This is a genomic window from Mesorhizobium sp. B2-4-1 (genome assembly GCF_006442185.1).
Taxonomy (GTDB): Bacteria; Pseudomonadota; Alphaproteobacteria; order Rhizobiales; family Rhizobiaceae; genus Mesorhizobium.
This window is the reverse complement of record NZ_VFVN01000010.1, coordinates 115,344-173,014: the sequence shown is the minus strand read 5'-3', so window position 1 is coordinate 173,014 and position 57,671 is coordinate 115,344. Positions and strand designations below refer to the sequence as shown.

40 protein-coding genes, 11 pseudogenes and 1 other annotated feature (2 of these 52 cut by a window edge) are annotated in these 57,671 nt (G+C 60.9%); of the genes and pseudogenes, 29 read left to right on the top strand and 22 right to left on the bottom strand.

The features are described 5' to 3' along the window. The 3 genes from repC to FJ949_RS23785 all read left to right on the top strand — a co-directional run. Positions 1-948, top strand: partial view of a plasmid replication protein RepC gene (gene repC / locus FJ949_RS23795; protein ID WP_140499709.1) — the 3' portion only. 258 nt of this gene lie to the left of the window's left edge; the window shows 948 of its 1,206 coding nt (coding positions 259-1,206); the start codon falls outside the window, past its left edge; its stop codon occupies positions 946-948. Between the two features lie 467 nt (positions 949-1,415). Then, positions 1,416-1,751, top strand: coding sequence for an MbcA/ParS/Xre antitoxin family protein (locus FJ949_RS23790; RefSeq protein ID WP_181165405.1), 336 nt, complete (start codon positions 1,416-1,418; stop codon positions 1,749-1,751). Then, positions 1,748-2,266, top strand: a complete 519-nt coding sequence (locus FJ949_RS23785; protein WP_140499705.1) for an RES family NAD+ phosphorylase — start codon at positions 1,748-1,750, stop codon at positions 2,264-2,266. The genes FJ949_RS23790 and FJ949_RS23785 overlap by 4 nt, the downstream gene beginning before the upstream one ends. A 44-nt stretch (positions 2,267-2,310) precedes the next feature. Here FJ949_RS23785 and FJ949_RS23780 read toward each other — a convergent pair whose 3' ends face one another. Next, positions 2,311-3,438: a site-specific integrase gene (locus FJ949_RS23780; protein ID WP_140499704.1), complete on the bottom strand. Its 1,128-nt coding sequence runs from the start codon at positions 3,436-3,438 to the stop codon at positions 2,311-2,313. Positions 3,439-3,684: 246 nt separating this feature from the next. On the opposite strand from FJ949_RS23780, the gene FJ949_RS23775 reads away from it, so the two are divergent. The 4 genes and pseudogenes from FJ949_RS23775 to FJ949_RS23760 all read left to right on the top strand — a co-directional run bounded on the left by FJ949_RS23775 (position 3,685) and on the right by FJ949_RS23760 (position 6,499). Next, positions 3,685-3,981, top strand: coding sequence for a hypothetical protein (locus tag FJ949_RS23775; protein ID WP_140499702.1), 297 nt, complete (start codon positions 3,685-3,687; stop codon positions 3,979-3,981). After that, positions 3,971-4,564, top strand: a pseudogene (locus FJ949_RS23770) (hypothetical protein). Before FJ949_RS23775 ends, FJ949_RS23770 begins: the two are co-directional and overlap by 11 nt. Before the next feature lie 247 nt (positions 4,565-4,811). Further along, positions 4,812-5,765 carry a DUF1403 family protein gene (locus FJ949_RS23765; protein ID WP_140499700.1) on the top strand — a complete coding sequence of 318 codons (954 nt, stop codon included), beginning with the start codon at positions 4,812-4,814 and terminating at the stop codon, positions 5,763-5,765. A 2-nt stretch (positions 5,766-5,767) separates the two neighbouring features. After that, complete coding sequence (locus FJ949_RS23760; protein WP_140499699.1) at positions 5,768-6,499, top strand: SMC-Scp complex subunit ScpB; 732 nt, start codon at positions 5,768-5,770, stop codon at positions 6,497-6,499. 151 nt (positions 6,500-6,650) lie between these two features. On the opposite strand, the pseudogene FJ949_RS30855 reads toward FJ949_RS23760, so the two are convergent. Beyond that, positions 6,651-6,965, bottom strand: a pseudogene (locus FJ949_RS30855) (RES family NAD+ phosphorylase); the annotation flags it as partial. 90 nt (positions 6,966-7,055) lie between these two features. Further along, positions 7,056-7,442, bottom strand: coding sequence for a DUF2384 domain-containing protein (locus FJ949_RS23750; RefSeq protein ID WP_140499697.1), 387 nt, complete (start codon positions 7,440-7,442; stop codon positions 7,056-7,058). A 1,110-nt stretch (positions 7,443-8,552) separates the two neighbouring features. Between FJ949_RS23750 and FJ949_RS23740 the strand changes: the two genes are divergently transcribed. Continuing rightward, positions 8,553-10,304: a carbamoyltransferase C-terminal domain-containing protein gene (locus tag FJ949_RS23740; protein WP_140499695.1), complete on the top strand. Its 1,752-nt coding sequence runs from the start codon at positions 8,553-8,555 to the stop codon at positions 10,302-10,304. Positions 10,305-10,312: 8 nt separating this feature from the next. Beyond that, positions 10,313-10,924, top strand: a complete 612-nt coding sequence (locus tag FJ949_RS23735; RefSeq protein WP_140499693.1) for a sugar transferase — start codon at positions 10,313-10,315, stop codon at positions 10,922-10,924. 156 nt (positions 10,925-11,080) lie between these two features. Here FJ949_RS23735 and FJ949_RS23730 read toward each other — a convergent pair whose 3' ends face one another. Then, entirely contained in the window at positions 11,081-11,602 is a 522-nt protein-coding gene (locus FJ949_RS23730; RefSeq protein ID WP_140499691.1) for a hypothetical protein, read from the bottom strand. Positions 11,603-12,086: 484 nt separating this feature from the next. Between FJ949_RS23730 and FJ949_RS23725 the strand changes: the two genes are divergently transcribed. Then, positions 12,087-13,724, top strand: coding sequence for a histidine kinase (locus FJ949_RS23725; RefSeq protein ID WP_224646651.1), 1,638 nt, complete (start codon positions 12,087-12,089; stop codon positions 13,722-13,724). After that, a complete protein-coding gene (locus FJ949_RS23720; protein ID WP_140499687.1) occupies positions 13,721-14,374 on the top strand; it encodes a response regulator transcription factor in 654 nt (217 codons plus the stop codon). Before FJ949_RS23725 ends, FJ949_RS23720 begins: the two co-directional genes overlap by 4 nt. A gap of 143 nt (positions 14,375-14,517) precedes the next feature. Here the strand turns inward: FJ949_RS23720 and FJ949_RS23715 are convergent, their stop codons facing one another. Together FJ949_RS23715 and FJ949_RS23705 are read right to left on the bottom strand one after the other, a co-directional pair. Further along, complete coding sequence (locus FJ949_RS23715; protein ID WP_140499685.1) at positions 14,518-16,041, bottom strand: SulP family inorganic anion transporter; 1,524 nt, start codon at positions 16,039-16,041, stop codon at positions 14,518-14,520. A gap of 70 nt (positions 16,042-16,111) precedes the next feature. After that, positions 16,112-16,167 (bottom strand) — a sequence feature (sul1 is cis-regulatory element that is thought to sense ions involved in sulfur or methionine metabolism; They are found in Alphaproteobacteria). 74 nt (positions 16,168-16,241) lie between these two features. Continuing rightward, a pseudogene (locus FJ949_RS23705) lies at positions 16,242-18,086 on the bottom strand (Tn3 family transposase); the annotation flags it as partial. Between the two features lie 73 nt (positions 18,087-18,159). Between FJ949_RS23705 and FJ949_RS23700 the strand changes: the two are divergent. Then, positions 18,160-19,351, top strand: a pseudogene (locus FJ949_RS23700) (IS481 family transposase). 34 nt (positions 19,352-19,385) lie between these two features. On the opposite strand, the pseudogene FJ949_RS23695 reads toward FJ949_RS23700, so the two are convergent. Then, a pseudogene (locus tag FJ949_RS23695) lies at positions 19,386-20,516 on the bottom strand (DUF4158 domain-containing protein); the annotation flags it as partial. 116 nt (positions 20,517-20,632) lie between these two features. Continuing rightward, positions 20,633-20,950, bottom strand: a complete 318-nt coding sequence (locus FJ949_RS23690; RefSeq protein ID WP_140499681.1) for a hypothetical protein — start codon at positions 20,948-20,950, stop codon at positions 20,633-20,635. A gap of 80 nt (positions 20,951-21,030) precedes the next feature. On the opposite strand from FJ949_RS23690, the pseudogene FJ949_RS23685 reads away from it, so the two are divergent. Then, positions 21,031-21,366 (top strand): annotated as a pseudogene (locus FJ949_RS23685) (glycine cleavage T C-terminal barrel domain-containing protein); the annotation flags it as partial. A gap of 197 nt (positions 21,367-21,563) precedes the next feature. After that, complete coding sequence (locus FJ949_RS23680) at positions 21,564-21,707, top strand: helix-turn-helix transcriptional regulator (RefSeq protein ID WP_181172148.1); 144 nt, start codon at positions 21,564-21,566, stop codon at positions 21,705-21,707. 751 nt (positions 21,708-22,458) lie between these two features. Here FJ949_RS23680 and FJ949_RS23675 read toward each other — a convergent pair. Both FJ949_RS23675 and FJ949_RS23670 read right to left on the bottom strand, forming a co-directional pair. Continuing rightward, the gene (locus FJ949_RS23675) at positions 22,459-22,722 is read right to left on the bottom strand and encodes a hypothetical protein (RefSeq protein WP_140499679.1); all 264 of its coding nucleotides are present in this window, start codon (positions 22,720-22,722) and stop codon (positions 22,459-22,461) included. Between the two features lie 420 nt (positions 22,723-23,142). Next, positions 23,143-23,489 (bottom strand): annotated as a pseudogene (locus FJ949_RS23670) (FAD-dependent oxidoreductase); the annotation flags it as partial. Positions 23,490-23,548: 59 nt separating this feature from the next. Between FJ949_RS23670 and FJ949_RS30850 the strand changes: the two are divergent. After that, positions 23,549-23,764, top strand: a pseudogene (locus tag FJ949_RS30850) (ISKra4 family transposase); the annotation flags it as partial. A gap of 16 nt (positions 23,765-23,780) precedes the next feature. Here FJ949_RS30850 and FJ949_RS30435 read toward each other — a convergent pair. The 3 genes and pseudogenes from FJ949_RS30435 to FJ949_RS23655 form a co-directional block, all read right to left on the bottom strand. Beyond that, positions 23,781-23,948 carry a hypothetical protein gene (locus tag FJ949_RS30435; RefSeq protein WP_181172143.1) on the bottom strand — a complete coding sequence of 56 codons (168 nt, stop codon included), beginning with the start codon at positions 23,946-23,948 and terminating at the stop codon, positions 23,781-23,783. Positions 23,949-24,155: 207 nt separating this feature from the next. Beyond that, a complete protein-coding gene (locus FJ949_RS23660) occupies positions 24,156-24,989 on the bottom strand; it encodes a hypothetical protein (RefSeq protein WP_140499678.1) in 834 nt (277 codons plus the stop codon). A 151-nt stretch (positions 24,990-25,140) separates the two neighbouring features. Continuing rightward, positions 25,141-25,293, bottom strand: a pseudogene (locus FJ949_RS23655) (IS3 family transposase); the annotation flags it as partial. Between the two features lie 618 nt (positions 25,294-25,911). Between FJ949_RS23655 and FJ949_RS23650 the strand changes: the two are divergent. Beyond that, positions 25,912-26,613, top strand: coding sequence for a hypothetical protein (locus FJ949_RS23650; RefSeq protein ID WP_140499676.1), 702 nt, complete (start codon positions 25,912-25,914; stop codon positions 26,611-26,613). Positions 26,614-26,872: 259 nt separating this feature from the next. Continuing rightward, a complete protein-coding gene (locus FJ949_RS23645; RefSeq protein WP_224646708.1) occupies positions 26,873-27,328 on the top strand; it encodes a hypothetical protein in 456 nt (151 codons plus the stop codon). Here the strand turns inward: FJ949_RS23645 and FJ949_RS23640 are convergent. Further along, complete coding sequence (locus FJ949_RS23640) at positions 27,325-28,248, bottom strand: nucleotidyltransferase and HEPN domain-containing protein (RefSeq protein ID WP_140499822.1); 924 nt, start codon at positions 28,246-28,248, stop codon at positions 27,325-27,327. The two genes, FJ949_RS23645 and FJ949_RS23640, sit on opposite strands and share 4 nt — an antisense overlap. Positions 28,249-28,655: 407 nt before the next feature. On the opposite strand from FJ949_RS23640, the gene FJ949_RS23635 reads away from it, so the two are divergent. The 6 genes from FJ949_RS23635 to FJ949_RS23610 all read left to right on the top strand — a co-directional run bounded on the left by FJ949_RS23635 (position 28,656) and on the right by FJ949_RS23610 (position 40,878). Then, entirely contained in the window at positions 28,656-29,915 is a 1,260-nt protein-coding gene (locus FJ949_RS23635) for a DNA repair exonuclease (protein ID WP_140499674.1), read from the top strand. Continuing rightward, positions 29,912-33,382 (top strand): AAA family ATPase, encoded by a 3,471-nt coding sequence (locus FJ949_RS23630; protein WP_140499672.1) that lies wholly within the window; start codon positions 29,912-29,914, stop codon positions 33,380-33,382. Before FJ949_RS23635 ends, FJ949_RS23630 begins: the two co-directional genes overlap by 4 nt. A 451-nt stretch (positions 33,383-33,833) precedes the next feature. Next, positions 33,834-34,859 (top strand): hypothetical protein, encoded by a 1,026-nt coding sequence (locus FJ949_RS23625; protein WP_140499670.1) that lies wholly within the window; start codon positions 33,834-33,836, stop codon positions 34,857-34,859. A gap of 23 nt (positions 34,860-34,882) precedes the next feature. Beyond that, positions 34,883-37,846, top strand: a complete 2,964-nt coding sequence (locus FJ949_RS23620) for a TrlF family AAA-like ATPase (RefSeq protein WP_140499668.1) — start codon at positions 34,883-34,885, stop codon at positions 37,844-37,846. A gap of 14 nt (positions 37,847-37,860) precedes the next feature. Next, complete coding sequence (locus tag FJ949_RS23615; RefSeq protein ID WP_140499666.1) at positions 37,861-39,435, top strand: hypothetical protein; 1,575 nt, start codon at positions 37,861-37,863, stop codon at positions 39,433-39,435. A gap of 417 nt (positions 39,436-39,852) precedes the next feature. Continuing rightward, positions 39,853-40,878, top strand: a complete 1,026-nt coding sequence (locus tag FJ949_RS23610) for a hypothetical protein (protein WP_318013625.1) — start codon at positions 39,853-39,855, stop codon at positions 40,876-40,878. On the opposite strand, the pseudogene FJ949_RS23605 reads toward FJ949_RS23610, so the two are convergent. The 4 genes and pseudogenes from FJ949_RS23605 to FJ949_RS23590 form a co-directional block, all read right to left on the bottom strand. Further along, positions 40,865-41,904: pseudogene (locus FJ949_RS23605) on the bottom strand (nucleotidyl transferase AbiEii/AbiGii toxin family protein). The gene FJ949_RS23610 and the pseudogene FJ949_RS23605 sit on opposite strands and share 14 nt — an antisense overlap. Further along, positions 41,901-42,572, bottom strand: coding sequence for a DUF6088 family protein (locus tag FJ949_RS23600; protein WP_140499664.1), 672 nt, complete (start codon positions 42,570-42,572; stop codon positions 41,901-41,903). Before FJ949_RS23600 ends, FJ949_RS23605 begins: the two are co-directional and overlap by 4 nt. A 114-nt stretch (positions 42,573-42,686) precedes the next feature. Then, positions 42,687-43,463 (bottom strand): exodeoxyribonuclease III, encoded by a 777-nt coding sequence (gene xth / locus FJ949_RS23595; protein ID WP_140499662.1) that lies wholly within the window; start codon positions 43,461-43,463, stop codon positions 42,687-42,689. An 18-nt stretch (positions 43,464-43,481) separates the two neighbouring features. Beyond that, a complete protein-coding gene (locus FJ949_RS23590) occupies positions 43,482-43,664 on the bottom strand; it encodes a DUF3606 domain-containing protein (protein ID WP_140499660.1) in 183 nt (60 codons plus the stop codon). A 130-nt stretch (positions 43,665-43,794) separates the two neighbouring features. Here FJ949_RS23590 and ligD point away from each other — a divergent pair, with 130 nt between their 5' ends. Next, positions 43,795-45,732 carry a DNA ligase D gene (gene ligD, locus FJ949_RS23585; protein WP_140499658.1) on the top strand — a complete coding sequence of 646 codons (1,938 nt, stop codon included), beginning with the start codon at positions 43,795-43,797 and terminating at the stop codon, positions 45,730-45,732. Between the two features lie 24 nt (positions 45,733-45,756). Here ligD and dinB read toward each other — a convergent pair whose 3' ends face one another. Further along, positions 45,757-46,878, bottom strand: a complete 1,122-nt coding sequence (dinB, locus tag FJ949_RS23580; protein ID WP_224646706.1) for a DNA polymerase IV — start codon at positions 46,876-46,878, stop codon at positions 45,757-45,759. Between the two features lie 167 nt (positions 46,879-47,045). On the opposite strand from dinB, the gene FJ949_RS23575 reads away from it, so the two are divergent. The 4 genes from FJ949_RS23575 (at position 47,046) to FJ949_RS23560 (ending at position 53,977) form a co-directional block, all read left to right on the top strand. Beyond that, positions 47,046-47,807, top strand: a complete 762-nt coding sequence (locus FJ949_RS23575; RefSeq protein ID WP_140499656.1) for a damage-inducible protein — start codon at positions 47,046-47,048, stop codon at positions 47,805-47,807. Next, the gene (locus FJ949_RS23570) at positions 47,722-49,242 is read left to right on the top strand and encodes a DNA polymerase Y family protein (RefSeq protein ID WP_140499654.1); all 1,521 of its coding nucleotides are present in this window, start codon (positions 47,722-47,724) and stop codon (positions 49,240-49,242) included. The genes FJ949_RS23575 and FJ949_RS23570 overlap by 86 nt, the downstream gene beginning before the upstream one ends. Next, complete coding sequence (locus FJ949_RS23565; protein WP_140499652.1) at positions 49,239-52,505, top strand: error-prone DNA polymerase; 3,267 nt, start codon at positions 49,239-49,241, stop codon at positions 52,503-52,505. The genes FJ949_RS23570 and FJ949_RS23565 overlap by 4 nt, the downstream gene beginning before the upstream one ends. Positions 52,506-52,798: 293 nt before the next feature. Then, positions 52,799-53,977 carry a Shedu immune nuclease family protein gene (locus FJ949_RS23560; RefSeq protein WP_140499650.1) on the top strand — a complete coding sequence of 393 codons (1,179 nt, stop codon included), beginning with the start codon at positions 52,799-52,801 and terminating at the stop codon, positions 53,975-53,977. 116 nt (positions 53,978-54,093) lie between these two features. On the opposite strand, the pseudogene FJ949_RS23555 reads toward FJ949_RS23560, so the two are convergent. Then, positions 54,094-54,688, bottom strand: a pseudogene (locus FJ949_RS23555) (SOS response-associated peptidase family protein). A gap of 495 nt (positions 54,689-55,183) precedes the next feature. On the opposite strand from FJ949_RS23555, the gene FJ949_RS23550 reads away from it, so the two are divergent. Then, complete coding sequence (locus tag FJ949_RS23550; RefSeq protein ID WP_140499648.1) at positions 55,184-56,359, top strand: hypothetical protein; 1,176 nt, start codon at positions 55,184-55,186, stop codon at positions 56,357-56,359. Between the two features lie 287 nt (positions 56,360-56,646). Here FJ949_RS23550 and FJ949_RS23545 read toward each other — a convergent pair whose 3' ends face one another. Together FJ949_RS23545 and FJ949_RS23540 are read right to left on the bottom strand one after the other, a co-directional pair. After that, positions 56,647-57,591 (bottom strand): threonine/serine dehydratase, encoded by a 945-nt coding sequence (locus FJ949_RS23545; RefSeq protein ID WP_140499646.1) that lies wholly within the window; start codon positions 57,589-57,591, stop codon positions 56,647-56,649. Beyond that, positions 57,588-57,671 carry the final stretch of a succinylglutamate desuccinylase/aspartoacylase family protein gene (locus FJ949_RS23540; RefSeq protein ID WP_140499644.1) on the bottom strand. Its footprint extends 933 nt past the window's final position, so the window shows 84 of its 1,017 coding nt (coding positions 934-1,017); the start codon falls outside the window, past its right edge — the gene reads right to left on this strand; the stop codon is at positions 57,588-57,590. The genes FJ949_RS23545 and FJ949_RS23540 overlap by 4 nt, the downstream gene beginning before the upstream one ends.

Sequence of the window (57,671 nt, the reverse complement as noted above, 5' to 3'; positions counted from 1 at the left end):
CAGTTGTCGCTGCGCGCGCACGGCATGGCCGAGTCCACGCTTCGGAGGAATCTGGCCGAGCTGGTGAGTTGCGGGCTGATTGTCCGCCGCGACAGTCCGAACGGCAAAAGGTTTGCTCGCAAGGGGCATAGCGGGAATATTGCGGAGGCATTTGGGTTCTCGCTGGCGCCGCTGCTGACACGGGCAGCGGAATTCCAGCGAGCGGCGGAGCAGGTCCGGTCCGACGCTCTGGCGCTCAAGTTGATGCGCGAACGGATCACGCTCCATCGACGCGATATTCAAAAGCTTGTCGAGGCCGCGATCGAGGAGGGCGCCGCGGGCGATTGGGGGGCGGTCTGGAGACGGTTTAGGGCTATCGTGGAGGCAATACCGCGCAGGGCCGGCCTGTCCGATCTGGAGAGCATCGTTGCAGATCTCGCCGATCTCCACGATGAAGTGGATAGGATGTTGGAAAGCTTTATGAATTCCACGAATCCTAGCGCCAATGAATCCCATAATGAGCGGCAGCAATCTGATTCAAACACAGACTCTACTTTTGTATTTGAACCGGCTTTCGAAAAAAGCAGGGCGGCGGCCGAGCCAGCATCTCCTTCGGCTGAGAAGCCGAAAGGCTACCCAATTGGACTGGTGCTGCGGGCTTGTCCCGAAATTGCGGACTATGCCGTTAACGGGATCGGAAACTGGCGCGATCTGATGATGACTGCCGCCCAGGTGCGGGGATACCTTGGCGTTTCGCCCTCAGCTTATGAGGAGGCCTGCCATGTGATGGGCCAGGAGGTTGCCGCGATCGTGATTGCGTGCATCCTGCAAAGGGCGCAGCACATCAATTCGGCCGGCGGCTACCTGCGTGTGCTGACCGACAAGGCGAGGGCGGGAGAGTTTTCGGTCGGACCGATGCTCATGGCAGCGCTGAAGGCCAATGGGGTAACAGCAAGAATGACCGGATGATGATGAGCACCACAATTTGTGCGGGCGCTCGACCAAACGACCGCTCTGCCTGTGGATGCTTAGCCGACTTTGTCGTGTGAGACCTTGCCCCCTGCATGTCATCGCACGACCGGGCAACATTCTGATCAACCCAGCTTATGCCGTTTTTTACTGGGCCGCGGCTGTTTGGCTCCTGATCAGGGCAGGGGAGGGGCGTTACAATCCTGAAGCCACCGGGCTCAAAAATGCTCCAGCCGGCGGCATAGGCGCGACGGGTGTTTGCCGAACTCGCTACCTCGACATGCTCGCGCGCACGGTCGGCTCAATCCGCGTCCGTACTCGGGCGGTGGCAGCAGCCCGGGCTTGAAAGCTGCCGAGAACTGCCATATCTTTTGCACAAGAAATATGACTCTCAATATGGTAGGACGAATTCTGTGGCCCCTGCATTCAAGATCCTCGAGAAGAATGGACCTCTCATCTTGTCCTATATGGACCGGAACGGGAAGATTGCGATCGAGCAGGTCGCGGACGGTTTTGGCATGTCCAAGGGCCAGTTGGCCCAGACCGCCGGTCTTGCGCGCGAGACCCTTTATCGCTCAGAGCGCAGCGCTGCGGTAAAGACACAGGGGCGTCTGCGGGAAATGCTCGAGATCATCAGTCGCGTGACGGATTGGGCGGGTGGCAAGGAGCAGGCGATGGCTTGGTATCGGGCTCAGCCGCTTCCAGCATTTGGCGGACGCACCGCTGAGGCGCTGGTGAAGGATGGCAAGGCCGCAGCGGTCCGTGATTATCTCGATCACATGGCCGTCGGTGGTTTCGCTTGAGGTTCGTTGGAACCTGCTACCGGGCACACGATCCACGTTGGGCATTCAAGCCGACTTCCGGCGAAGGGGCGGCGATCAGAGGTGCGCGATTTAATCCCAAAGGCGTGCCGGCGCTCTATTTGGCGCTGACCATCATGACAGCGGTCAAGGAAGCCAACCAGGGGTTCGCGCACCGGATCGATCCTTGCGTGCTGTGTTCCTATGAGATCGACTGCGATGACATCGTGGATTTGACAACGGACGAGGCGAGGGGAGAATTTTCTATCGCGCTCGAGGACATGGCCTGCGCCTGGGCGACGGCGCTTAGCGACGGAGAGCGCCCGGCGTCCCGGTCCGTCTACGGCAGGCTGCGGCCTCGGAATATTGCCGGGATTGTGGTCCCAAGTTTCGCGCCGAGCGCCGAGAAGGAGGATCGTAACCTGGTCCTTTGGGACTGGGGTCCGGGTCTGCCGCACAAGGTAGCCGTATTCGACCCAAGCGGCCGGTTGCCGAAGGACCAGCTGTCCTGGAGATAACGCACTTTTCCGCATCCGAAGGGCAGGGGAGGGGCGAGCCCGGCCTATAGTCCGCTCGCCTTTGTGAGGTTGACACGGAAGCGATCGCGTCGGCGCTGATAGCGGCGAGTCATTTCAGCCGAGGCATGGCCGAGCTGCTTTTGCACATAGCGCTCATCGACTTCGGCCGAGGAGGCGAGGCCAGCGCGTAGCGAATGTCCGGCAAAGAGCTTTGCTCGTTCACCTTCCGACAGATCGCCGCGCACGCCGGCCGCCAGCGCAGTGCGCTTGACCAGGCGCGCGACCTCCTGATCGTTGAGCCGATCGGCGCCGACCGCCTTGCCCTGCCCGGTGACGCGCCTGAAGAGGGGACCGTGCGCGATACGGGCGAGCTTGAGCCAGGTCTGCACCGCGACAACCGGGCAGGTGGCATCGGACGACCCGCGCCCGACTTCAACCTCCCGCCAGCCGGTCTTGCCGCGAAGCGAAACCAGCATGCCCTTGTCGAGGATCTGGATCCAGCCGCGGCCGTCCTCAGTCTGGTCGCGGCCGACGTCCAAAGCCACGATCTCGGAGCGCCGCAGGCCGCCGGTGAAACCCAAGAGCAGCATGGCGCGGTCGCGCAGGCCGCGCAAGGTTCCGCGGTCGAGTGTTTCTAGCATAGCGGTCAGATCCTCGGGAAGGATCGCCTCCTTCTGCCGGGGCGGGGCGGCGTGCTTGTTGCGGATGCCGGCCATCACGGTGGCGATGTGCCGATCCTTGCGGTCCAGCGGCTGGCCGCGCTGCGTGTAGTTCCAGGTCAGGGATGACAGGCGGCGCTCGATCGTCGCTACCGCCTTTTTGTCCCTTCCAGTGCCCGAAGCCTGCGCGGTGATATAGAGGCCGACGGTCTGCGGGTCCGGCCGCGATGGATCAAAAGACTGGCGCCGGCACCAGGCGCAAAAATGCTTCCAGTCGGCTGCGTAGGCGCGACGGGTGTTCGCCGAACTTGCTGCCTCGACATAATCGCGCGCACGGTCGGCGAGCTTTTCGAGATGCGTAGGCAACGATGTCTGTCGCGGGTCAAGGACCGACGGGGGAGGGGAGGGGCCTTCATCCGACCGCCCCATCTCCATGACGACGTCGACAATGTCCGGCAGGTCATCGGCGTCGATTGCGTCGGTGGACACCATCAAATTACGGGCTTTGCCCATCCAGCCTCGTCCATTCTAATGTCGCAGCAATGCGATTCTTGCGAGCGAAGGTGCGGCCAAAGTCCGGAATTGTCCACCGCGAGCTGTGTGACGGAATAGCTGAGGGAATTGTGTCCGCTCCGGTCTTGGTATCGCATCAGCGGGAGCGCAACGGGCCTGTCCGATCCAGGGATGGCCTCTCAAGGGCGGTCTCTCCTTGTTTTCATGTTCAACATCCTATTCCGTTCAACAGATGGAGATCCCAAGATGACCATACGTGGCGCAGCGACAGCCGCAAGCGAGGAGCGGATCGCCCACACCCGCAACCGTCTGGTGCTTGAGCAGGCGAGGGCGGTCGGCCTGCTTGGCGCGGCCAAGAACACCCGCCTTTCCGGCAGGGTGTCGTCGGAATTGATCGAGGCGGCAAAGAAGCGCGCCCATGTGAGCTCAGACACCGAACTGCTTGAGCTCGCGTTGTCGCGGCTGGCGCTCGAGGATGATTTCGGCGCCCGGCTCGTCGGCCGCAAGGGCAGCATCTCCGCGGACATCGATCTTGGCATTTGATCTAGGCGGCGCACTGCGGTCCCTAAAACCACAGCGGCGCAGCGCTGGGCTGGAACGGCGACCGGATTCCGCCCTGTCCTGGGCAGGTGACCAGTCGCCTGTCGGCGGCGTATTGCTCCTCGACACCAGCGTCTATCTGGATGTCCTGCAGGGACGCACGCCCGAAGCGGTCGATAACCTTCTGACCTATCGGCTCTGTCACCACTCGGCCGTCTGCCTTGCCGAGCTCAGCCATGTGTTCGGCCGGCTCGATCCGGCGCACCCGACGACAAAGTCGGTCCCGGGAGCCGTTGCAGATACGATTGAGGATATTCCGGCGCACCGGCTGCATGCACCCGACGCCAACGCTTAGGGACGCGCCGGCATGCTGGCCGGCCTGTTGTTCCGGCTGAACCATCTGCCGAAAGGGGAGGGGCATGAGCGCCGCTTCCTCAACGATGCGCTGATCTTTCACCAGGCCGGTATGCTTGGGGCGACGGTCCTGACCGGCAATGTTGGCGATTTCGATTACCTCAGCCAGCTTGTTCCGTCGGTGCGGGTGATCTTCTACCGGGCAGCGCCAGGTTTGCGCCCGCAGGCGTAAAAGTGTCAGTGGGATGCACCAGCGCTATCGTTAGCCGTTCCAGGAAAGACCGTCGCGCTGTGGGATGGTCCGGAGGGTCGCTGGGCGTGAATTTTGGGCTTCTGCCCGACGAAAACGGCCATTTGTCCTTGTAGCCCACTAACGAACGATAATGCAAGATTATCATTCGTTTTGGTGCGCCGACAGGCAGTGCGTTTTGGTGCGAAAACCATGGCGCAAAGCGCACGGGCGTTTTACCCTCCACATCATGATTCGCCTCGATCCCGCGACCGCCAGTCCCGCCGCGCCGCCGACTGTGCCGGCCTGGGCGCTCGCCGTCGGCACCCCCAGCGACGCCGACGCCGCCTTCCAGGCCGGCGCCGCCCTGGCCGCGCTCGACGCGCTCGCCCGCGCGCAAGCCAGCTGGGCCGGAGCCTGGCGGCAGCGGCTGGCGCTTCGCTGCGCCGCCGCCAGCATGCGGCTCGCCGGCCGCGCCGAGGACGAAGCCGCCTTGCGCGACGCCTGGTACCTGCGTCCGGCCGGCGCCGATCCCGGTCCCGCCGGCACCATCTTTGGCGCCTGGCGGCAGTTGGCCGGGCAGCCGCCCGTCGCTACCCCTGACCGGCTCGAAAAGGTACTCGACCAGCTTGGCCTCCATTGGGATGTCGAGGCGCTGTCCGCGCTTTGTGAACACATCGACGAGCTGGCGCGCTCGGGGCGGCCGGCGCCGTTCGCCGCCGCGGCGATCGCCGCTCACGTCGTCGCCATGCGGCCCGATGCGGAGCTTTTGGCCTGGTGGCTCGCCGACCTGGTGCTGGCGCAACGCCTGCCCTGGCCGCGACCGCTGCCGCTGTTGATGGCGCAAGCCTTTGGCCCGGCTTTTCGCGGCGAGGCCGGCGGCGGCAAGCGCATCCGACCCGGCGAAAAAGGGTTTGAGCGCGCGGTGTGCCTGGCGTTGGCGCAGGCTGCGGCTGACGCCTGCCGGCTGGCCGCCGAGTTGTCGCGTCGTGCCGAAAGACTCATCGCCATCGCACCAAAATTGCGTGCCAAGGGCGCCGGCGAGGTGATCCAAAAACTGCTCGACGAAGACGCCGTTTCGGGCTCGTTGACGACCAAAAACCTGTCGCGTTTCGCGGCGCGGCGCTTGTTCGACCGGCTGCAACAACTCGATGCCGTGCGCGAGCTTTCCGGCCGCACCACCTTTCGGCTGTTCGGGCTGTAGCGATGAGCGAAGCCTCTGCCCGCCGCAAGCCGAACGAACAGCCTGTGCTGTTCGACACGGAACTGGACCACCTGCCGCCGGAGCTGCGCTGGCGCGAATGGATGGGCCGCGTCGAAGCGGTGATCTTTGCGGCAAATGAACCGGTGACACGCAGTGTCCTCGCGCGTGTGGTGGGAAGAAGTTGCAATATCGAGCTGATCATCGACGACATTCGCGCCGAGCTCGCCGGCCGCCCCTACGAGCTGGTCACGGTCGCCGGCGGCTGGCAGCACCGGACCAAGAAGATCTTTGGCGACGCCATCCGCGCCGCCTTTGGCACGGCAGCGGGCGAGGGGGCAAAAGAGGCAAAAGAACTGTCGCAGGCGGAGGCTCTGGTTTTGATGTGCATTGCCTATTTCCAGCCGATCACCCGGGGTGAGCTGTCGAGCTTTTTCGGCAAGGAGGTGTCGCGTGACCTGATCGGCGTGCTGCGCGCGCAAGATCTGATCGCCTCGGGGCCGCGCTCGCCGCAGCCGGGCGCGCCCTACACCTATGTGACGACCAAAAATTTTCTGTCGCAGTTCGGGCTCGACACACTGCGCCAGCTGCCGGATTTCGAGGCGCTCGAGGATGCTGGGCTGTTGTCGAAGGAGAAGCTGCTGGCCGGCGATATTCCGGTTGGGCTGGCAAGCAGGGAAGCGGACGGCGAAGAGGAAGAAGAAAGGGTCGATGTCGTTGGAAACGAGACGGCCTAAATGGATTGGCGCGTTGCGACGCTCCGGTCGGAAGTTTACGGCCAGGACGACTGGTCGTACGGCAGCCGGCGATCGGGATCATGGACCGCGACGTGATCGCCTTCGACAAGGTTGGCCGGAAGATCACCAGATTAGTGCCGCCGGCGTGGCGCAGCGACGGAAACAGGATGCCGCGGATTCCGGCCGTGATGATCAGGTCCGCGAGCTTCCATGGTGGCGGGATTTTCTTGTCGATTCGAGCGATCTGACGCCAGGCACAGTCCCATTCTCTCCAGGCGCCGTCGCAGCTGTCCGGGTCGAACCCCTGCGAAAGGTCGCTCACCTCGGCGAGCGTGATCTTGTAGGCCGCAAGGGTGGCGGGCGGGGTAATGCTGGCGCCCTGCTTGTATTCATCAAGCGCTGTCTGCGTCGAACGGGACAGGTAAAGCGCTTCGACGCCTGACCGGTTGAAACGACCGCCGTCGATCGCCGCGCCTGCGCCGCTGGTGGGCAGGAAAGCCCATTTGGGTGTCAGATAGCGATGGAAGATCTCGTCCCGGCCCGACGCGGGTGACGTTCACCCGCGCGCCCCGTTCTCGAGATCCCGGATGAAGGCCACGACTGCTTCGACCTGGCCGTCCGCGACGAGCTCGGCCGCCGTGCGATGGCCATAGTCGGCGATCGGCTCATTGCGATACCAGTAGATCGCCTTGTCGACGTCGCCGGTGAGCTCCGTCGCGGCCGAGATCACCTTCACCATTTCGCGCATCCGACCCTGCAGGCGCTCCGATGACGGATTACGAAGCGTGTTGCGGTGGACGCCGGTCAACTGGGCCAAATTGGCGACCTTCACGCCCAGCGCCTGCGACAGGCGCTTCGGCGAGATATAGGGTGTGCGCGGCTCCTGCAGGCTATCGACAAAGCCCGAGATCACCGTGGAATGTGCTAGCTGTGCGTGGGCCATGACAATTCTCCGGCCTCTAGTACGCACAATATATGCACATATCTAGGCATAGCAAGTGAACGGAGGCCTGATCCCTTCCAGCGCACTGCCTGTATGCCGAGACAATGTCCGCAGTTAACTCAGCTAGTTCGGCAGAGCAGGTAGGCCCGGCGACGATCAACGGCGCGGTCTCGGCGTTGCGTTTCCTGTTCACGGTGACGCTGAGGCGGCGCGATCTGGCGCGCGCGCTGGTGGTCACGCGATATGCGCGCAAGCTGCCCGATGTGCTGAGCGTGGAGGAAGCGGCACGGCTGCTCGAAGCGGCCAGGCATCAAGTACAAGGCCGCGCTCGGTGTCGCCTATGGCGCGGGCCTGACGTCCGTCCGCCTTGCCCTTGCTGCGGCGGACGCATGGTTGTCATCGAGAGGTTCGAACGGTGGTGCTAGCCTCGTGCACCGCCCGCCTCAAGAGCGCCGAACCGGGAGAACGTCCCATGACCCGGCATGGCCAAGTTGCTCGTACGACCGTGCCGCGCCGGCGCCGGTCAACGGGATGTTATGTGCACGTTGCCGTGGCGCCGGCAGTCACGCACACCAATCCCGTCGGAATCAACGCTACCGGTTCTGCGACCTGGCCCGGAAGCCCTTCCACGACATGCCCACCGCATCCTGTGCGGAAGTTAGCGACAGGCGCTGGCACACCCCGAGGCACAAATCCCCATAGGCAATCGTCTGCGGCCCGCGGGTTCCTGCATGAGAGACTTTCGTACGCCTGACGGCACCCGAAACCCTTCAGCACGTCGGACATTGAAGTCAGCACTGCCACTGCCTTTAAAGCGGACATAACAGGCGACTGTGCGCGAGGTCGTGGTTGCCCATGAGCTGCCATTTGCTTTGGAAAGATCGAACGTCGCGATCGGATCAGTACCGCGACGTTCGACGAATTCGGGCGACAAGGCGCGACTGGTGCGGCAACGCTGGGCAGGCGGAAGTACTAAAGTTTCGCGCAAGTAGGGTGCGCTTCGGCCGCAGCCGAGCGGAAGAGCAGACAGCAAGTGCCATATATCGTTAGATAGATGGCCAATGGAGACGCCTTCACCTATCGTTCCCGATGCAGTGGGAGGCGATCAACATGGCTGATTATTTTCTTGGCGTTTTTGAGGGCGGATACGATCCTTCCGCAGCTCTTGTTCGTTCAGGAAAACTGCTGGCATTCGCGGAGGAGGAGCGATTTCTGCGGAACAAGCATGCAAAGGACTGGTATCCCACACAGGCGATCAAATTCTGTCTCGAACAGGCCGGCATTGGAGCCAACGAATTAGAGGCTTTGGCCATAAACTGGGATATTCCCTCCTACACCAATGGCGCGATGCGAGAATTCTTCGAATCCATGCAACGTGAATGGCCGCTCGACCGGAATACAATCGCTTGGCAAAATCGACTGCTGGGCCATTTCTGCGAGCAGAACGCAATTGATCGTCATACGATGGCATGGCGGCGGGCCTTCGGGACAGATAGGCTACCGTCGATCTTTCCACTGCCGCACCACTATGTCCATGCAATGCAGGCCTATATGCAATCGCCATTTGACCATGCATTGTGCCTAACGGTTGATGGATCGGGTGATCGGCATTGCACCGTCCTCTGGCATTGCGAAGGCGACCGGATAGTGCCGATATACGAAATTGCGATGCCGCATTCGCTCGGCTGGTTCTATGCCGCCGCCACCGAATATCTCGGTTTTGAAGCCTACGATGGTGAATATAAGGTCATGGGCTTAGCCGCCTATGGTCGTCCTGACGCGGGAATCCAAGCTGCCGTCCAGCGCATGATCTTCGAGGCCAAGGACGGTATCGGCTATTGCATCGACCCGGCGATGATTCACTATGGTCCGCACGGTTGGTCAAATCGCTTCACCGACAATCTTGCTATCCTGATGAACCACCGGCCCAGAGCAGAAAGCGAGCCGTTGACGGAATGGCATTTCAATTTTGCCTTTGCCGTGCAGGAGGCGCTGGAGGAAGCCGCGCAGCGGCTCGTCCGTTGGGGATGTCGGCAGACGGGCGCGACAAATTTGTGCATCAGCGGAGGCGTCGGCCTCAACGTCAAGATGAACACGAAGCTATTCGAGCTCGACGCCATTGCGCGTATATTCCCTCATCCCCTGTGCAGCGACAGCGGGGCGGCGGCAGGCTCTGCTCTGGTGGCTTGCTGGCAGCGAACCGGCAGTCGACCTGAAAAGCTCCGGACACTGGCACTTGGCAATGAGGAAAGCGACGAGCAGATCGAGGATATGCTCAAACGCTGCGGCATCGCTTATGACCTGTCCAACGACATCGCTAAGACAGTCGCTTCCGAACTGAGTCAGGGCCGGATCGTCGGTTGGTTCCAGGGTCGCATGGAGGCAGGTCCGAGGGCGCTCGGTCAACGCAGCATATTGGCCGATCCGAGAACGGTAGAGATGCGTGACAAGGTGAACGCCGTGATCAAGTATCGTGAGCCTTGGCGTCCGTTCTGCCCTTCGATGAAGGCGGAGGCCGCCGACCGTTATCTGGAGGCATGGGACGATGCGCCATTCATGGTGATAGCATTCCGCGCGAAGCCCGCGCTCAAGGAAGCGGCGCCAGCAATCGTGCATGTCGACAGCACGGCACGTGTCCAACTCGTCCATCGAGATGCGAATCCGCTCTATCACCGGCTTCTCGATGCTTTCGAGGAACTCACCGGCGTGCCTGTCCTTCTAAACACATCGTTTAACGTGAAGGGCGAGCCCATTGTCTGCACCGCGGTTGATGCCGTGCGCACATTCCACGGGACCGGGATGGACGCTCTCGCCATCGGCAACTTCATCATCCGGAAACCCGCAGAGCCCCTGCCGATTTGATGCGCGCGATGAAGGGCCATCTGTATCGGACTGCAGACGTTATCATCTCTCTACTTGCGCTCGTCGCTTGCGCGCCGATGCTTATGCTGTTAGCCGCCGCCATCTGGACGAGCATGGGACGACCGATATTATTTACGCAGTTGCGCAGCGGCAGGAACGGCAATCCCTTCACATTAGTGAAGTTCCGCTCGATGACGGACGCCCGTGATTTCGAGGGGGCTCTGCTCCCGGACGCCGATCGCACGACGCCATTCGGTGGCTTCCTGCGCCGAAGCCGGCTCGATGAACTGCCCGAGTTGTGGAATGTGCTGACCGGCCGAATGAGCCTGATCGGGCCGCGGCCAATCCTGCCAGACACGATCGCGGCCTTTGGCGCAGACGGCGCGCATCGTGGATCGGTTCGTCCGGGGCTTACAGGGTGGGCCCAGATCTGCGGTAATTCGTCGCTCGGCAATACGGACAAGCTGGCGCTGGACCTTTGGTACATTGAGCATCGTTCGCTGAGGCTGGACTTCACCATTCTGCTGGGAACGATCAAGCTCATGATTTTCGGGGAAGCCATCGACCACAGCCGGATTCGTGCTGCGTCGGGGCGGAAAAGAGGGGGCGTCTCGACCTGAAACAAGATGGAGCCGTCGATCCAGTGTATTGATTTCGACGTTTGGAAACCGCGGTTCGGGCGGCAATGATTTCGTCAGGCTTGACTTTCCAGATGAATGGTTGCGGGCTCTCGGCATTGTATTCGCGGATCCAGCGGCTGACAGCCCTGCCGTGCCTTAAATCGGCAACAACGGCTGAACAACTTTCCCACGGAGTCGATCGTTGTCAGCATGGAAGCGTCGAGTTGAAGCCATCTTGCCGAACTTCGCAACATCGTCGTCGAGCAGTGCCGGAGCTGAACTCGCGGGCCAGATACGGCGACGATCTATGCCAAGCGACAGCAAGGAAGCGCGGAACGGCTTCGTTGCGGCGAAAACGACCTCCGCCGCGAATAAGGCCTCTTGCATCCGAACTCCGTTGTCCATGCCAAGATAGATGACGCCGGGTATCGTTAGTGGCAAAAATCGGACGACAGGATCCAGTATTTTGTTAACGACACGCGGATCGACCTGATTCAGGATGAGTGCTACGATGCCTGCTTGGCTGGCTCTGTAGGCAGAGCAGATTAACGTGGCAGGCGGGCTGCCGTTTGGAGTTGGCGCGATCTCTACTGCCGCCCACGGCCGCTTCTCTTCGGCAAAAAGCGGAGAAGACCAGGCAGCCGATAGATAGGGCTGATATGTTCGTCGGATTGACAATGATCCCCCAAATGCACCTGAGAATTGCCAGGTGGTCAGGTTACATTCCGGAAATCCCGCCGTACATATACCCAACGATGTATAGGAGGTTCTCAATGTTGCCGTATATATTCTCTATGGGTACGCTGTCGTACAAACCCGGATGGCAAGAACAAACACGGCCTAAGGAATGTATCATTGCTTGGCATCATTCCGCGATGTGACGACGTGAAGCCGTTCGGTCGAGCCTGCCGATGAGAGGCAGCGGCGTTGCGAGCGAACTATCGAAGGGAAGCGGCCGAACAGCTCTGTGGGGACATCGGACATGTTGTGGCGCGAACGGCCGAGTTATTCTGTAGGACACACCGTTCAGAGCGCCGTGGCATATCTTGGCAAGTTGCTCCCGCAACACTTCTCAAGCAGAGAGAATGTTGTTGTCGGCCAAAGGACCTGGATCAACACCTTTCGCGCTCGCTCCGATAGGGTTATCGCAGCCGGCCGCGTCATGCTGGCAATCGGCAGTCTTTATATCGCGTGGCTGGACGCGACCCACCCACCACGTTCGACGGAGCTCATATTCGCGCTTCTCCTTGCCTATTTCTGCTACGCCGTCCTCGCTGCTATTGTAATCTGGAGAAGCGAGATCGCGCGCGTAAGTGGGACGATGATACGGCACGCAATCGACGTCGTCGCGATCATCGTTTTCATGTCCCTGACAGACGGTGCCTCGAGCCCATTCTTTATGTTCATGCCTTTCACGCTTCTGGCGGCCACATTGCATTGGCGGTGGCAAGGTGCGCTGTGGACTTCTCTGATCTTGGTTGGAGTTTTGCTCGCTCTGGTTGCGACCGACACCACCATAATCATTGATCTCGACCACGACAGCACTACGGATGTGTCTCGACTCTTATTCATGCTGGTCACGGCCATCCTGTTGATCTGGTTGGGCGCCCACCAAGAGGCAGTCCGTACCGAATTGCTGCGGCTGGTCGAGAAGGCGCCCATCATACCAGCTGGCGGCGATTGGCCAGCAAGCGCAGCGCTGGATTACGTCGCTCATGTGATGAGGGTGCCGCGCGCGTTGCTGTTGTGGAGTGATGCCGAAGAGCCGTGGACCTATGCCGCGTCTTGGAAAAACGGCGTTTCATCCGTGAAACGATTGTCACCGAGCGCATATTTTCCATGGACTGCCGAGTGCCTTGTCCGTGCAAGCTTTTTGATCAGCGATGCCGAGCGCGGCCGCGGGGTGCTCGTTCATCAGGGGGAGGGTCGCTTCGAGCGTTGGCAGGAGGAAGGCGCGCCTATTTGCGCCGCCCTTGTCCTCGACCACGCCATTTCGAGTGCGATTTCGGTGCCATTCCAGGTGGACGATCTCGAGGCACGCCTCTTCGTGCTGGACCCTCCAGCCCTGACGCTCGATGATGTGGCCGTTGCGGAAATCGTCGCCGATCGGATAAGGGCGCTCTTCCTGCAGGCGATGCTGGTCCGCCAGTTGAGCGACGCTGCCGCCGTCGAGGAACGGATAAAGATCGGGCGCGATCTTCACGACGGTGTCTTGCAGTCGCTCGCGGGCACAGTTCTGCAGCTACAGGCACTGCGGTTTCAAGATACTGCAAAGATGGACCAGCGCCTGGCAGCGATTCAATCCATGCTGATGGAGGAGCAACGCGAGCTACGCGCCTTCATCCGTGCGCTCGAGCCGGGGCACGAGCACAATATGTCGGGCAATTCCCAACTCGCGGTCCAGTTTGCGGCCCTCGCAGAACGACTTCAAAAACAATGGTCGATCGATTTTCATTTCACGCTCACCCCTGGCGATCTGCAGCTTCCCGCGACGATGATCTACGAGCTCACACGAATGGCGTCGGAGGCAACTGCCAATGCCGTGCGACACGGTGCAGCGCGCACAATCAAGGCAAGCCTGCGGCTGGATGAATCGACGATCACACTAATGATCGATGACGACGGAGCCGGGTTTGGTTTTGACCGCCGGCTCGAGCATGGCGATCTGGAGACGGACCAGCTCGGACCGCGCAGCCTGCGCCAACGGGCGGGGGCCTGCGGAGGATGCCTATCCATCGACAAAGTCGCCGATTGGACGCGGGTCGTCATCAGCTTGCCAGTAGCAGGAGCCATTTCATGAGCACCCGTATTGTCGTGGTCGACGATCACTTGATTGTCTTGGACGGGCTGCGTCGGTTGATCGAAACGCAGCCCGATTTGCATGTCGTTGCCACCTGCACCAGTGCGCGAGATGCGCTTGAGGTTATAGCGGCCGAGCCGGTCGACATCGTGCTTCTTGATCTCAAGATGCCCGAAATGAGCGGGCTCGAGTTCGTTCGTCGTGTCCGCACTAATCACCCGGAGCTAACTGTCGTCGTTTTGACGGCCGATCTTAGCGACGAGGACTTCGCGGAAGCATCGCGCCACGGCATCAAAGGCATCGTGATGAAAGAGCAGGCGCCGGTCGTCCTGTTCGACTGTATTCGCGCGGTTGTTGCCGGCAACAGCTATTTCATGGACAGCAGCTTGAATGCCGCTTTCGTTCGGTTCCGCGAGCGCGACAACGAGCGCGATCGGGTTCTGCGCTTGTTGACGCCGCGCGAGGCGGAAGTTTCACGCCTTGCGGCTCTCGGTTTGCGCTCCAGGGAAATCGGCCAGACGCTCGGCATATCGCCTGGCACCGTCAAGCTTCATTTGCACAGCATCTATAACAAGCTCGAGATCGCGACACGGGTGGAGCTCGCCAATCTGTCCCGGAAGCTCGAACTTGGTGTTGATCGCCACCCTTGATCCCGTCGGCGCACGTATTTTTATTCGAGCCGAATGTGATATGGCCCCAGAACTTGCCGATCCCTTTCGCTCGGTCGGAAGCGCGATCGGTTGCAAAGTAGGTTGCTCCGCGTCGGGGGCGAAGAGGCCCGGAGCTTCCCATGTCATCTAACGGCCCGCGAAGGCCAGTGTCTTCCTATTGGCCACCAGCTGCTGGGCACTCCAACGTCACCAACTGCTTGATGCTGTCCATAACGCTCAACCAAGGTCGCACTTGCAGCGTTCAAGCCAACGACTTCAACCTGATGCCCGCGACGGCGCGCTTTCAGTACGACGCGGTCAAGGGCACTTACCGCCGAGATATCCCAGAAATGGGCGGCACTGACATCGATCACGATCTTTTCGACCGGCTCCAGGACATTCATCGAGTCGGCAAATGTCCCTGCCGAGGCAAAAAATATCTGACCTTCGACGACGTAAGTTCTCATGCGGCCATCCATTGAGAGCATTGAGGTTACCCGGCTGAGCCGAGAAACCTTGCCCGCGAAAAACACACCGGAGAGGAAGACCCCGATCAGTACGCCCATCGAAAGGTCGCCCGTGGTCACAACGGCGACAACCGTGGCCAGCATGACGATGGACGACGGCCAAGGATTTGTGCGCAGCCTGCCGACCGAAGCCCACGAGAAGGTGTTGATCGAAACCATTATCATCACCGCCGTCAACCCAGCGACAGGGACGACAGCGAGTATGTCTTGGAGGAGGACGAGCAGCACAAGGAGAAACGCACCCGCCACGAGCGTGGACAATCGGCCGCGTCCGCCAGAAGAGACATTGATGACCGACTGACCGATCATCGCACACCCCCCCATTCCGCCAAACAGAGCGGAGGCAATATTCGCAACGCCTTGACCTGCACACTCCCGACTTTTGTCGCTGGCAGTGTCAGTCATGTCATCGACTATCTGAGCTGTAAGCAATGATTCCAGCAGTCCAACCGCAGCCAAGGTCAGCGCGATTGGCAACAGGATGCGAAGTGTATCAATCGTTAGCGGCACCTGCGGGACGCCGAAAGTCGGCAAGGTTGTCGGCAACTGGCCGAGATCAGCCACCGTTCGCACGTCAAGCTTGAAGACCAGGCTGACGCCAGTCAGCACGACGATGGCCACCAGCGGCGATGGCACGGTCCTTGTCAGTCGCGGGAAGAGATAGATGATCGCCAGACCAAAAACGATCAACACATAGGTGGTCATCGTCACATGCGTCAGCTGTGGCATTTGCGCTAGAAAGATGAGGATCGCCAGGGCGTTTACGAAACCGGTCATGACGGATTGCGACACGAAGCGCATCACGCGTCCGAGTCTAAGCAGACCGGCAATGATCTGAACCACGCCCATCAAAATGGTGGCTGCGAACAGGTACTGCACACCATGGTCTCGGACGAGTGGCCCCATGAGAACAGCAGTGGCGGCAGTCGCGGCGGATATCATGGCTGGTCGTCCACCTACGAAGGCGATCACCGACGCGATGACGACCGAAGCGTACAGTCCGATCTTCGGATCCACGCCTGCGATGACGGAAAACCCTATCGCTTCGGGTATCAGCGCAAGCGCAACTACGATGCCCGACAGCAAGTCGGCGCGGATATTAGAAAGCCAGTCACGTCGGACGGTGTCAGAAAAAACCATGATGAGGAAGTCCCGCAGAAACGTATGATCTGTCGCCTTCCTGGCGGCTGATTGACTATCGTTTCAGTTGCGTGGTCCGGCGGATCGGCGGCCGGAAGAGCCACCCGGATTTTCACCGGATCCAGTCGAATGATCGGCTTATAGGGGTCAGGACAAGAGCTGTTCAAAATCTTGCGTTAAGGGCTAACGGATCGGGAACTCTATGCTGCTCGACGGATTGGGGTAGGCAGTCTGAGCGATCGGAAGCCTTCTGGTATTTGATGCTCTGCGTCCCAGGTGTAGATGCCGGTCAGGTTGATGTGCTCCCAACTCAACGGCGAGACGTGCTTAAGCAGATGATCCGGAATCTCCGACGTGCACTGCGCAAGTGGGTGACGGCCCGCTCTATGTAAACCGTATTCCAGTGCACGATCGCGCTGACGACGAGATTGAGGCCGGATGCGCGGAACGCCTGGCTTTCGAATGACCGATCGCGGATCTCGCCCCGCTCATGGAAGAACACGGCGCGCTTGAGTTTGTGTGCCGCCTCGCCCTTGTTGAGGCCAGCTTGACAGCGACGGCGCAGTGCCGGGCTGGAGTACCATTCAATCGTGAAGAGGGAACGCTCGATGCACCCGAGTTCCCGCAGCGCCCTGGCGAGTTGGCTCTCCTTTGGCGATGCCGAGAGCTTCTTCAGTATCGTCGACGGCACGACAGATCGCGTGGTGATCGACGCCGCCAGGTGAAGAAGATCGTCCCAGTGGTCGACTATCAGGGCGGAGTTGATCGGAGCACCGATATGATTGGCGAGCGCTGGATATGCGCCGCCTTTCTCGAACGTATGGAACTGCCGGTCTTTGAGATTGCGCAGCCGAGGTGCGAAGCGTTTGCCGATTAGGGCGAACAGGCCGAAAACGTGATCGCTCGCGCCACCGGTGTCGGTAAAATGTTCTTGGATATCGAGAACCGTATCCTGGTCGAACAGTCCATCGAGCACATAGGCGGTTTCGCTCTCAGTCGGCCTGATGGGAAGAATGCTGAAATAGCCGTTTTGATCGGACAGGTGGCTGTAGAACTTGGAACCGGGCTCACTGCCGTAGTGCAAGTTGATTTCGCCGCGCTTTGCGGCCCTGTCGCTTGCACGGAAGAATTGGCCATCCGACGACGAGGTCGTTCCGTCGCCCCAGAGCCGAGAATTCGGGTGCCGAGCATGCGCGTCTGTCACGCACACTTGCGCCGCGCGATAGGTCTCTGATCGGGCATGGAATGTACGCATCCAGCCGATCTGGTGAGCGCTGATGCCCTTGGACGCGCTCGCCATTCGCTTCGGCCCAAGGTTGGTCGCATCCGCCAGGACTCCCGCCAGCATAGCCGAGACATTCCTAGGACTGTCGCCCGTTCGAACATGCGTGAAGCAGTCCGCAAATCCGGTCCACTCGTGCACCTCTCGCAGGAGATCCGGTACTTCAACTAACGGATAGAGCTCGCTGATCTCGGCGTTCAATTCTTCGGCCGCCGCCGGCACCTCACCGGCGGCGTGACGATCAGCGTTCCCCCTTCAAGACGAACACCTTCAAGCTTTCCGGAACGCGTTTTGTGCGCCAGCCGCTTCAGGTTGAAGTCGAGCATCTGCCGCGCTTCCGTTAGCCACACGGCGGCATCACCTTGTACGCCCAGTCCGAGACGATCCTGCTCCTTGATTGTGATAACGTTGATCGTGGCATCAAATGCTCGTCGATCGGCCGGAAGGATCGGCTGCCGTCGACCCAGATGTCAGCGGATCGAAGCCTGTCTCGCAATGCCGTTAACGTCGCAATCTCATATAGGCGGCGATCGGGCTTATCCTGCCCGAATATCAGCTTCCGATCTGTCTGGCTCAGGTGAGTGACTGGGACGGTCTCCGGCAATGTCCGACGCTTCTCCGAATAGAGCCGCTTCAGCACCCCGACCGCAGCAAGAAGCGGGTCGTAGCGGCGCGCCGAACGGAACGTGAATGCCTGCAGGAAGACGCCGGCGTACTTGTTGACGGCCGGATATTGTTCGGCTGCCACGGTCAAGGGTGATGAGCGACCCGAGACATAGGTGACGTTTTGTACCGGACACATGGGTAACACTTTTGGCTTTTGGCCGGAGGTGTTGATGCCGTGGAGAGAGTGTTCGGTGATGGAGGAACGTCTTCGTTTTGTAGCTCGCCTTCTCGACGGAGAAGGCATGAGTGATGTGTGCCGGGAGTTCGGCATCTCGCGCAAGACGGGCTATAAGATCTTCAATCGCTACAAGGATGAGGGTCTTGAGGCCCTGACGGACCGCTCTCGGCGGCCGGTGCGCTATGCCAACCAACTGCCGGTCCAGATCGAGCGGATGATTGTGGAAAACAGGCAAGAGAAGCCGCACTGGGGCGCCAGGAAGATCAGGGAGTTGCTGGTGCGCAAGCTCGCCGGCGAGGTGCGCATCCCGGCCAAGAGCACGGTTCATGCCGTGCTCGACCGCCACGGCCTTGTGAGCCAGGCCCGCAAGAGGAACCGGGCGAACAAGGCCGCGGGCACGCAACTGTCACAGGCGATGCAGCCCAACGATCTCTGGTGCGCCGATTTCAAGGGCGAGTTCAAGCTCGGCAACGGCCGCTACTGTTACCCGCTGACCGTCACCGACCAGGCTTCACGCTATCTGCTGGCCTGCGAAGCCCTTGAAGCGACAAAGGAGGTTCCAGTCATCGAGGCTTTCGTCCGGCTCTTCAAGGAACGTGGCCTGCCGGACGCGATTAGAAGCGACAATGGCCTTCCCTTCGCAAGCCCCAACGGCCTCTACAATCTATCGAGGCTGTCGGTGTTCTGGCTGAGGCTCGGCATCGCCATCGAGCGCATCCGGCCTGGCAACCCGCACGAGAACGCTCGCCACGAGCGCATGCACCGCACGCTCAAGGCCGAAACGACCCGGCCGCCGGGCATGAACGCCCTGCAGCAGCAGGCCAGGTTCGATGCTTTCGTGAGCGAATTCAATGCCGAGCGACCGCACGAGGCCATCGGCATGAAGGTGCCAGCCGAGCTCTACAGAGGCTCTTCAAGAGCCTATCAAGGCCTCCCCGGGCTGGAATATCCCTTCCATGACAAGGACATCCTCGTCACCGCCTGCGGCCGCATCTGCATGCACAGGAAGAAGATAACACATCTCCACCGTGCTCGCCGGCCAAAGGCTCGGAATCACCGAAGTCGACGACGGCATTTGGCTCGTCAGCTTCATGCACTATGATCTGGGGTATATCGACCTGGAACAGAGGACCTTGCAGACCATAGACAACCCGTTCGGCACGAGGTTGTCACCCATGTCTTAGGTACATTCTGTTACCTATGTCTCCGGGCCATACATGATGCCTCGCTGACCTCGACCAAGGACTCGAGCTCCGGCTTCATCCGAAGCAGTCGATGCCAGCCAACTTTCTGGTCGAGAACCTCTAGTGCATTCCGGCCATAGTCGTTCGCCGATTGCAGCGCTGTGATGGTGTCGAGGAACATCCGTAGCGCCTTGGTGGCGTCCGGCCGACGGTCCATGTGCCGCTGCTTCTTGCGGCTGTTGGCTTGCGAGAACAGCCTCCCCATCAACTTGATAAACATCGTCACGGCATCATCGGTAAGCTTCTGGCCGAGTTTGATGACTTGAGCCACGATCAAAGCGTGACGGCGACTGGCGTTGAAGTCGTTGGCCAGCCATGCTGGCGTGGCATTGCCTTCGCGGATCATCTGATCCCAACGTCCCGAAGAAATGCGGATCTGTAGTGCGGGGTCGATCTCCAGCGTCCGCAGAAACGTGATCCGCTCGGTCAGTCCGACCAGGTTTGACGCGCCAGGCGCTTCTGGCGCTGATCTCAACCAATGAAAGCGCGTTTGACCGATCGTCGGGTCAACCTCCAACAGCCCGTCCAATGATGCAAGCCGATCAGCTGGTATCGCTTCGATCAGCGCCCTCTCTGCCCGTCGCCGGGCAATGGCCCGCGCCGCGATCCCCATCCGCTCAATGATGTTGGCTGCCGGGAGTAGCGAATTTCGATTGCGGAACTCCGCTACAATGGCGCCAGCTATCGAAGCACCCGCGTCTGTTGTTGAGGCCATCTCGATTGCCGACAGCAATGCGGCACGCTGATCTTCGGCTGTTGCGTTTCGCTTCTGCAGAATACCTAGGAGGTAAGCAATGTGATTGCTGCGGGTTTCCTCACGACGGGCATACAACCTGAATGCGGTCGAGCTTGCACCTATTTGCCCGGCAACATAGTCGAGCATCGCTTTCGGCGGAACCTCGTTAGGCAACAGTGGCCGGCCGGGGTAGCGCATCAGGCAAAGTTGGATCGCAAAGCCGAGCTGATTGTGTTCACGGCGCCGTAGCTGGATTTCCAGCAAATCGGCCGGCGAAAGAGAGTAGTGGCGGATCAGACTGTCTTCATCGACCGGAATGTCGAATAGCGTCTTTCGCTCGTGTTCTTTGAGAAGCGCTCGTCGGGCCACTTTCCACTCCACTCCAGAACGGTCGTGGCAAAGCCTCTGTCCAAAGCGGCCTAACGGTACAGGAGGCAAATGGCGTATCCACAGCGAACATCCGGGCGCTCACTCTCCGTTCGACCTTAGCGCAAGATTCTGAGCAGCTCTTGTTCTGCCCCCAGTTTATTCAGATCCACAAAGACAGGCGTCTTATCGTTCTTGCCTGCACGGATAGCGAGGGCGGGCCCATCCCTGGTCTCCACCCTGAAGCCCATCACGGTCTCGTAGACGCTGCCGATCTGCTCCACGTCGAGCGTGCGGTAGGAGAGCTTCTCGCCGGAAAGCACCAGCAGGCGGTCGAGCACCTTTGCCAGGCATTCATCCAACACCTCGGCGGGCTTCGGCGAATCCTTTGGGTCGTCCTGGCCCTGCAGGAAGGGAAAGGCGGCAGGGTCGAACAACTAGCCGCCGCGCCCGCGGATCCAGTCGCTGGACCGGTCGCCCCGATGCACGAGGCGGAACAGCGCGAGCAGCCGCGCCCGAGGGCGATTTCATCGGCCGCGACGCGGTATTGAAGAAGAAGGAAGCCGGATTGAGCCGCCGGCTGGTCCAGTTCCGGCTGAAGGACCCGCAGCCGCTGCTCTTCCACAACGAGGCGATCCTGCGCGACGGCAAGATCGTCGGTCCGATCACCTCAGGCAATTACAGCCACCATCTCGGCGGCGCGATCGGGCTGGGCTATGTGCCCTGCCAAGGCGAGACCGAGGCGGATGTGCTGGCCTCGTCCTATGAGATCGAGATCGCCGGCGAGCGGTTTGCGGCCGAGGCATCGCTGAAGCCGATGTATGATCCGAAGTCGGAGCGGGTGAAGATGTAGTGCGGTCCGCTGCTCGACGTTGAATAGCCGAACGGGAGACCTAGCTCGGTATGGGAGTGTTTTTTTCTCCAATAGGCTCGTCTTCGGGCGTTGAGCTCGAAAGTGGATATAGATTCATACCTAGTTTGAAAGAGTGGACTGGATGACGCGATCTGAGTTCGACACACAGGCGTTTTTGAAGGTCGCAAGGGCAGCCCTTGAAGGATGTTGCCTCCGGCTTAAAGATCACGGTGAAGACCAGCAGGACCTATCTGGAACGGATATTCGCCAAGACCGGAACGCATCAGCAAAGCCAACTCGTCGCGCTGCTCAAGAGCACCGAGCCGCTCAATCGCAGATAAGACGCTACATGTTTTAACCCCCTCAAGAGCTCGGCTTCTGCCGGCGTCAGGTCGAACAGTCTGCGCACATGCACCTCGAAGCCATCGGGAATGCGTTGGCCAACCTCCGTCATCGTGATCCGCGCATCGGCCCGGCGCCAAGCCGTAGGCGGGGCATCGAATGGCGCTGCCGACAGCACCGATCGCGTCATGTCGGATCGCTGGCGATTGGATTGCACCAGCAAGGTTCCGCCGGTTCCTGGCATAAAAACGCCCACATTTGCGGCATCAACTGGAAGAGCCTTTTAGTCGACGTGGTAAACATTGCAAAGTAGACAGGGTCGCCATGCATCAGATAAATAGTCCGCTTTTTCTGGAGGAGGCCTACTATTTCCCGATCTTTATTTGCGGACGGTCTGCGCCAACAGCTTTACGCGCCCGGTGCCTGAACTCTAGCGCGGCCCGTTCCGCCTATGTCGTGGTGAGCTCTCAATTCCAGCCAGGTTTGCGGGTTAGTTCGCCATCTACTCGACCCCGTCATGCTCCTGGGTGCACTGGACTTGCTTGGCTGCGAATGAAGCTGCCCACCGGTAAACCTGAACAGCCGACCCAATCCTCAGCTAACGCAGTAAGGTCGTCATGAGAACTCAATCTGTCGTCTCCTTCAAGCTGGCAAAAGAGCTCCGGCCGGCGCCGGCTAGCCTGCCAGCGCCGCAGTGCCAACCCAATGCCGCAGGATCGGTGATCCGATCTGTGCACTCCTCTTCTCGGGTCAGAGCCCGAGTGTCTGACCTGCTTCGAGGTGAAGGAAAGCTGCCGACGAGTTCCTGAAAACCGCGTCCTGAAATGCCACGACAGCAGAACCATGGGTAACATCAATCAGAACGGCCGCCGCACGCTCAACCTCATCGGCCAAGCGATCAACCCGGCCCATATGGTTCACGAGGCGATCGTGCAGCATCGACGACCGAGCGGCGTGGTAAAGGACGCTGCGCTTGTGACCGTCAGAGTTCAGTGGCTCGAACAGCATTGTCATGGCGGCAAACCTCAATGTGTCTTTGCGTCCGCAAGCTCCATTAGAAAATCGTCACTTAACCCTTTCGTTCCGCTGGCGGACCCAAAAAGCGCCGCACCAAGTGCAACATCTGGGGCGGGTGCAGAATGACGAACACCGTGCGCAAGCTCGCACGCCTAAGCCGATCGCAATCACGCCGCCGGTCGGCGGGCGAATAACAGAACACAAACCAGCAGCGCAACCGTAGTCCTTAATCTTTGTCCTCAGTCCCGGGACAGCGGACAAGCATGGGATTGGCGGAGCACACCAGGATAGCGGCTCATGCTCCGTTCCGACACTGCGCCGATTACCAAGAACGGCGGTCCTGTCGCCTCACACGACGGCGTACTTCCTTCCCCGCAATTCGAAAGCTCGCATTCCGCCTTCCATTGTTTCGGGTTAACCCTCGCATCCGGACCAGGTGCGGATGACCGCGACCCGCGCGATTACCGGCACCAGCCGCGCGACCGCGCGCAGTTGCAGCGGAAGGCGCGTGGGATCGGCCGTCGCATGGCCCGGCTCCAGGTCCACCTGCACCCTTTTGGCCGCGCCGCCGAACACGATATTGCCCCGCTCGACTTGACGGAGATAGGCGCCGTGATCCTTGTCGTGGGTCCAGATGCCGACCACTGGCAGGATCGATGCGGCAGCGGTTCGGTCACCTCCATCTGCTGGCCGCGGGCATCGAGCGGAGCCTCTTCGCCGAATTGTTCAGCGATGCGCGCGCCCCAGGCTCCGGCGATGTTGAGGTGCGCAAGCTGCGCTAATACCTGTTGGAATCAGCCGCTACATTGACAATAAGGCCGATCTCATTCCGAACTATGCCGAACGGCACCGCTATGGCGAGGTCGTTTCGACGGCTTTCGTCGAGTCAACGTTCAACCAGGTGATCGCCAAGCGTTTCGCCAAGAAGCAGCAGATGCAATGGACGCCGCGCGGCGTCCATCTCCTGATGCAGCTGCGAACCCGCGTCTTCGACGGCCCTCTCCACAACGACTTCAAGCGCTGGCGCGAGACGCGGTAGAAATCTGAAAATGCACTCAAGCCGGCCGCCTGATGACCCCCAACTTTTTCATGCTCCCCAGATTGACCGTGCGGCCCTGAACCAGCGCCAGGATCAGAACCGCCAGCGTTTCCAGTCGCGAATCGCGCAGCACGAAATGACTTTTTGGGGTCTCGACGAGGCGGCGTGAACCGTTGCTTGACATGGGAGGATCCTTTTGGCGAAGAATCCCCTATTCAATCACTTCAAACCTTCCTCGCCCTTGACGTCGTGTACTGTGGCCGAGGCAGGGGTGCGTGAGCTTTTCGCTGCAGGCGCGTACCGGTGCGTCACTGTCGCATTTCTAACTTGCTGTCGATGTCGCGTCTCTAATTCGCTTGACACAAATAGAGATTGGAAACGAGACTTCGAATTACCAAAATTCTCGTTCGGAATTGTTCTCGAAATCGTAGATCTCGCTCGCCAATCTGTTCTGCAATCGCTCCATCTCTTTGACTGTCTGTCCGCCGGATAGACCGTTACGCTCGATGCCATCGCAGGCTTTGGCCAAATTCTCGGCGGCATCCTGAATTGATTCGGTGTCATAAGAGCACAGGAATTCCGCTGTGCATTCTTCATCTGCAACGGTCTTGGCCCGCTTGAGCGCCGCTTTGGCCATTTCACACCCGAACCGATTTAGAACCATGGTCTGCGAGGGGTTGGTGCTGACCCAGTACGCGGGGTCTCTGAAGAAGCCCGTCAGGTTCTCGAACGTCAGATCCCCTGCAATCTTGTATATCCCCAGAGCGTCTTTCGTTATTGCAAGATCGTGTTTCCTGGCGAGGCTCTGGACAACGGACAAATTGTCCTCCGAGATGGTCGGGACGTTCAGAACCCAGTGCCCCTTTGTGAACTGGAGATAGCCGAATATGGTATCCCCATCCTTGGGCATAAGAGCCACGGCGTTTATTTCCTCTCCCTTCACACCACATTGCAAACAGCCGAATATTCCAAGGGCTCCAAAATGCGCCTCTGCAGGGTCTTTGTCGGGAGCGGGAAACGCAATCTGGTAGAGTCCTTGCTTATCATGATGGACGGTGAAGACCTGCACCTTCTCGTTCTCTCCCGTATAGTAGATGTCATCCAGCGGCTTTTCGGGTTTGAAGTTGGCGGGCATCTGATTGAGTGGCTCGCTCTCCACGCAGCCGATCAAGAGCAGTGCAGCCGCTAGACTGCTGATGGTTCCCAACGAGGACAGGATTTGCACTGTACGCCCCAGCACATGTTGCGCGGGAACAGTAGCACAGCCGAAACTGGGCTAGAACACCTACTTAGGAAGGTAGCAGCGCACCGCTGAGAGGGCGCCGGCACGCGGCCAGTGAATCGCGCCTGGTTTGCCGGAGGCTATTTCGTTTGAGTCATGCTGCCATGGCCGGCTCTTCCGGGACGGCATAGTAGCGTTCCTCGCCTTCGGCCGGCGGGATGCTGCCGACGGGTTCCAGCAGCCGGCGATTGTTGAACCGGTCGACCCATTCCAGGGTAGCGAACTCCTCCGCCTCGAAGGATCGCCACGCCGGCGCGCACGCCACCGTCCACCTCCGCCTTCTTGATCCACTCATTGAGCGACTGCGCCGTGCAGCCGACCTTGGCCCCGATCGAACAAACCGCCGCCCAGCGCAACCGATGCTCGCTCTCGTGATCCAAAACCATCCGCCGCTCGGGCGCGGACCTCCGGAGAAAACCTGTTCGTCATCTTGCTTGTCATGGCTCCACTTTCTCAAGGTTCGGAGCCTCCGGCAAACCCGGGGCGGTTCAGGACCTTTAGTGGAGTCCAATTTCGCACGCCGATTTACAGAATGCGTATGGAATCGCTCTTTCTTACTCTGATGCATTTCAGTTGTGGCCGCGCCGAGTGCTTTCGCTGCCATCTTGAGGTCGTCGACGCCGTGAAAGATCAGCCGTACAAAGTTGTGCGCTGCACCTTCGTCGTTGGGAGGTCATGCTTGATAGTTCCAATCGTCAGGGATTCCCCTGAACCGAACACACTACTCCCTTCGGCTAAAATGACTTCCTGAGATTGGAGCTGTATTCTGGTTCTTTTCGAAGGAGACAGCTGGTCCGACGCGGTACGGATAGCCAATTCCAGGTCCAGCCCCGCGCCGTCGCAAAAGCAAGCAAGGGGGGTCCATATGACTGACCACACATTGATCCATGGAACGGCTTCGATAGGCCGTAACATCCTATGGTGTGCAGGGATCGTGTTGGCGAGTTTCCTCAACCTCGCGCCTGCGGCAGCGGCAGATGCTGAAGCATCCGCCCGGACAGCGGGACAGACTGCCGCGACATCGCAGCTCGAAGGGACCTATTCAGTCCAGGGGACCAATCCCGACGGCTCGCGATATGCGGGTGCCTGCAAGGTCACGAAGGTCGGCGAGAACCGCTTTCGGTTCGAATGGTCAGTTGGCAATAGCTACAAGGGCGAAGGCTTGCTGAAGGGTGATATCCTTACCGTCGACTGGGGAAGCGACGCGCCCGTTGTCTACCAGGTGAGACCGAATGGAAAACTTGAGGGGAGTTGGGCAAGGGGCCGGGCAACAGAGGTCCTCGCCGAGCGGAAAACGGTCGTAACCCGTACTCCCGATGCCGCGGATGGTTCCGGTTCGGTATCTGATCCGACCGTTGAGGTGATGAAAGGCATTCTTACAATACTGGGAGCGGCTGCATTGAGGAAGGCGCAGCAGTCGCCTGGCCCCGGCGCCGACGATTCCAATGCGGCAATCGAGGAAAACCGCAAGACAGAGGAAGAGATGCGTGAAGATCAAAGACACTGGAACTGCCTGACCGCGCAGGGCTTAGGCGACGAGTCGGGAATGGCACTCAACGGATGCTAGAATCCTTCCGTGCCAACGGGAAGGCGAGGTGCTTGCGGTCGGCAAGGCCGGACCCGGAAAGGCTGTAGCTTAACTGGATAGCCGCCCAAAGCGGAGCTGCCTATTGCGAAGTTGCGCAGCATACCAAGGCTATCAGGCCGATGTTCCTGATGCTGCACGACGCCTACGGCGTCCAAAAGAACAGCAAGCACACATACGATCTTGCGAAAGATTGCACGAACTTCTGGGCACCCGATACGGCCCGACGCGTCCGTTGCTGGTGGACGAATATCAGAACTTCACACCCACTGTTTTGCGGGAGCTGCTCCATCTTCAGGAGCGCTGCGGCTTCGCTTTACTGCTCGCCGGCAACACTTATCGGTTAGCGGGCACGAGGCGTGATATCCACGCTATGAATCAGATCGAAAGCCGTATCGGCATGCGTTTCGAGATCGGGCAGCCGACGCGGGAGGACTGCGTGAGGATCGGCGCCGAACACAACGTTGAGGGAGCCGACGCCGACGAAGCGATTGTTATCTACGGTGAGAACACCTCCCTTCGCGCGCTTTGCCATCTCCTCCAGAACTGCGCCCCCGCTACCAGCGGCGACGGCAACATTCGTCTTCCCCGAATCGAGACCATGCTTCGCGGCAGGTCGTGCGGCAGCGACACTAAATTCGGACGACGACAGAAAATTCCGGACATCACACTGGAATTGGTGCAATCGCGAAGTTAGCCCGCTTGCTGATCAGCCGTATTTGCCTCGCTCCTCAATTTTTCAAGCCGTGATCGGCAGATCATTTCGATACGATCGATCAACTCGGAGACCCGCTCGGCAAGCCACTGGAGCGCTTCGCGAGTGATCTCGAAGTGCCTCGAATAGCGCGCTTTCACATAAGCCTCGTTGATGACGTTGAACCAAGCTACGAAACGCTGCTGGTCGCGGGGCCAAACTTCGGCAAGTTCCTGTGCTTGATCTTCAGCGAGGCTGCGGAGGAATTTAACGTTGTGAGAGGCAGGGCTGTAGTTGGTTAGAACAAGCAACACAACGGCATAAGCCTGTTCGATGGCTTGGTGGAGGAGAAAAGCTGCTTCTTTGAAGTCGCCCTCTTGTAGATAGAACATCGCACCTTTCGCGAACTTCTTGGAATGGGGCAGCCTGTCTTCGAGGTGTTCGGCTGCTAATCGGAATGCATCGGCCGGCTTCGTAGGTGCCGGATGCGCCAGCGGTTCTTCGTCGAGCTCGTAGAGGACAATTCCCTCGCGACGGATGTCGACAAAGAAGTACTGACCCTCCCTGAGGGCAGTGTTCACCTCCCGGCGGGAATGTACAATGAAGCTGACTGGCGTGCTGATTTCGCGCATCAACCGGTCTGCTGCCGTCTGCCAATAGCCGGCGAAATCGGTCAGTTTGCGATTGTTCACAACCACAAGCAGGTCGAAATCCGAACGGTAGCCCTTCCTGGTATGCGGCTCGTCGACCCAGCCACCACGTGCATAGGACCCGAAAAGTATGATCTTGAGAATGCGCCCGCGCTTTTTGAAGTCGGTCGTCCCTCCCTTGAGGGCATCCTCAAACTCCTCGAGGAGCAGCTCAACCGTCTTTCTCAGCTCGCGCTGCTTTGGTGGCGGGAGGTGGTCGATGCTGGATTTCATAAACAAGGATCTGTCGTCCATCGTGTGTGCATAGCCGAGACGAGGCCCCGAATCCACACACTGCCTCGTTCGGCCGAATTGAGCAACGCACACCGTGCGACATCAAATGGAAGAGTTGTTAAGTCAGCATCCTAAACATTGCAGAGGGATTTAAGCTCATCACGTATCACTGCAATGTTGGGGGTATCCTCAATACATTGCCCCACCATTTCCCAGCGCTTTTATCTGTGGAGGGTCTGTCCCGCAGCGTCGCGCTCGGTCCTCGAATAAGCGAACAGACTTCTAGCTCGGAAGATGTCGGCGAACTCATGCGGAAGGGGTGCGGCGGTATCGGCCGCCGGATTTTCTTAAGATTTTCCCTGTCGAGCCGCGGTCGAACACCGGTATGTTCAAACCGGAGATTTCCAATGCCATTTCGATTCGTCCACACCGCCGACATCCACCTCGACTCGCCGCTGCGTTCGCTGGCGATGCGAAACCCCGACCTTGCCGAACTCGTCGGAGACGCCAGCCGTCAGGCGTTTGTCTCGATCGTTGACCTCTGCCTTGCGGAACATGTCGATGCCCTGGTCATTGCCGGCGACCTTTATGATGGCGATCAGACGTCGGTGAAAACGGCCCGCTTCCTTGCCTCACAGATGACACGGCTTCACCAGGCCGGCATCAGGGTTTTCAAGATCCGTGGCAATCATGACGCCCTGTCGCGGATATCGAAACAGCTGGTGTTCCCTGACACGGTCACGATCTTCGGCGGCCGTCCCCAGACCGTGCTGCAGACAGCCGGCGGGCTTGACGTCATGTTCCACGGCTTGAGCTTTGCCAGCCCCAAGGCGCCGGACAGTCTACTCCCGAAGTACTCAGCGCCGCGCGAGGGCGCGGTCAATGTCGGCATCATGCATACCAGCCTGGCCGGATCGCCGGGCCACGACGTCTATGCCCCCTGCAATGTCGCTGACCTGCACGGCCACGGTTTCGACTACTGGGCGCTTGGGCACATCCATGTCCGCCAAGTCCATCCCGGGGCAAGCACCGTGGTGATGCCAGGAATTCCACAGGGCAGGGACATCAACGAGGCCGGCGAGAAATCCGTCACCCTGGTGACGATACAAGACGACCGCACCATCGAGATCGAGGAAAGGCTCACCAGTATCGCGCAATTCGAGCGGGTGAACGTCGACGTGACCGAAACGGTGGAATGGTCCGAGATCGTCGAGCGTGTCCGATCCGCGCTCGAAGATGTGCGCGCCTCCGTTAGATCCCGTCATGCTGTGGTTCGCCTCGGCCTGACCGGGGCGTCACCTCTATCGTGGGCACTGATCCGCGACCGGGATCTGCTGCTCGCGGAAGCTGAGCAGGTCGCGGACCAGGTAGGCGAAACCTGGGTGGAGAAGCTCGAACTTAACGTCTCGCCACCCGCAGCCGAAACATCCGAGGGCGTCGCCGATCCGATTTTCGAGCTCGCAGAGTCCATGCGCGCCGATGCCGGCTCGGAAGCCTTCCGTGCCGAGGCGAGGGCGTTGGTCCAAAAGATGATCGCGGATCTTCCGCCTGACGGACGTGATTTCGCCGGCAAGAACGAGACTGAGCTGGAGTTGTTCCTGGACAGGGTGCTTGCCAGCGGCGCCGACCTGGTCACCGCGCGCCTCAAGGCCGGTGGGTCGCAATGAGGCTGCGGCGACTTGATCTCATCCGTTACGGCAAGTTCACAGACAGGACGATCGACTTCGGGCCAAAACCGGAAGCCGGTCCCGACCTGCATATCGTCTTCGGCCTCAACGAGGCCGGCAAGTCGACAGCGCTTTCCGGCTATCTCGATCTGCTGTTCGGCATCGAGGAGCGCAGCCGCTACAATTTCGTGCACGAATACAGCGCCATGCGCATCGGCGGTGTGCTCGAGCTCGGCGGCGCGGAGCAGATTTTCACGCGCACCAAACAGCGCACCAACTCGTTGCTGAACGCGACTGGCCAACCAGTCAGCGAAATGGCGATATCATCCCATCTCGCCGGCCTGTCTCGCGACGCATACGAGACCATGTTCTCGCTGGACGACGAAACGCTGGAAGCCGGTGGAAAATCGATCCTGGAATCGCGCGGTGACCTCGGCAAGCTGCTGTTCACGGCCAGCGCCGGCCTCGGGCATGCAAGCGATACATTGAGCCTGCTCGAGGCCGAGGCCGACAGGCTCTATCGCAAGCAGGCACACGGAACCGAGCTTGCGCTGCTCAAGAAGCGGCTTGCGGAACTGAAGTCCAGGAGGGAGGCGATCGACACCTTGGCGTCGACCTTCGAAACCCTCGAGACAGAGCGCCTGGACGCGACAGAAAAATACGACCGCAGCATCGCTGAACGGTCGGCGCTGTCGGCTCGGCTCGATACCATCGCGAAGTATCTTAGGGCGATCCCGATTCTTGCCGATATCAGGCGCAAGCAAGCTCAATTGGCCGAGCTGCCTGAGATCGCGTCACCGCCACGGAGCTGGACGGGCAGCGTCGCCGACATGATCGAGGCCGACGCCACTCTGAGAACGCGGCTAGCCGCGAGCGAAGACGAGCTCGATCGGGTGACGACGAAAATCGCCTCGGTCCATGTGGACGAAGCGGTCCTTGCGATTTCCGAACGGGTTCGCGGCCTGGGCGACCGCAAGGTGCGCCACGTCTCGGCCGGGCTGGACCTGCCAAGTCGCAGGACCGAGCTACAAATCCTCGACAATGCCGTGGCGACCTGCCTTGCCGCTCTTGCAAGGCCCGCCGAGCCGGACCCTGCCAAGCTGCTCCTGCCTGCCGCAACCATTGGCGCTGTGCGCACCATGCTCGAGCAGCGATCGGGGATCGCTACCGGCGTGCGTGTTGCGCGCGAGGAGGCGGCGGCCGCTGCTGATGCGCTTCAGGCGGCACGCGAGCGGGTCGGCGAAGAACGGGCCGTGCCAGAGCCTGCCAGGGCAAGGCTGGTTTCGGTTTTGTCGACGGCAAGGGCGAGCGGATATCTGAGGGAGATCAAGGCGGCGCGCGAGGCCGCGGATGCGGCAGCGATCCGATGGCGGGCCGCGATCGCGCGCTTGCATCCCTGGTCGGGAGATGCGCAAGGCTTGGCCAGGATCGCCGTTCCGAATGCTGGACAGCTTGGCGCCTGGAAGGCGCTGGCTGCGGAGTTGGGGAAGAGCAGGGGCGTCCTTGCCGAACGTCTTGCCGAGCACCAGGGCAATCACGATCTGTTTGCCGCGCGGCTCAATGCCCTTCGTGCCTCGGTCGATGTCAGCGACGATGATGCGGCCGGAGCCATACGGCGCGCCCGCGACGAGGCTTGGGCGCGGCATCGCGGTGACCTGACTGGCGAAACCGCGGATGATTTCGCGGCGGCACTGGCCCGAGACGACAGTGTCGCAGCAGGCCGTCTGGCCAACGCCAGGGAGCTCGTTGAGATTCGCAGCGCGAACCGCAACCTCGCTGAGACCGCGGCCAACATCGCGCATACGCGCGACCAACTTGCACGCATCGGCTCAGATCTGCAGGCAGTACACTTGGAAATGCGGGCGGCCGCAAGAGACTTGCTCGGGCCGTGCCAGGAAGCTTCCCCCGAACAGCTGATCGACATAATAGAGGATCGCATTGCTGCTCGGAACGATGCGCTCGCGGGATGGGAGGAGATCGAGCTTTCCCGTAAGAAGTCCGAGCGCGCGGTTGATGAGGAAGGCCGAATACGCCTGGCGCTGAGCGGCGCCCTGGCGAGCGTCGGCGTCGGTTCGGATCCTGGTGACGGCCTGGAAACGGTCATGGCCGTGGCAGAGCTGTTTCTTGACAGGCAATTCAAGGTGGACGCCGAGCGCGCCGAGGCGCTCAAGACCGTAGCCACAAGGCAAGAGGATCTGGCCGCCAGGCGCCGCGCCATTGAAGTCGCTGAGCGGCGTGAGGATGAATGGCAGGCCGGCATTGCCGAAGCGCTCAAGGGCACCTGGCTCGAGAGTGGCATCTCGGCGTCCGGCCTCGGCGGGGTGCTGGATCAATTGGCTGAGCTGTCCAGATGTCTTCAGGACCGGAACGCCATGCAACTGCGTATCGACAAGATGGAGGCCGACAGGGACAGTTTCCTGGTCGAGGTTGCCGCCGTTGCAGCCGAAGCGGGGGAGGCGGCCGATGACGACGGACCGGAACAGTTGGCGATTGGGCTTGCCGAGCGCCTGGAGCGCGCGGAGCGCACACGCGAGGCCAAGGCAAGCCTCGTCAATGACCTGCGGCGCCTGCACGATGCGCGTGAGATCCTCGATGGCGAGATTTCGGCGCATGAGCGGCGAAAACACGAGGTTCTGAGCGTCTTTGGCGTGGCCACGCTGGCGGAGGTCGTGCAACGCGACGAACTGCTGCGCGACAGGGACCGCCTGCGCACAGCCGTGGCCGAACTTGAGGAGCAGGTGTCGTCCGAACTCGCGGTGGAACGGTTCGAGCAGGCGCGTTCGATATTGGATGCTGTCGATCTCGACAGTCTTGCAATCGAGAAGGCCGAGGCCGAACAAAGGCTTCGCGCTTCTGACGAGGCGATACAGCAGCAGCTCATTCGACAGACGCGCGCGACCGACAAGCTGGACGCCATTGGCGGTGACAGCGCTGTTGCCCGAATAGATGCCGAACGGCGCACCGTCCTTCTGGAAATCGAGGAAAAGGCCGTCCGTTATATCGAGCTGAAATTGGGAATAATGTCGGCTGGAAATGCTCTGCGTCTCTACCGCGAGCGTCACCGCTCCGGGATGATGGAGCGCGCATCAGACGCATTCGCCCTCATGACGCGCGGCCAGTACTCTGGCCTGACAACTCAGCCCGTGAAGGGTGGGGAAGTGCTCATCGCGTTGCAGCGCGATGGACAATCCAAGGTCGCCGACGCGCTGTCAAAGGGCGCGCGCTTTCAGCTCTATCTGGCGCTGAGGCTTGCCGGGTACTACGAGTTCGCACAATTTCGACCGTCTGTTCCATTCATAGCCGATGACATCATGGAGACCTTCGACCATGTCCGGTCAGAGGAGGTTTTCCGGCTGTTTGGGGAGATGGCCAGTGCAGGACAGGTAATCTACCTGACGCACCACCAACACCTGTGCGAGATCGCCAAGGCTGTAGTGCCGGGCGTAGCGGTTCATGAGCTCGGATGAGACTGGACTTCTTGATGTGCTGCGGAAATACCGTGCTGTTCGATTTCCCTTAGCTAGTCTAATCGACATTTCCAAGCGCCGGCTTTGGCGTCAGCTTTGCGCCTGATTTCGGACGTTCAAGGGCCGGACCCTAATCTCCCAAAAGCTGCCTTACCATGTCGAGGGCGGTCAATGGCCGAGAGGGGGTGGGAAGCGGACTGGCGGGTTTCGGCTGGCCGCGCCGAGAAGCTGACCTTTGACAAGCTAACGAGCTTTGGCGGCAACGCCCCAAGCTTGGTCATTCAGAACGCGAAGCTTCTTCCTGAACGCGGCCGCGGCAGATCTCAAGGGTCGACGCCGTATCAATCTATATGCACTCTGGATAGAGGTAATGGACGAGTATAGTTTGCGCTGACGCACTGGCGCACATCCACGTTGCCCAAGAACCTCTTCTCCAATATGGCTGTTGATCATGCCGGATAGCGCCACGAGCACGAAATCCAAGGTCACCTTCCTGGAGACGGTCTATCCGCCGATTTCCAATCAGGAGGCCATCTGGCTACAGAATGAACCGGAGGTGGAGGCGCTCCTCAGGCAGAGTGACCTCTATATGATTGGAGGTCGCGCCGAGGCGAAATACTTGAACCTCGCCATCGACCCCGAGACCTGCGTCATCACCTTCGACTTCGCGATCGGCGACGATTTTCGCGACCCCGTCCAGATCCGCATCGGCGATCTGCCGGCCGTCGAGGAATCAGACGCTGAATCCTTTTTCATCGAGACTGGCGACAAGTTTATTAGGGTATGGGACGGGCCGATCGGCGAGCCCCGCTCTAACGTTCTGGAATGGTTCACGACCGAAAAGCTGATCTGGGATCACTCGCGCGGCCGTGCCGGTATCGAGCGATTCGATCGTTACCGCGAGGCCGCGACCTACGATCTCCTTTATGTCGGCATCGCCAAGGTCGGAGACAGCTTCGACCGCCTCATCAGCAATGGGCACAAGGCCCGCATGGAGATCCTCGGCAACGAGCCTCAGCGTTATCCCGGCGCGCGGGTGACCGACGAAATCTATTTGTTCCTGTTTAACGTCCAGCCGCTGATCATGACGACCTTTGAGCCCGAGCATGACTTCGAGAACGAGGATTTCAGCGGCGCCTACGAGCAGAAGCGTATCGTCGCCGATGCCGAGAAGGCCTTCGTCAGCCTCCTGAAGCCCGAATACAACGTGGTGAAGTTCGCGAGCTATCCAAAGGGCGCGGACGGCCTCTACGGCTCCGACTTCGTTCGCTACGGCTACGCGATCTGCGAGGCGATTTCCTTGAACACGGCGCATGGTCGTATCAGGGGAAGCCGGGACGCAGACACCGGCTTCATCACCAATGATGCCGACAGCATCTTCGTCGAAGGAAACACCGTTAAGCTGTTCGTCTCGGGCGTCGACTTCCCGGCCGAGCCGCAGCCAGCCGCGGCGAATGCGACTTCGCAAGACAAATAGAAGGAAGAAAACTAGGGGGGTGTATGATCAATCGCGGTTCCGAATGGCATCGATGGGAGCCGCATATCCATGCGCCCGGCACCCTGTTCAACAACCAGTTCAAAGGCCCGAACGCCTGGAGCGACTATCTCACTAGCCTCGAAAAGGCGACCCCGATTATCCGCGCGATTGCGGTGACTGACTATTATTGCACCGACACCTATCAGGACGTCGTCCGAGAGATGAAGGACAACGGCCGCCTGCCACAGGTCGCGCTTGTTTTCCCCAATGTCGAGCTGCGGCTCGATGTGGCGACGGTGAAAGAGCGCTGGACCAACATCCACCTGCTCGTCTGCCCCGACGATCCGAAGCATGTGGCGGAGGTGGAACGATTTCTCAGCCGGCTGAGATTTGAAGCCTTCGGTGACAACTTTGCCTGCACGCGAGAGGATCTCGCCAAGCTGGGCCGGAAGTCCAAGCCAGAGTTGAGCGACGAGCGGGCTGCGTTCCGCCACGGGGCTTCGCAGTTCAAGGTCAACTTCGGAAAGTTGCGCGAAGAATATGGCAAGAGCGATTGGGCGAAAGAGAACATCCTGATCGCCGTCGCAGGGGCCGAAACCGATGGCACGTCCGGAATCCGCGATGCCAATGACGCAACCCTGCGACAGGAAATCGAGAAGTTCGCGCACGTCATTTTTGCCAGCAGTCCTGCGCAGCGAGATTTCTGGTTGGGGCGGAAAAGCGGCGTCGGAGAGGACGTGCTTCGCGAGCGCTACGACGGCTGCAAACCCTGCCTGCACGGCAGCGACGCGCATGAGCAAGCTACCGTCGCCAAGCCCGATGGCGACCGCTATTCCTGGATCAAGGGCGCGTTGGAATTCGATGCGCTGCGCCAAGCCTATATCGACCCCGCCGGTCGGGCCTATGTCGGCCCCCATCCCCCGTTTCGGGCCACCCCTGCACGTGTCATTGCGGAGATAGAGTTAACGGGCGCGGACTGGGCACAGACGCCTAGGCTCGCACTGAACCCTGGATTGGTCGCTATTATTGGTGCGCGCGGCTCAGGCAAAACAGCGCTCGCCGATGCGATCGCGGCGGGCTGCGACGCCACGGAAGGCCGATTGAGCAATGCGTCGTTCATTGTGCGGGCGCGTGAGCATCTCGACGGCGTCGGCGTCCGGTTGGCATGGGAGACCGGGGATCCGTCGGTGCGCCCTTTGCTCGACGATGCCTTTGACCCATCGCTTTATCCCCGTGCGCGCTATCTCTCACAGAAATTCGTCGAGGAGCTATGCTCGGCCGACGGGCTCAAGGACGAATTGCTGAGCGAGATCGAGCGGGTCATTTTTGAAGCCCACGGCACGTTGGAGCGCGATGGCGCGACAGATTTCGGCGAACTGCTGGAGTTGCGGACAACTGTGTTGCGCGACAACCGCAGCCGCGACGAGGACGCCATCGCGATCCTCTCCGATCACATCGGGCTCGAACGCGAGAAGCAAAGCCAGATCACCGGCCTGAAATCGCAAATCACTCAGAAGGAAGCACTGATCGCCGGCTACGTCAAAAGCCGCGACACGTTGGTGACCACAGGCAGCGCGGAGCGGATTGCGCGGCTGAACGCGCTGACTGAAGGGGCCGATCACGCCCGAACCCAGATTCGGTTGTGGTCGCAGGAAAGCCAAGCCCTGCGCTCTTTGCAGAACGACGTGTCAGATTTCCGAACCAACCGCTCCCCGATGGCGCTGCGGACGACGAAGCAGAACTTTGTCGGCGCGCATCTGGATGACAACGCGTGGGAGATATTCCGGCAGACCTATGCCGGCAATGTCGACGGGACATTGACCGAACGCCTGGCGAAGGCCGAGCAGGCAACAGCCGGATGGCGGGGTAAGGAGTTGCCACGTAAAGGAAACGACCAAGAGCCCTATGTGGCCGACGACGCCGAGCTAAAGCGATTGTCGCTGGGCGAACTCGAGGCCGAGATCGGCCGCATCCAGCGCCTCATCAACCTCGATACCGACACCGGCAATCGCCTGCGAGCAATAACCACCAAGATCGGGGACGAGAACGCTGCGCTGAAGCGCCTGAAGGAAGCGCTGGCCGATTGCGAAGGCGCCGCGGCGCGGACTACCCAACTCCAAACAGATCGAGAGCAGGCATATTTAAGGGTCTTCGAGTCCATCGTCGCGGAAGAGCAAGTGCTGCATGCGCTGTATCGCCCCCTCATGGATCGGCTCGCGAAGGCGTCCGGTACGCTGCGCAAATTGTCGTTTTCGGTGTCTCGACACGCGGACGTACACCGCTGGGCGGCGGAAGGCGAAAGTCTGTTCGACAAGCGGCGCACCGGCCCCTTCAAGGGCGTCGGCACGTTGGAGGCCTGGGCCGATGCGCTGCTGAAGCCAGCGTGGGAATCGGGCGACCCCAAAGCTGTCGCCGAGGCCATGGCGGGATTTCGTCAGGCCCACCAAGCCGAACTTCTCGATCTCTCCGAGGTGCCGCGATCGCAGCAGGCGGATTATCGCTCCTGGTTGAAGCGGTTCGCCAAATGGCTCTATGGCACCAGCCATATCGAAATCAGCTACAGCATCGACTACGAAGCCGTTGATATCCGAAAGCTCTCTCCGGGCACGCGCGGCATCGTCCTGTTGCTGCTCTATCTCGCCTTGGACGACACCGACGACCGCCCGCTTATCATCGACCAGCCGGAGGAGAACCTCGATCCGAAGTCGATCTTCGACGAGCTGGTCGAATTGTTCATCGCCGCGAAGAATGTGCGCCAAGTCATTATGGTGACGCACAACGCGAACCTCGTCGTCAACACGGACGCCGATCAGGTCATCGTCGCATTTTCCGGTACCCACACGCCCGGCAACCTGCCGCCTATTCGCTATCTGTCGGGCGGCCTCGAAAACGCGCAGATGCGCAAGCATGTCTGCGACATCCTCGAAGGTGGCGACCGCGCCTTCAAGGAGCGCGCACGGCGGCTTCGCGTCCGTCTTGATCGATGAGGGCGGGCGACGATATGGAAAGCGAACTAGATCCCGATCGTATTGGCCGCATCGGCGAACGGCAGTTCGAAGTGCTCTGCGAGCGCGCAGGCCTCTATTGCAACAAGAGCGCCGTCGATGTGATGGGCTGGGATTTCATCGTGGAGTTCCTGATGATGCCGGCCGGCCGGGCGCTACCTCTCGATCAACGCCCAACCAACGCCGCCCGCATTCAGTTGAAGTCAACACTCGGCCGCGCCGGCAATCGTATCCGCCTCAGTCTGTCCGCCATCGATCGCTTGGCCAAGGATCCTCGGCCGGCGCTCATTGTCGTGTTTCGGCTTCGGGCCGACGGCGAACTCCAATCCGCTTATCTCGTCCACCTTATCGGCGATGAGCTCGCGCGCGTCCTCCGGCGACTGAGACTGGCGGAGGCCCGCAAGGCTCACGACATCAACCACACCGACATCAGCTATGACTACGAGAAAGTCGGGGTACGCTTCGAGCCGACCCCCAACGGTTTATTGGCAGCCGTAAGTGCAGCCTGCGGACAAAATCCCGGCGCCTACACGATCGAGAAGCAACGGCAGCTTGCCGAACTTGGCTATGAGAATGGCCAGTTCGAGGCCGAGGCGCTTATCCAGATCGAGGGTCCGGAGCATTTCAGCAATTTATTGCTCGGTCTCGCGCCCTTGAAGCCGCACAGACTTCGCGTGTTCGACAGCCGGTTCGGCATACGTCTTCCCTACCAAGGCACGCTGTTCGACGACATTGAGGAGTTGCGTCTTACGCCTCCTACTTTGGGTTCCTGCGAGATCTCGATCCGCGGAACTGGCTTTGGACAAGCGGCGCGGTTCGAGGGCGAAATGTTCATTGGGCCGCCGATGGCAGAGCCGCATGGAGCAAAGCTTCTCGTCCGCACTTCAGACTTCATCATCCGGCTGACGCCGCCGGCCCTCAAGTTCGAGAGCGTGGGCTCGATCGATGACATGGAGCATTCCCTCGTGGAATGGGCGGAGCTGCTTCGCGCGCTCACGCTTATGGCGACGGGGCGAGCGATGCTGACGATCGCCGGGAACGACCGCATCCCGTCGATTACCTTCCCGGTCGATCAACCCATCACCGGACCGTACCTTGAGGAGCTACCGCTCATCTCCGAATTTGTGGATGGGTGGCTGCGTCTGCTCACCAATGCAGGCCTTCGCTCGACCGCCAGATTCAAATTCGATGCCTTCTGGCAAGCCAATGAAGCACGCATGGCCGTCGACATTCTGCTCAAGCCGAAATCGGAGGCCCGCTTCGAATTTCAGACCCTCGAAATTGAAGAGTCGTCGCCGCCTCCCGTAGGCTTGTACTTCAACAGCACGTCCTTTGCCGATACCAGTATAACCTTCAGCGCGAAGGTTTCCTTCGAGAAGACCGATGATCCGGAATGGCGGTACAGATCGACGGGCTTCGAAGCTCTCGATGTCAGGCCGACGGTCGACGACCTCGAAGAATATGGAATGGATCAGGCGACGGCCTGCGATCTGAAACTCCTCATTGACCCGAGGAACATCACATTGGTGTCTCAAAGGGGAACCGCCCCAACATCCTCGCATCGAGTGTAGGAGGCGGCCATGGCCGCATACGAGCTTGGTTCAAATCGTAGCAGTTAGCCGGAGCGTGCGGGAAGGGCAGTCTGGCAGGGAGTGGCTAGATGGCAGAGGGCCCCGGGTACGCCACCAGTTGGCCGATGTCAGCCATCCACAACCGCATGCGGGTCGTCTGCGACCGCTTCGTTCTATAGATTTCAGCGATCGGACGGCAGGTCTTAGGCGGCGGCAGGCTCGAACGGAACGGCTGTGATGGGGGTGGTAGCTGCCATTCGGTCATCGGTAATTGAATGGCAGCTATCTCACGGCCTATGCTCGAAAGCGGGCGCTCCGGAACCGGCCGAGGAGCGGCCGGTGTCGAATCAAGAAAGCTGGCGCAGATCCAGCTTGATCGGCCTCTCGGCCTTCTGAGAAAAGCGCAGACCTTGTTGCATGGCCCGCTGGATCGCCGATCGCGCTATCGACGGCTCCTGCAACATGGGACTTGTCGCCGACATCGACGCCAAGGGGACTTGCGCCCTCGTAAAGCGTTCTCCTGGCAGAGATGCGGTGAGGTGCGGCGCCATGATCATGAAGAGAACGGATGGGTCGAGTTCCAATGACGATGTCCCAACGGGCGCATCGGCTTCGTTCCCCTATGACAGGATCACCGTCGAACGCTTCCGGAAGAGTTTTCCCCGGGCCCGTTGGAGCGATGAACTCAAGGCCTGGTTTGTCCCGGGAAAGACCGCCGCTCGGCGCTTCAATCGTTGGCTGGAGCAAGAATTAGCCGGATCGAACGTGCATGCTGACAGCAGGGGACGCGACGCCTACGCCTTCGATCCTATCGTTTCCAAGTACCTGCTCGTGCACCAGGATCGGCTGGAGGTGCAAACACCATATTCTCGCTCGGTGGTAAACACGATGCGCGACGTGCCGTTTGCGTCTTGGGATCCCGACAGGCGCGCTTGGACAGTGCCTTTTCGATCCTACGAACAACTGCATCGACGCTGGGCGGAAATCGAGGCGGCCGCCATTCGCAACGAGCCCGAAGCGCGAAAGCAGCGCGCGGCGCAGAGGCGGGGGTCTCCGCAAGACCTGGCGTCACGCGCACGTGCTATAGAACGCCGCCGCAGGCGCTATCCGCTCGACCCCGCCGATCTTCCACCTTTTGGCCGGCCCGTAATGACACGAAGCTTTGGTGTCGTCGTCTTCGTCGGATGCGATGGTGAGTCCGTCGACGGCGAGATACTTCGTTCCCACTACTCCGACCTTCCAGACCACCATAATCATGTCTGGGGGCAATGGCGTCCCGCCGACCTCGATGAGCTCATCAAGACCTGGCCCTCGCGATCCAAGACGAAGATCGATGGAACAGTTTGGTGGCAGCCGACTCTCGACGATTTGAGGGCCGCAAGAAAGATGGCTCGCGCATTGGAGAGAAGGCGGACGCGGCTGCGAACAATTACCCGCCGTTGATGCTCTGCTCGATCTGCCGGGCCGAGGCTAGGATGCCGTCAAAGCTTGGCGGGGTGCCGAAGATCATCGCAGTCGTGTTGGCGTAGTCGCGCGCAAGCGCATCGACCATCTTGGTCGCGGGCTCGATCGCAAAGGTCCCCGGCACTGCCGAGGCAAGATCATAGTCCGGCCGATCGAAAAACATGCGCGCGTGACGCACGCAATCGGCGCCAAGATCGAGGTTGGCGAGCGCCGCTCTCCCGGTTTCCGACTGCATGAGGCAGTGCAAGTCGTAGTAATGCCGCGAGACGCGCTGACCTTCCTGCCGTAGTTCACCACGCCGCTCATACCAGCGGCGCAGCCCATGAGCGATCGCCACCTTATCCCAGAAGGTCCGCGTCGCCTCGATCGTGGTGACGTCCGGCACGGCGAGGTCAACGCCGGCTGCTTCCTCGGCGACATAGGGAGTAATCGTAAGAGGCCCATGGGATCGAGCGCTGATTTTGCGCCGGATTCAAGACGTATCGCCGGTCGGACATAAGCGCCATCGCGCGGCTCCACCTCGGGATACCAAAGCAGCAGGGTTTGCCGATCGGGATCGGCGTCATCGATTTCCACGCGCCCCGCCCCTTTGGTGACGTCTGCCAACTGGGCGGCGAGGAACGCATTGAGCGGGCCGGTGATATAGGCGCGACAGGCATCTCGGATCGCGTCCAGTTTGGCGCGGCGCTTCTTGTTAGACAATGCCTCCAGCTCTTCGACCGACGCAGGCTCCTCGAGGTCATCGCGGAACACGGTGACGTCGATATCCTCGGAGAAGCGCTTGATGAGGTCGTAGCCCTTCGATAGCGACGTGCCGCCCTTGAAGAGCAGCCGCGGTTCTCCAGCTGGTCGTTCGTGATAAAGCGCATTGAGGGTCCAGCAGACCCAGAAGTCCTTTTCGACATTCCCGACCGGCGCGCCAATGCGGTTGGCCGTGGCGAGGAATAGATCGAGCCGGTCACGCGGCGGTGCGGCAATAATCTGACGGTAGGCGGCGGTCGTCATGGCTTGCCCTCCGGCCGCCCAGCGGGTGGGCTGAGGAGTTGGCGCAGGAACTCCTGCATCCAGATCGGCACGGCCGAAATCCCGGCGCGCAGATCTTCGCGGATCGCCTCGCCGTGCTTGGGGTCGGAAAGCAAGCGTCGCAACGTCGTCGCGATCCGCTTGTGCTCGCTCTCCTGGGTCAGCATGTCCTGCAGCCAATATAGCGCCTGGATTACCCGCATCCCCGGCCGATCCGCCCAATAGAGGCGGCTCGGCGCCGCATACTTGAAATGGATTTCCTGGCTGCCGAGTTTGATCGGCTTCAATCTCGCATCGACCAGCACCTCGATCCGCGCGGGTACGGCCGTCGTGAGCCCAAGATCGTTGGCGGCCGTCATGCCATCGATGACGGTGCGCGCGTTGTCACGGCGTGTCACCGCCCGGATCACGGCGCGATAGTCCGGAACGGTGGCGCGGCCGGTCAGAGTATTGGTCCGCGGGCGGTCATAGAGACCGCGGTCAATCCGGCGAAGCTCTTGAGCCGCCGCCAGTCGCTGCAGGGTCTTGTCCACCGCGGAACGGGTGCCGAGATCGGCAAAGTCGCCGGGTGTCCAGACCTCCTCGGGCTTGGACTGGATGCGCGCGAGCACGCGAGAGCGAATATCGGTGTCGCGTTCGACCGCTGTCATGTCCGAAATATGCGACAAGTTTCGGACAATGGCAAGCGAGCTTCGTCCGAAGAATGCTACAAACTTCGGACACAGGTGCGAAATCTGGAGCTACTGCAGCCGCTCAAACTCGGGTTATTCAAGCGCGATCCAGGCCGGCGCATGATCGCTCGGCCTCTCCCACCCTCGCGTCTCAACATCCACCCCGGCACCGCGAAGCCTGGGCGACAACGAGGCACTGACCAGCAGATGGTCCATCCGCAGGCCAGAACTCTTGTCGTAGCCGCCCCCATAGGAGTGGTTCCAATACGTATAGACCCCCTTTTCCGGATGGATGCGCCTGACCGCGTCGATCCAGCCGTCCTCGAGCATCGCGGCATAGGCTTGGCGACTCTCGGGAAAGTAAACCGCATCGCCGATCCATCGTCGCGGCACCATGGCATCAATCGGAGTTGGAACGACATTGTAGTCGCCGCACAGCACGGCCGGCGCTCCCGCTTTGAGAAGATCCTGGCCGTAGGTAATCAGGCGGTCGAACCAGCGCAGCTTGTAGTCGAACTTGGGACCAGGCGCCGGATTCCCATTCGGCAGATAGAGACAGCCGACAATGAGCCCGTTCACGTCGGCTTCGATGTAGCGGCTGTGGGTGTCGTCAGGGTCGCCGGGAAGCCCGCGCCGGCGCTCGATGGGGTCTGTTCCGCGAGACAGGATAGCGACGCCGTTGTAGGATTTCTGGCCATGCCAGATCGCGCCGTATCCCGTCTCGCGGATCGCCTCAACCGGGAACTTCTCGTCGGATGTCTTCAGTTCTTGAAGACAGACGACGTCATAGCGCGTGGCCTTTAGCCACGAGATGAGGACCGGCAGGCGACCATTGACGCCGTTTACGTTGAATGTGGCAACGCGCAGCATTTACCCCGATGCCGTGGTTCAGTTCTTGCCCAGCTTATCCTCGACCTTCTTGCGGCTGTTGCCGACCGATTTGACCGCCGACTTGACCTCGGCCTTGCTCGCCCGGGTCTTGCCCACCTCGTATTTCACCTTATGGTCCTGCCCGCCAGCGACCTTTGCGCGGTCCTGGTTGCGCCCGCGAGTTGTTTGAGTGGTGGCCATTTCTTCCTCCATAGTTCCGTTCCAGTCTGCATTAACGCGGCCGGACTCTTCCGGTTCAATTCATGGGCGCGCAGTGTGGAACTGAATCACAGGGCAGAGTATTGAATCGGACCATGTATTCGAGTTCCCCATGTCGGCCGTAGAGGCCGCCCTCCCCAAAAAGCGCGTACGGCGCAGAGACTCAGAATCTACCCTGCGATACCCCCTACCCCAGTTTCGTCCCTTCCAACTCTGCACGCTAACCGAGGACATCCCGGTTGGCGCAGATTGGCTCTTCGAAATGAAGTTCGACGGCTATCGGGCGCAGGTCGCGATCTCGGGATCGGAGGTCGTCGTCTACACCCGCAACGGCCACGACTGGACCCGTCAGTTCAAGGTGATCCTGCCGGCGCTTAAGGCGCTAACCAAGGGCTCGGCGCTAATCGACGGCGAAATCGTCGCCATCGACAGCCAGGGGCGCACCAACTTCTCGATGCTTAAGACCGGCATCGCCGCGGGCATGCCGCTCAAGTTCTATGCCTTCGACCTGCTCGAATTGAACGGCGAGGATCTGTCCACCCGGCCCTTGCTCGAACGCAAGGAACGGCTTGCGGAACTGCTGGGCGAGAAGGACCCGGACGAAAGCCTGCAGTTTTCCAGCCATATCGCCGACAACGGCAAAAAGGTGTTCGACACCATGTGCGCCGGCGGCCACGAGGGCATCATCGCCAAGCGCGCGGACAGCCGGTATGTCGGCGACCGCGCCCCCACCTGGCTCAAGATCAAGTGCACGAAACGACAGGAGTTCGTGGTCGGTGGCTACCGCCCCAGCGACACTGGCCGCGGCATGGCTTCGCTCATCCTTGGTACCTACGAAAACGGAAAGCTGATCTACCGCGGCCGCGTCGGCACCGGCTTTACCGAGGCGATGCGCAAATCCATTCTCGCGCAGTTGGAGAAGCGGCCTTTAGACAAGCCCGCCTTCGTATCCGTGCCGCGCGACATCGCGCGACGTGCCCGCTGGGTAAGGCCCGAACTTGTTGCCGAGGTCACCTATTCCGAGGTGACACCAGACGGCAGCCTGCGCCACCCGAGCTTCGAAGGCATGCGCGAAGACAAGCGCGCCGACCAGGTGGTGATGGAAAACCCCAAGACCGTGGCGACCGCCGCCACGGCCAATCTGGATCCTCATATGGGCAAGGAGATCGCCCGCGCTGTTGGCGTTAACCTGACCCATCCCAACAAGCTGATGTATCCCGGCACTGCGGTAACAAAGGCGACGCTCGCCGCCTATTACGCTGCGGTTGCCGAGAGGATGCTGCCACATATCCAGGATCGGCCCCTTTCGTTGGTGCGCGATACCGACGGCGACCTGCAGCAGACCTTTTTTCAGAAGCACAAGCTGCCTGGCATGCCCAAGGCAATCCATGACGGCCAGTTGGCGAAGATGTCCGGCAAGGAGAGCCGCATTCTTTGGGTCGACGACCTGGCTGGGCTGATCGCCGGCGTCCAGATGAACGTGCTCGAGTTCCATGTCTGGGGAAGCTTGCGCCAGCAGCCAAACCTTCCACACCGGATAGTCTTCGACATCGACCCCGACGAGGGCCTGGGCTTTGATGACGTCAAGCAAGCCGCGATCGACATCCGCGGCGTTCTAGAGGCACTCGGCCTTCAATCATGGCCGCTGCTGTCCGGCGGCAAGGGCGTGCATGTGGTCGTGCCACTCGTTCCCGAGGCCGGCTGGGAAGCAGTCAAGAACTTCTGCCAAGACTTCGCGGAACTGCTGGCCCGCACAGACCCTTCGCGGTTCGTCGCCAACATGAGCAAGGCCAAGCGCAAGGGCCGCATGTTTCTGGACTATCTGCGCAATGGACAAGGCTCCACGGCCATCTGCCCATGGTCGACCCGTGCGCGGGCCGGTGCCTCCTGCGCTGTCCCCGTAACCTGGGAAGAGTTGCCGAAGCTCACACGCGCCAATGCCTTTGACGTTTTTGCCGCTGCGGCGCGGGCTCAAGAGCCCGATGCCTGGCATGGGTATTTCGAGGTCGAGCAGACGCTTACGGACCGTATGTGCAAAGCGGTTCAGTAGCTGACAAGTTCAGTCCGGATCGCATCAAAACAGTCCTAGCTGATCTGCGATCGGGGCGCTGTCCATGCCTTCCAACGATGACAGCGTTACACCCAGCAAGCGGATGCCTTTCACGACCGGGAACAGGTCGGCGAGCATGGTTTGTGCCACCTCAAGCATTTCATCGGCGCCCAGCACGAGCCTTGGAAGGGTACGGCTGCGTGTGACCTGCTGGAAATCGGTGAACTTCACCTTCAGCGTCACCGTCCTGCCGGAAAGATGCTTGGCTTCGCAATGGCGCCAAACCTTTTCGGCCAGCGGCGCCAGCTCGGCGCGCGCCGCATCAAGGGCAAAGATATCGACCGCAAAGGTATCCTCTGCACCGACGGATTTCCGTGGACGGTCGGCCTGAACCGACCGCTCATCGATCCCCCGGGCGATCTGATAATACCAGTTTCCTGACTTGCCGAAATGTTGCTGCAAGAAAGCTAGTGGTTTCTCGCGCAGGTCGGCGCCCGTCTCTATGTCCAACCTCTCCATCTTCGCGGCCGTCGCCGGCCCCACGCCGTGGAATTTCTTTACCGGCAGTCTAGCCACGAAGTCAGGTCCCATCGTCGGCGTGATGAGTGCCTGGCCGTTGGGCTTATTGAGATCGCTCGCAATCTTCGCCAGGAATTTGCAATAGGAGATCCCTGCCGAGGCATTGAGTCCGGTCACCTCCTTGATCCGCGCGCGGATCTGCGTTGCTATTTCGGTTGCAAAGGGGATGTGCTGCTTGTTTTGCGTTACGTCGAGATAAGCCTCATCCAGCGACAGTGGCTCAATCAGATCCGTGTGTTCGGCGAAGATCTGGTGGATCTGTGCCGAGACCGCCCGATAGACGTCGAACCGGGGTGTGACAAAGATCAACTCGGGACAGCGGCGTTTGGCAGTGACAGACGGGAGTGCCGACCGCACGCCAAAGGCGCGCGCTTCGTAGCTTGCCGCCGCCACGACGCCGCGAGCGGCTGAACCACCGACCGCCACCGGCTTGCCTCTGAGCTCCGGATTGTCGCGCTGCTCGACCGAAGCGTAAAACGCATCCATATCCACATGGATGATCTTGCGCAAAACGGCCGGGCCAGTCGGCGCCTCCAAATCCCGATCATTGTCCCCTATCGCATTCACTGCGCTCACTCCGGACACTTGTCAGACCCAACTCGATCGAGCGCAGTCTGCGATCAACTCTCGAAGTGGCGCAACGAGTCGGATTGACTCATGAGTGCCAAGAGAACAAATAAGGAACATATCAGCCCCGAAATCCATTGGGAAGACTGTTTGAGAGTGATTTGTCCATGGGTCAGCCGGCCGCAAGCCCTGCTATCGCTGCGCTTCGCGAACAAGTCGCGCGCCTCGAAGGCGGGCCGACGCGCAACCGCGGAACGCTTCCTTTCGGCGTGCCGGCAATCGACAAGGTGCCACCGGGGGGAGGGCTGGCGCTCGGGGCGCTGCATGAGGTTGCGGGTGGACGGAATGGGGCGATTGACGGGGCGGCGGCAGCGCTCTTTGCCGCCGGCATTGCAGCGCGGGCCAAGGGCAAGGTGCTCTGGTGTGTCACCCGGCAGGATCTCTTTGCTCCTGCCATCGCGCAGGCCGGTCTGCTCCCAGGCCGCGTCGTCTATGTCGAGGCCGGCGACGAAGCTTCCGTGCTCGCCTGTTTCGAGGAAGGGCTTCGCCATGGCGGTCTAGGCGCTGTCGTTGCCGAACTGGCCCGCCTCTCGATGACAGCCTCCCGCCGTCTCCAACTCGCCGCCGAGACTTCCGGCGCCGTGGGCATCGCCATCCGCCGCAGGCGGCGGCAGACCGAGGCAACCGATTTTGGACAACCAACCGCCGCGGTCACCCGCTGGCGGGTCACCGCGCTTCCCTCCCGCCCTTTGCCGGTAGCGGGCGTCGGCCGTGCTCGCTGGCAGCTTGAGCTGATCCGGGTCCGGGCTGGAGAAAGCGCCGATTTTGAAGTGGAAGCCTGCGATGCCAAGGGTCGTCTCGCTCTTTTTTCCGGCCTGGCCGACCGATCGCCTGCGGCGCGCCATGGGCCAGTCGGCGCCATCGGCTGAAAGCCCGATCGTTATGCTCGGCCGGCAGGGAAACCGGCGGCTCGTGCTCGCGGTCGATGCAGCGGCGCGGGCGGCGGGATTGCGTGTCGGCATACCGGGGAGCAAAGCCCAGGTGCTGGTGCCCAGCCTGCAGAGCTTCGACTTCGATGCAGCGGGCGATGCCGCGGCGCTCGATAGAATGGCGCTCTGGTCGCTGCGCTATGCTCCGATCGTTGCCGCCGATCCGCCCGACGGGCTCATCATCGACACAACAGGCGCCGACCATCTGCATGGCGGGGAGGAGATGATGCTCGAGGGGCTGGTGTCGCGCATGGCCGCCTCCGGCATCGAGGCACGCGCCGCCGTCGCGGACACGTGGGGCGCCGCTCATGCCTGCGCCCGCTTCCTCGCCCGGCCCACCTTTGTCGCGCCGGTGGAGGGATCCTCGGCCATCATGCTCGGTCTGCCGATCGTCGCGCTGCGTCTGCCCCATGATATTGTTCACGGTCTCCAAACGCTTGGCTTCGAACGTGTTGGCGAAGTCGATGCGGCGCCGCGCGCCTCTCTCAGTCTTCGCTTCGGGCACGAGCTCGGCCGTCGCCTGGACCAGGCCATGGGGCGGCGCAGCGAACCGTTCGAGCCCGTCCGCTCCCCCGACCTCATCGAGGTTCGCCGGGCATTCGGCGAGCCGATCGGCGCTGCCGAGACCATTGCCCGCTATGCTGGCAAGCTGGTCGCGGCGCTCTGCGAGGCGCTCGAGACCAGGGGGCTCGGCGCCCGCCGGCTCGACCTGCTGTTTCACCGCGTCGACAATCGTATCGAGGCTATTCGTGTCGGCACCGCGGTCCCGGTGCGCGACGTCAAGCGATTGACCCGGCTCCTCACCGATCGCATCGAGACCGTCGATCCTGGCTTCGGCATCGAACTGATGACGCTGACCGCGACCCTCGCCGAACCCTTTGGAGCCAAGCAGATCATCTCGTCGCTGGTGGAGGAGCCCGAGCCCGACATCACCGATCTCATCGACACGCTCACCAACCGCATCGGCGAGCAACGTCTCTATCGCTTCGCCCCGCTCGAAAGCGATGTGCCCGAACGTTCTATCCGACGCATCGCGCCGACCGCGCCCGATGACGGGACGAGTTGGCCGGGAGAATGGCCGCGCCCGCCGCGGCTGCTCACCCACCCCGAGCCCATTGAAACCATGGCGCTGCTGCCGGATCACCCGCCGGTCTGGTTCAGTTGGCGGGGCATCCGGCGCCGCGTCACGCGCGCTGACGGTCCTGAGCGCGTGTTCGGCGAATGGTGGCGGCGCGATGCCGAAGTGATCGCGGTACGCGACTATTTCCAGGTCGAGGACGAGGCCGGTGACCGCTTCTGGATTTACCGCGCCGGCGATGGCGAAGATCCCGAGACCGGCTCGCACAAATGGTTCCTGCATGGGGTCTTCGCATGACCACCCCGCGCTATGCCGAATTGCAGGTGACCAGCCACTTCTCGTTCCTTCGGGGCGCCAGCTCTTGCGACGACCTCTTCGCGCAGGCGGCGGCGCTCGGCATTGAGGCCTTGGCTGTAGTCGATCGCAATTCTCTAGCTGGCATCGTGCGGGCGCATCAGGCCGCCAAGGACACTGGCGTCAGGCTCATCGTCGGCTGTCGCCTCGATCTCGTCGACGGCATGTCGCTGCTCGTCTATCCCACCGATCGCGCCGCCTATTCCCGGCTCTGCCGACTGCTGACCCTGGGCAAGAAGCGTGGCGGCAAGGCGAAATGCCGTCTCGAGTGGAGCGACCTGACCGACTATGCCGAGGGCCTGATTGCCGTTCTTATCCCTGACCGCGCCGATGACACCTGCCCCCTGCAGCTGCGTCGACTGCGGGAGACCTTCAGCGATCGCGCCTACCTGGCCCTGACCTTGCGCCGGCGGCCCAACGACCAGGTCCGGCTGCACGAACTTTCCAACCTCGCGACCCAAATGCGCGTGCCGACGGTGGTGACGAACGACGTTCTGTTCCACGAACCCGGTCGGCGCATCCTGCAGGACGTGGTGACGGCCATTCGCCACAACATCACCATCGACGAGTTGGGGTTCCGGCGCGAGCGCCATGCCGACCGCTATCTCAAGCCGCCTGAGGAAATGGCGCGGCTGTTTTCGCGCTATCCGGAAGCCCTCGCGCGCACCGTCGAGATCATGCGGCAATGCCGCTTCTCCCTCGACGAACTCGCCTATCAGTATCCCGAGGAGAAGATGTTGCCCGGGCTGTCGGCACAGGAGGCGCTCGAACAACTCACCTGGGAAGGTGTCGAGCGGCGGTATCCCGAGGGTGTACCGGACAAGGTCGTGGCGCTCATTAAGCACGAACTGCGCCTGATCGAGATCCTGCACTACGCGCCCTATTTCTTGACGGTGAACGCGATCGTCCAGTTCGCGCGCAGCAAGGACATCCTCTGCCAAGGCAGAGGCTCGGCCGCCAACTCGGCCGTCTGCTACGTGCTGGGCATCACCAGCATCGATCCCGAGCGCAACAATCTGCTGTTCGAGCGCTTCGTCTCGCAGGAGCGCAACGAACCCCCGGACATCGATGTCGACTTCGAGCATGAACGGCGCGAGATCGTCATGCAATGGATCTACGAAACCTATGGCCGCGACCACAGCGCGCTCTGCTCGACGGTGGTGCGCTATCACACCAAGGGCGCCGTCCGCGATATCGGCAAGGCTCTCGGCCTGCCCGAGGACCTCACCAAGCTGCTTTCCTCGCAGGTCTGGGGACACGGCGAAGGCATCGACGAGACCCGCGCCCGAGAGCTCAACCTCAACACGGCCGATCGCCGGCTGCGGCTGACGCTCAAACTCGCGCAGCAGCTCGAAGGCACGCCCCGGCACCTGTCGCAGCATCCGGGTGGCTTCGTCCTGACCAATGACCGGCTCGACGATCTGGCGCCGATCGAGCCGGCGCGCATGGTCGACCGCCAGGTCATCGAGTGGGACAAAGACGACATCGATATTCTCAAATTCATGAAGGTCGACGTCCTGGCGCTCGGCATGCTCACTTGCATGAAGCGCAGCTTTGATCTCTTGGCAGAGCACAAGGGCATGAGCCTCGACCTGGCCACCATCCCGGCCGAAGACCCGGCGACCTACGCCATGATCCGCAAGGCCGACACGATCGGGGTCTTCCAGATCGAGAGCCGTGCCCAGATGTCGATGCTGCCCCGCATCAAGCCGCGCACTTTCTATGACCTCGTCGTGGAGGTCGCCATCGTACGCCCCGGTCCGATCCAGGGCGACATGGTCCACCCCTACCTGCGCCGCCGAGAGGGCAAGGAGCCGGTCGAATTCCCGACCCCCGAGCTCGAACGCGTGCTCGGCAAGACACTGGGTGTGCCGCTGTTCCAGGAGCAGGCCATGCAGGTCGCCATGGTCTGCGCCGGCTTCAGCGCCGGCGAGGCCGACCAGCTGCGCCGCGCCATGGCAACATTCAAGCACACCGGTGGCGTCAGCAAGTTCCACGACAAGCTGATCGGCGGCATGATCGCCAATGGCTATACGCCTGAATTCGCGGCGACCACCTTCAAGCAGCTCGAGGGCTTTGGCAGCTACGGCTTTCCCGAGAGCCATGCCGCCAGCTTCGCGCTCATCGCCTACGCCTCGAGCTGGATGAAATGCCACCATCCCGATGTCTTCTGCTGCGCGCTGCTCAATTCCCAGCCAATGGGGTTCTATCTGCCGGCCCAGATCGTGCGCGATGCCCAAGCCCATGGTGTCGAGATCCGGCCCGTCTGCATCAATGCGAGCCGCTGGGACTGCACACTGGAGCCGATTGGCGAGGACGGACGCTTCGCGGTCCGCCTCGGCTTGCGCCTGGTCAAAGGGCTGGCCAATGCCGACGCGGCCGCGATCGTCGCCGCCCGGGCCAATGAACGCTTCGCATCCATAGACGATCTCTGGCAACGCGCCGGCGTACCGGCGGCATCTCTTGTCCAACTCGCCGAGGCTGACGCCTTCCGCTCCGATCTGGGTCTCGCGCGCCGCGAGGCGCTATGGGCGCTCAAGGGCTTGCGTGACGAACCCCTGCCCCTCTTTGCGGCGGCCTCGGCTCGCGAACAGCAGACCGTATCGGAAATCCATGAGCCGGCTTTGACACTGCGGCCGATGACGGCCGGCCGGGAAGTGGTCGAGGATTACGGCCATGTCGGCCTGACCCTACGCAGCCACCCGCTGTCCTTCCTGCGCGGCGATCTTGCCCGCCGTCGCATCGTCACCTGCAGGGAAGCGATGCAGGCCCGCGATGGTCGCTGGCTGGAGGCGGCGGGCCTCGTCCTCGTCCGCCAGCGTCCCGGCTCGGCCAAGGGCGTAATGTTCCTGACCATGGAAGACGAGACTGGCGCCGCCAATGTGGTCGTCTGGCTGAAGGTCTTCGAGACGTTCCGTCGCGTCCTGCTCTCCTCCTCGATGCTCGCTGTCCGCGGCAAGATTCAGCGAGAGGGGGAAGTGGTCCACCTCGTCGCCCACCAATTGACCGATCTCTCGGGGGAACTCGCAAGTGTCGGCAACCGCGATGTGCCGTTTCCGCTTCCCCATGGGCGGGGCGACGAAGCCCATCATGGTGGGCCCGGAATCGATCCGCGAAGCCTGCCGAAGGGCCTGCGGCCACGAGACCTAGTGGATTCAACGCTGCAGGTTGAGCCGATCAAGGTGAAGACACGGGACTTTCGATAGCGCTCGCATGGTCCGTGCCAGCCGGAAACGAAAAAGCGCCGGCTGAGATGGGGTGGGAAGCTGACTGGCAGGATTTTGCAGTCGATCACAGTAACCGTCATCACTCCTTGTGCTAATGGCGGCTGCTTGGAAATCATAGTGCCATGCACATAAGAGACCTCTGGTCTTTATGGTGGTTGAGCTGACGGCATGTTTCTGCCGTAAAGGCCAGACCTGTGGATTATGTCGTAGACCAGGACTCTGGGGAATGATCCGAGTAGATTGGGCGCGTACATTTGCGTGTCAGGAAGCCGATGTCGGACAGCGATGAGACTTATTTCTGGGGCCGATTGCCCCAGACTACCTATTACTCGAAGCGCATTACCCAAATCGGTGAAAAGGACGTACGTCCTAAAAGGTTCCTGTATCGGGTGGTTGAGGGCAAAGGGGGGATCATCGCAGTGAGGGAAGGCAAAGAGGTCGTCCTGCGCAGGAGCAATGCCAGGCGCTACCAATTCAAGGCGACACTGCACGAGGAAAGCAGCAAGATCAGCACCTTGACTTTCCAGAAATGGACCAGCAAGGACATGCCCTACGTAGTCGATACCTTCCCGCTGTACGGGAAAGAGATCGATGAGCTGCTGACGTTCATCAAGGCCTGCGAGACCATGATTTTTGTGGACGAGGACGGCGGCAAACTGCCCGGCCGCGCCCAGATCCAGTCGTCATTCGACCGTCGCCAGATTGCCAAGATCCTGGTGGAAGACCCCAAGCTCCTAAATGCGGTGCTGGAGACCGATGTGCAGGCTCAGGAAATCTACAGCCTCCCCCGTCGCAAGAAGGAGTTGGCTTACTTCAAGCGGATGCTTGATGACGATGAATTCCGCGATAGCCAGAAGGTGGCGGCCAACGGGCGCATGGAGGACGCGTGGCAGGCCTTCTTTGAGCGGAACACATGGATATTTGGCTACGGCCTCTCATACATTCCGATGAGCAAGCTGGACGGCCAGACGCTGAAGTCCAAGGTCGCGGGATACAACATCACTGGCCGGGGCAAGGAGGTGGATGGGCTCATGAAGACCGTCGCCGCCATCAACTCGCTCTGCTTCATAGAAATCAAGACCTCCGACACCGACCTCGTCAGGAGCTATCGACCCGGCGTCTTTGCTCCGAGCTTGGAGCTAGCCGGCGCAGTCTCACAGATACAGGTTACGGTCCAACGAGCGCTGGAAGACCTAACGGAGGTGTTTCGGCCCACCCATTCCGAGACGGGCGACTTGACCGGAGAGACCCTTTTTCAGTTTCAGCCCCGCTCATTTCTAGTCATTGGCAACCTTGGGGAGCTCGATAGCCCGAACGGCGCCAACAAAGACAAGTTTCGGTCGTTCGAGTTGTTCCGCCGCTCGCTCCGCTGGCCTGAGGTAGTGACGTTCGACGAGCTATATGCCCGGGCCAAATTCATAGTAGATGACGCTGAGACCGTGACGAAGTAGCCCGCCGCTATCTGCGCGCTTACGCTGATGGCGAGGCATCACGACGATTAACCCGAGAGCGGCAACTTTTGGACTCTTACGAGCCTATTCCGGCCGCTTGGCCTGACGATGCCGCCCTAATCCGATCCTTGCCGAACGGTTTCAACCGCGAGCGAGCCCTCCGGTGGGGGGCGCAGCAGTTCGGCTTCTGTCTTCGTCAGGTAGATCCAGTGCGCCCAGTCGGTGGGATGCAGGACCACCACCTGGCGGTCATGATAAGCAACAATATCGGGGCCAGGTTCGGTGGTCAGCATGGCGAAGGCCGGGCTTGAGCCATCTGCGCCCTCCCGCCATATGCCGGCCAATCGCCATGAATGGCCCATCGTTCAGCGTGAACCGATGTTTTGCTTTCGGGTATTTCTTGCCAGTGAATTCGAAGAAGGCCGACGCAGGGATGAGGCATCGGTTGCTCTTGTCGAAATGCCGGCCGTCGGAGCGGTAGTTGAAGACTGGGCCACCCTTCGGATTGGATGGTGGGAAGCTGAAATTCATCGGTACCAGCTCAATGCCGTTGCCGGCAGCGCGCATCACCGGCGCCATATCATTGATCCGGATATCGTCGCTTTCCGGCAGATCGAGTTCGGTCTGTTGCGTCGGGATGCCAAGCTCGAGCGCCTGCATCATATGGACGTATTCGACCCAGCGGACGTGTTGTTCGTAAGCATTGCACATGAGGAGAATGATAGTGCTCGCGCGCAGCATTTTCGAGGGGTGGGGCGTCCTCCCAGGAGCCCGGGCTGTCGGCGAGCCGAAGCCCCGCTAGGCGGGTCTTCGCCCTTCGGGCTTTCATCCCTGACGCGCAAGAAGATCGTCGCTTATGGGATTTGGTCTTTTGCCGCTTGCGCGCTGCACCGGGCAAGGGAAGCAGCGCCGCGGCCTGCCATCAATGGTACTCGTCACTTTCGCCGGCTTGCCGGCCGCGCCCTTGCCCGCCTTGCTCTTCGCGGACTTCGGGTCCTGTCCCCGAAGTGTGGGCAGGACTGAAGACAGGAGGGAGGCGCGAAGCGCGTGCGGAGCAGGATGGAAAAGCAAGAACTGGAAGAACTGAAGGGCAAGGTGCCCTGTGCCGCGGTGCTCGAGCATCTGGGCTTTGCTCTCGACTTCAAGGAGAGCACTCGCAAAGGCGACCCCTAGCCGCGTGTACCGGCAATAGCCTATCTGTACGACATGACGCTTGAAGAATTCACCTCACAGCTCAATGCCACCACTTTCTGGAAGGAGTTCACCTTCTCCGAAACGAGATTCTTCCCTCGTCCGAAACAGCAGGTCGAACTGGCGGACGGAATGGTGAAGATCGGATCATTGGCTATGGTGTTCCAGCTCAAGGAACGGGCTGAGGAGACGTCGGACCCTGAGGCTGAGCGACAGTGGTTCCGGAGGAAGGTCCTCCGGAAAGCGACGGATCAGATCAAGGACACGGTGCGGTACCTGGCCGAGCACGAGGAGATCCGCCTCACGAACGCACAGGGTCACGAGATAGCGGTGAAGGGGGTCGACCTCCTAGACATCAAGAAGATCGTCGTCTTCCTTCCTGGTCGGCTGCTGCCTGCGGACTGTTGGGAGACCAAGTTCCACGTCTCGGCCACTGTTGGTTTCATTCATATCGTGGCCGCGCACGACTATCTGGGAATATTGGACAAACTGCGCGTCCCCGACGACGTGCGGCTGTACTTCGAATATCGAGAGTCGGTCCTGCCTCAACTGCGCGAGGCCGGCGTGGTCGTGGAGGAGTCCGACATCATGGTCGCGTTCCTGTCGGAGATGGATTTGCCGGAGCCTGGATCGATCGAGAAGTTGCGCGCCTTCGTGCAGGACCTTGGCGGGTTTGATCTATCATACATCCTGCGGGACCTCCAACTTCACATCATTAACCCTGAAAGGAGCACGGACTACTACCGGATCATGGAGGAGTTCGCTCGCGTCCCGCGATCCATCTGGCGCGAGTTCAAAAGGCGGCTTGTCGTCTCCCTCGAGGCTAGCAAGGCTGGAACACCTCGTCGACCTTTCAGATTCGCATTCCCGCAGACCGACTGCACTTTCATGGTCGCAAGTATGGACCCCGACTGGCCGGTGACCGGCGAGGACGGTATTAGGATGAGAACGAACGCCGTGGAGCTGTTCACGCGAGCGGCGAAGTACGATTTGAAAACTCGGATCGGCGTTGGGCTGCTGATCTCCAAAGATGGCGACCACTTCCTGCTTGACTGGTGCCTCATAGACGAGCCCTGGTCGGCCAACGCCAAGCTGGAGGATCTACTCTCGACGCCACTGTTCGGCCCTGCTCGCGAGAGGGTGGTGGACAGCTACTACTTCCGTACCGACAACGCCGGGCCGGGTACTTAAAATCTCCCGCCGGCGTTGCATTCGTGGTCCGGAGTACCCAGCCGACTTCTGCGTCAGGTGCTGATCTCCCTGGCGGTCATTCGTGGCAAAGCCGGCGCGGGTCTTGGTTTACTCTCCCGCGCCAAGCCTCTGGACCGCAGCCGAATGACCCCTTCTGGCGCGAAACTCAAGGCGGTGAAAAGCCAGACTTTTATGCCTCGATGTTCACGCTTCGTGCTTCAAAAGTCGCATAAAAGGGCAGTCTGGAACTTGGTCTGGTATTTTTCGCTGCTGACATTCGGTCAGCTCTATCCTTGAATTCCATCTGGTCCGGCGCCGCAGATGATGGCACAGACGCACTCGCCTGAGCTGAACCGCACCCGACCCTCCGCAATTGCGGCAACCGCGGCAGCACCGCTTAGATCAGCCGCAAGGCCCATCTCGAACCACAAGCTTTTGGCGGCGCACAGCATCTCGGAATCGTCGACAAGCACGATCTCATCGACGCTATCGCGCACAATGTCGAAGATGCGATCGTCGGTTTTGGCGCAGGCCATCGTCGCGACAGATGTCGTGATCTTGTCCAGGGCCACATTGTGTCCGGCTTCGAGGGCGCGCAGCAGCACCGGCGAGCCTGTGGCCTCAATTCCAATAACGCGCACATGCGGCGCCAGCGCCTTGATCGCTGTCGCCACGCCGCTGACCAGCCCACCGCCGCCCATGGCGACCAACACTGTCGTCACATCCGGCATCTGGTCGAGGATTTCGAGGCCGACCGTGCCTTGCCCGGCGACCACAGCCGGGTCGGCGAAGGGATGGAAATAGACGGCGCCGGTTTCGCGGACGAAGGCTTGCGCGGCCTCGTTGGATTCGTGCCAGGCCGAGCCGACAATGTGGGTGGCCGCTCCCCAGGCGCGCAGCTTCTCGATCTTGGCCGGCGAGGCGTTGGTCGGCAGGAAGATGGTGGCCGGCACACCGGCCATGAGGCCCGCGCGGGCGGTGGCTATGCCATGGTTGCCACCCGACGCGGTGACGATGCCATGCTCCAGCGCGGCGGGGTCGAGCGAGAGCAGCCTGTTGGTGGCGCCGCGTGCCTTGAACGATCCGGTGACCTGCAGCAGTTCCAGCTTCAGCAGCAGGTCGACGCCGCCGGCCAGCGGCGTCTTGAGGTTGCCGGCGGCAATCATCGGCGTACGCCTGACATTGCCTTCGATGCGCGCGGCGGCAGTACGGATGTCTTCCAGCGCGATCACGCCAGCTCTCCTTCATAGCGCGTAGCGACGGTGACGCAGCAATTGCCGACAACGACACGGCCGGGCTGGCGGCGGCCATA

Coding starts and splice junctions, on each gene's coding strand:
- FJ949_RS23790 (WP_181165405.1), top strand. CDS start 1,416: ATGGACCGGAACGGGAAGATTGCGATCGAGCAGGTCGCGGACGGTTTT.
- FJ949_RS23780 (WP_140499704.1), bottom strand. CDS start 3,438: ATGGGCAAAGCCCGTAATTTGATGGTGTCCACCGACGCAATCGACGCC.
- FJ949_RS23775 (WP_140499702.1), top strand. CDS start 3,685: ATGACCATACGTGGCGCAGCGACAGCCGCAAGCGAGGAGCGGATCGCC.
- FJ949_RS23765 (WP_140499700.1), top strand. CDS start 4,812: ATGATTCGCCTCGATCCCGCGACCGCCAGTCCCGCCGCGCCGCCGACT.
- FJ949_RS23760 (WP_140499699.1), top strand. CDS start 5,768: ATGAGCGAAGCCTCTGCCCGCCGCAAGCCGAACGAACAGCCTGTGCTG.
- FJ949_RS23750 (WP_140499697.1), bottom strand. CDS start 7,442: ATGGCCCACGCACAGCTAGCACATTCCACGGTGATCTCGGGCTTTGTC.
- FJ949_RS23740 (WP_140499695.1), top strand. CDS start 8,553: ATGGCTGATTATTTTCTTGGCGTTTTTGAGGGCGGATACGATCCTTCC.
- FJ949_RS23735 (WP_140499693.1), top strand. CDS start 10,313: ATGAAGGGCCATCTGTATCGGACTGCAGACGTTATCATCTCTCTACTT.
- FJ949_RS23725 (WP_224646651.1), top strand. CDS start 12,087: ATGCTGGCAATCGGCAGTCTTTATATCGCGTGGCTGGACGCGACCCAC.
- FJ949_RS23720 (WP_140499687.1), top strand. CDS start 13,721: ATGAGCACCCGTATTGTCGTGGTCGACGATCACTTGATTGTCTTGGAC.
- FJ949_RS23715 (WP_140499685.1), bottom strand. CDS start 16,041: ATGGTTTTTTCTGACACCGTCCGACGTGACTGGCTTTCTAATATCCGC.
- FJ949_RS23675 (WP_140499679.1), bottom strand. CDS start 22,722: ATGACAATGCTGTTCGAGCCACTGAACTCTGACGGTCACAAGCGCAGC.
- FJ949_RS30435 (WP_181172143.1), bottom strand. CDS start 23,948: ATGTCAAGCAACGGTTCACGCCGCCTCGTCGAGACCCCAAAAAGTCAT.
- FJ949_RS23650 (WP_140499676.1), top strand. CDS start 25,912: ATGACTGACCACACATTGATCCATGGAACGGCTTCGATAGGCCGTAAC.
- FJ949_RS23640 (WP_140499822.1), bottom strand. CDS start 28,248: ATGAAATCCAGCATCGACCACCTCCCGCCACCAAAGCAGCGCGAGCTG.
- FJ949_RS23635 (WP_140499674.1), top strand. CDS start 28,656: ATGCCATTTCGATTCGTCCACACCGCCGACATCCACCTCGACTCGCCG.
- FJ949_RS23630 (WP_140499672.1), top strand. CDS start 29,912: ATGAGGCTGCGGCGACTTGATCTCATCCGTTACGGCAAGTTCACAGAC.
- FJ949_RS23625 (WP_140499670.1), top strand. CDS start 33,834: ATGCCGGATAGCGCCACGAGCACGAAATCCAAGGTCACCTTCCTGGAG.
- FJ949_RS23620 (WP_140499668.1), top strand. CDS start 34,883: ATGATCAATCGCGGTTCCGAATGGCATCGATGGGAGCCGCATATCCAT.
- FJ949_RS23615 (WP_140499666.1), top strand. CDS start 37,861: ATGGAAAGCGAACTAGATCCCGATCGTATTGGCCGCATCGGCGAACGG.
- FJ949_RS23610 (WP_318013625.1), top strand. CDS start 39,853: ATGGCCCGCTGGATCGCCGATCGCGCTATCGACGGCTCCTGCAACATG.
- FJ949_RS23600 (WP_140499664.1), bottom strand. CDS start 42,572: ATGACAGCGGTCGAACGCGACACCGATATTCGCTCTCGCGTGCTCGCG.
- xth (WP_140499662.1), bottom strand. CDS start 43,463: ATGCTGCGCGTTGCCACATTCAACGTAAACGGCGTCAATGGTCGCCTG.
- FJ949_RS23590 (WP_140499660.1), bottom strand. CDS start 43,664: ATGGCCACCACTCAAACAACTCGCGGGCGCAACCAGGACCGCGCAAAG.
- ligD (WP_140499658.1), top strand. CDS start 43,795: ATGTCGGCCGTAGAGGCCGCCCTCCCCAAAAAGCGCGTACGGCGCAGA.
- FJ949_RS23575 (WP_140499656.1), top strand. CDS start 47,046: ATGGGTCAGCCGGCCGCAAGCCCTGCTATCGCTGCGCTTCGCGAACAA.
- FJ949_RS23570 (WP_140499654.1), top strand. CDS start 47,722: ATGCCAAGGGTCGTCTCGCTCTTTTTTCCGGCCTGGCCGACCGATCGC.
- FJ949_RS23565 (WP_140499652.1), top strand. CDS start 49,239: ATGACCACCCCGCGCTATGCCGAATTGCAGGTGACCAGCCACTTCTCG.
- FJ949_RS23560 (WP_140499650.1), top strand. CDS start 52,799: ATGTCGGACAGCGATGAGACTTATTTCTGGGGCCGATTGCCCCAGACT.
- FJ949_RS23550 (WP_140499648.1), top strand. CDS start 55,184: ATGACGCTTGAAGAATTCACCTCACAGCTCAATGCCACCACTTTCTGG.